50 protein-coding genes (1 of these 50 only partly in view) are annotated in these 57,671 nt (G+C 63.3%); 24 read left to right on the plus strand and 26 right to left on the minus strand.

What is annotated here, in order from left to right; all coding sequences use genetic code 11:
- Positions 1-27 precede the first annotated feature (27 nt).
- Entirely contained in the window at positions 28-300 is a 273-nt protein-coding gene (locus V1294_RS04890) for a PAS-domain containing protein (RefSeq protein ID WP_334495497.1), read from the minus strand.
- A 33-nt stretch (positions 301-333) separates the two neighbouring features.
- Positions 334-717, minus strand: coding sequence for a hypothetical protein (locus V1294_RS04895; RefSeq protein WP_334495499.1), 384 nt, complete (start codon positions 715-717; stop codon positions 334-336).
- A 142-nt stretch (positions 718-859) separates the two neighbouring features.
- Between V1294_RS04895 and V1294_RS04900 the strand changes: the two genes are divergently transcribed.
- A complete protein-coding gene (locus V1294_RS04900; protein ID WP_108522288.1) occupies positions 860-1,501 on the plus strand; it encodes a response regulator transcription factor in 642 nt (213 codons plus the stop codon).
- A gap of 72 nt (positions 1,502-1,573) precedes the next feature.
- On the opposite strand, the gene V1294_RS04905 is transcribed toward V1294_RS04900, so the two are convergent.
- The 3 genes from V1294_RS04905 to V1294_RS04915 form a co-directional block, all read right to left on the minus strand.
- Complete coding sequence (locus V1294_RS04905; RefSeq protein WP_334495501.1) at positions 1,574-5,080, minus strand: PAS domain S-box protein; 3,507 nt, start codon at positions 5,078-5,080, stop codon at positions 1,574-1,576.
- A 67-nt stretch (positions 5,081-5,147) separates the two neighbouring features.
- Positions 5,148-5,573: a response regulator gene (locus V1294_RS04910; protein WP_334495503.1), complete on the minus strand. Its 426-nt coding sequence runs from the start codon at positions 5,571-5,573 to the stop codon at positions 5,148-5,150.
- Between the two features lie 222 nt (positions 5,574-5,795).
- Positions 5,796-6,512 (minus strand): GntR family transcriptional regulator, encoded by a 717-nt coding sequence (locus V1294_RS04915; RefSeq protein ID WP_334495505.1) that lies wholly within the window; start codon positions 6,510-6,512, stop codon positions 5,796-5,798.
- Between the two features lie 111 nt (positions 6,513-6,623).
- Here V1294_RS04915 and V1294_RS04920 point away from each other — a divergent pair, with 111 nt between their 5' ends.
- The 7 genes from V1294_RS04920 (at position 6,624) to V1294_RS04950 (ending at position 14,631) form a co-directional block, all read left to right on the plus strand.
- Positions 6,624-7,628, plus strand: coding sequence for an ABC transporter substrate-binding protein (locus tag V1294_RS04920; protein WP_442895423.1), 1,005 nt, complete (start codon positions 6,624-6,626; stop codon positions 7,626-7,628).
- A 5-nt stretch (positions 7,629-7,633) separates the two neighbouring features.
- Positions 7,634-8,398: an ABC transporter ATP-binding protein gene (locus tag V1294_RS04925; protein WP_334504494.1), complete on the plus strand. Its 765-nt coding sequence runs from the start codon at positions 7,634-7,636 to the stop codon at positions 8,396-8,398.
- A 13-nt stretch (positions 8,399-8,411) separates the two neighbouring features.
- On the plus strand, positions 8,412-9,275 hold the full coding sequence (locus V1294_RS04930; RefSeq protein WP_334488272.1) for an ABC transporter permease: 864 nt from the start codon (positions 8,412-8,414) through the stop codon (positions 9,273-9,275).
- Entirely contained in the window at positions 9,272-11,005 is a 1,734-nt protein-coding gene (araD, locus tag V1294_RS04935) for an L-arabinonate dehydratase (protein ID WP_334495507.1), read from the plus strand. The genes V1294_RS04930 and araD overlap by 4 nt, the downstream gene beginning before the upstream one ends.
- Positions 11,006-11,188: 183 nt before the next feature.
- Positions 11,189-12,280: an SMP-30/gluconolactonase/LRE family protein gene (locus V1294_RS04940; RefSeq protein WP_334495509.1), complete on the plus strand. Its 1,092-nt coding sequence runs from the start codon at positions 11,189-11,191 to the stop codon at positions 12,278-12,280.
- A 133-nt stretch (positions 12,281-12,413) separates the two neighbouring features.
- On the plus strand, positions 12,414-13,133 hold the full coding sequence (locus V1294_RS04945) for a ribonuclease activity regulator RraA (protein ID WP_334495511.1): 720 nt from the start codon (positions 12,414-12,416) through the stop codon (positions 13,131-13,133).
- 55 nt (positions 13,134-13,188) lie between these two features.
- Positions 13,189-14,631, plus strand: coding sequence for an aldehyde dehydrogenase family protein (locus V1294_RS04950; RefSeq protein WP_334495513.1), 1,443 nt, complete (start codon positions 13,189-13,191; stop codon positions 14,629-14,631).
- 50 nt (positions 14,632-14,681) lie between these two features.
- On the opposite strand, the gene V1294_RS04955 is transcribed toward V1294_RS04950, so the two are convergent.
- The 9 genes from V1294_RS04955 to V1294_RS04990 form a co-directional block, all read right to left on the minus strand.
- Complete coding sequence (locus V1294_RS04955) at positions 14,682-16,799, minus strand: S9 family peptidase (protein ID WP_334495515.1); 2,118 nt, start codon at positions 16,797-16,799, stop codon at positions 14,682-14,684.
- 166 nt (positions 16,800-16,965) lie between these two features.
- Positions 16,966-18,678, minus strand: a complete 1,713-nt coding sequence (locus V1294_RS04960; RefSeq protein ID WP_334488284.1) for an ABC transporter permease — start codon at positions 18,676-18,678, stop codon at positions 16,966-16,968.
- Between the two features lie 210 nt (positions 18,679-18,888).
- A complete protein-coding gene (locus tag V1294_RS04965; protein WP_334495517.1) occupies positions 18,889-19,956 on the minus strand; it encodes an ABC transporter substrate-binding protein in 1,068 nt (355 codons plus the stop codon).
- A gap of 24 nt (positions 19,957-19,980) precedes the next feature.
- Positions 19,981-21,042 (minus strand): ABC transporter ATP-binding protein, encoded by a 1,062-nt coding sequence (locus tag V1294_RS04970; RefSeq protein WP_334495519.1) that lies wholly within the window; start codon positions 21,040-21,042, stop codon positions 19,981-19,983.
- 292 nt (positions 21,043-21,334) lie between these two features.
- Complete coding sequence (locus tag V1294_RS37890) at positions 21,335-21,685, minus strand: DUF805 domain-containing protein (RefSeq protein ID WP_417021219.1); 351 nt, start codon at positions 21,683-21,685, stop codon at positions 21,335-21,337.
- A gap of 156 nt (positions 21,686-21,841) precedes the next feature.
- Positions 21,842-23,026 (minus strand): pyridoxal-phosphate-dependent aminotransferase family protein, encoded by a 1,185-nt coding sequence (locus tag V1294_RS04975; RefSeq protein ID WP_334488291.1) that lies wholly within the window; start codon positions 23,024-23,026, stop codon positions 21,842-21,844.
- A gap of 165 nt (positions 23,027-23,191) precedes the next feature.
- Positions 23,192-24,028 carry an LssY C-terminal domain-containing protein gene (locus V1294_RS04980; RefSeq protein ID WP_417021220.1) on the minus strand — a complete coding sequence of 279 codons (837 nt, stop codon included), beginning with the start codon at positions 24,026-24,028 and terminating at the stop codon, positions 23,192-23,194.
- Positions 24,029-24,083: 55 nt separating this feature from the next.
- Positions 24,084-24,815 carry a thermonuclease family protein gene (locus V1294_RS04985; RefSeq protein ID WP_334488294.1) on the minus strand — a complete coding sequence of 244 codons (732 nt, stop codon included), beginning with the start codon at positions 24,813-24,815 and terminating at the stop codon, positions 24,084-24,086.
- A 275-nt stretch (positions 24,816-25,090) separates the two neighbouring features.
- Entirely contained in the window at positions 25,091-26,824 is a 1,734-nt protein-coding gene (locus V1294_RS04990; RefSeq protein WP_334495522.1) for a hypothetical protein, read from the minus strand.
- Between the two features lie 374 nt (positions 26,825-27,198).
- Between V1294_RS04990 and V1294_RS04995 the strand changes: the two genes are divergently transcribed.
- Positions 27,199-28,038 (plus strand): caspase family protein, encoded by an 840-nt coding sequence (locus tag V1294_RS04995; RefSeq protein WP_334495524.1) that lies wholly within the window; start codon positions 27,199-27,201, stop codon positions 28,036-28,038.
- A 165-nt stretch (positions 28,039-28,203) separates the two neighbouring features.
- Here the strand turns inward: V1294_RS04995 and V1294_RS05000 are convergent, their stop codons facing one another.
- On the minus strand, positions 28,204-29,097 hold the full coding sequence (locus V1294_RS05000) for an efflux RND transporter periplasmic adaptor subunit (RefSeq protein WP_334495526.1): 894 nt from the start codon (positions 29,095-29,097) through the stop codon (positions 28,204-28,206).
- Between the two features lie 195 nt (positions 29,098-29,292).
- Between V1294_RS05000 and V1294_RS05005 the strand changes: the two genes are divergently transcribed.
- Entirely contained in the window at positions 29,293-29,523 is a 231-nt protein-coding gene (locus V1294_RS05005) for an AbrB/MazE/SpoVT family DNA-binding domain-containing protein (protein WP_334488303.1), read from the plus strand.
- On the plus strand, positions 29,520-29,924 hold the full coding sequence (locus V1294_RS05010; RefSeq protein ID WP_334488305.1) for a PIN domain-containing protein: 405 nt from the start codon (positions 29,520-29,522) through the stop codon (positions 29,922-29,924). The genes V1294_RS05005 and V1294_RS05010 overlap by 4 nt, the downstream gene beginning before the upstream one ends.
- Before the next feature lie 52 nt (positions 29,925-29,976).
- Here the strand turns inward: V1294_RS05010 and V1294_RS05015 are convergent, their stop codons facing one another.
- Entirely contained in the window at positions 29,977-30,849 is an 873-nt protein-coding gene (locus V1294_RS05015; RefSeq protein ID WP_334495528.1) for an alpha/beta fold hydrolase, read from the minus strand.
- Positions 30,850-30,929: 80 nt separating this feature from the next.
- Positions 30,930-31,775 carry a class I SAM-dependent methyltransferase gene (locus tag V1294_RS05020; protein WP_334488310.1) on the minus strand — a complete coding sequence of 282 codons (846 nt, stop codon included), beginning with the start codon at positions 31,773-31,775 and terminating at the stop codon, positions 30,930-30,932.
- 269 nt (positions 31,776-32,044) lie between these two features.
- Between V1294_RS05020 and V1294_RS05025 the strand changes: the two genes are divergently transcribed.
- From V1294_RS05025 to V1294_RS05035, 3 genes are all read left to right on the plus strand, one after another.
- Positions 32,045-33,625, plus strand: coding sequence for a winged helix-turn-helix domain-containing protein (locus tag V1294_RS05025; protein ID WP_334488312.1), 1,581 nt, complete (start codon positions 32,045-32,047; stop codon positions 33,623-33,625).
- A 141-nt stretch (positions 33,626-33,766) separates the two neighbouring features.
- Positions 33,767-33,994 carry a tautomerase family protein gene (locus tag V1294_RS05030; RefSeq protein WP_334488314.1) on the plus strand — a complete coding sequence of 76 codons (228 nt, stop codon included), beginning with the start codon at positions 33,767-33,769 and terminating at the stop codon, positions 33,992-33,994.
- A 213-nt stretch (positions 33,995-34,207) separates the two neighbouring features.
- On the plus strand, positions 34,208-34,474 hold the full coding sequence (locus V1294_RS05035; RefSeq protein WP_334488317.1) for a DUF1127 domain-containing protein: 267 nt from the start codon (positions 34,208-34,210) through the stop codon (positions 34,472-34,474).
- A 75-nt stretch (positions 34,475-34,549) separates the two neighbouring features.
- Here V1294_RS05035 and V1294_RS05040 read toward each other — a convergent pair whose 3' ends face one another.
- Positions 34,550-37,012 carry an adenylate/guanylate cyclase domain-containing protein gene (locus tag V1294_RS05040; protein ID WP_334495530.1) on the minus strand — a complete coding sequence of 821 codons (2,463 nt, stop codon included), beginning with the start codon at positions 37,010-37,012 and terminating at the stop codon, positions 34,550-34,552.
- Positions 37,013-37,343: 331 nt separating this feature from the next.
- A complete protein-coding gene (locus V1294_RS05045; RefSeq protein ID WP_334495532.1) occupies positions 37,344-39,389 on the minus strand; it encodes an AsmA family protein in 2,046 nt (681 codons plus the stop codon).
- 220 nt (positions 39,390-39,609) lie between these two features.
- On the opposite strand from V1294_RS05045, the gene V1294_RS05050 reads away from it, so the two are divergent.
- The gene (locus V1294_RS05050) at positions 39,610-40,284 is read left to right on the plus strand and encodes a Crp/Fnr family transcriptional regulator (protein WP_334488324.1); all 675 of its coding nucleotides are present in this window, start codon (positions 39,610-39,612) and stop codon (positions 40,282-40,284) included.
- Between the two features lie 239 nt (positions 40,285-40,523).
- On the opposite strand, the gene V1294_RS05055 is transcribed toward V1294_RS05050, so the two are convergent.
- The 4 genes from V1294_RS05055 to V1294_RS05070 form a co-directional block, all read right to left on the minus strand.
- Positions 40,524-43,670, minus strand: coding sequence for an efflux RND transporter permease subunit (locus V1294_RS05055; protein WP_334495534.1), 3,147 nt, complete (start codon positions 43,668-43,670; stop codon positions 40,524-40,526).
- The gene (locus V1294_RS05060; RefSeq protein ID WP_334495536.1) at positions 43,670-44,593 is read right to left on the minus strand and encodes an efflux RND transporter periplasmic adaptor subunit; all 924 of its coding nucleotides are present in this window, start codon (positions 44,591-44,593) and stop codon (positions 43,670-43,672) included. Before V1294_RS05060 ends, V1294_RS05055 begins: the two co-directional genes overlap by 1 nt.
- Positions 44,594-44,765: 172 nt before the next feature.
- Positions 44,766-45,443, minus strand: coding sequence for an OmpA family protein (locus V1294_RS05065; RefSeq protein WP_334488328.1), 678 nt, complete (start codon positions 45,441-45,443; stop codon positions 44,766-44,768).
- Positions 45,444-45,593: 150 nt separating this feature from the next.
- Entirely contained in the window at positions 45,594-47,066 is a 1,473-nt protein-coding gene (locus V1294_RS05070) for a caspase family protein (RefSeq protein WP_334495538.1), read from the minus strand.
- A 485-nt stretch (positions 47,067-47,551) separates the two neighbouring features.
- On the opposite strand from V1294_RS05070, the gene V1294_RS05075 reads away from it, so the two are divergent.
- The 3 genes from V1294_RS05075 (at position 47,552) to V1294_RS05085 (ending at position 49,682) form a co-directional block, all read left to right on the plus strand.
- Positions 47,552-48,358 carry an N-acyl homoserine lactonase family protein gene (locus V1294_RS05075; RefSeq protein WP_334495539.1) on the plus strand — a complete coding sequence of 269 codons (807 nt, stop codon included), beginning with the start codon at positions 47,552-47,554 and terminating at the stop codon, positions 48,356-48,358.
- Between the two features lie 3 nt (positions 48,359-48,361).
- Positions 48,362-49,252 carry an NAD(P)-dependent oxidoreductase gene (locus tag V1294_RS05080; RefSeq protein ID WP_334495540.1) on the plus strand — a complete coding sequence of 297 codons (891 nt, stop codon included), beginning with the start codon at positions 48,362-48,364 and terminating at the stop codon, positions 49,250-49,252.
- An 85-nt stretch (positions 49,253-49,337) separates the two neighbouring features.
- Positions 49,338-49,682: a RidA family protein gene (locus tag V1294_RS05085; protein ID WP_334488336.1), complete on the plus strand. Its 345-nt coding sequence runs from the start codon at positions 49,338-49,340 to the stop codon at positions 49,680-49,682.
- A gap of 5 nt (positions 49,683-49,687) precedes the next feature.
- On the opposite strand, the gene V1294_RS05090 is transcribed toward V1294_RS05085, so the two are convergent.
- The gene (locus tag V1294_RS05090) at positions 49,688-50,203 is read right to left on the minus strand and encodes a MarR family winged helix-turn-helix transcriptional regulator (RefSeq protein WP_334490158.1); all 516 of its coding nucleotides are present in this window, start codon (positions 50,201-50,203) and stop codon (positions 49,688-49,690) included.
- 138 nt (positions 50,204-50,341) lie between these two features.
- Here V1294_RS05090 and V1294_RS05095 point away from each other — a divergent pair, with 138 nt between their 5' ends.
- From V1294_RS05095 to fahA, 5 genes are all read left to right on the plus strand, one after another.
- The gene (locus tag V1294_RS05095; protein WP_334495542.1) at positions 50,342-51,955 is read left to right on the plus strand and encodes an FAD-dependent oxidoreductase; all 1,614 of its coding nucleotides are present in this window, start codon (positions 50,342-50,344) and stop codon (positions 51,953-51,955) included.
- 9 nt (positions 51,956-51,964) lie between these two features.
- Positions 51,965-52,195, plus strand: coding sequence for a DUF2783 domain-containing protein (locus V1294_RS05100; RefSeq protein ID WP_334488341.1), 231 nt, complete (start codon positions 51,965-51,967; stop codon positions 52,193-52,195).
- 33 nt (positions 52,196-52,228) lie between these two features.
- Entirely contained in the window at positions 52,229-53,185 is a 957-nt protein-coding gene (locus tag V1294_RS05105; RefSeq protein WP_334495544.1) for an MBL fold metallo-hydrolase, read from the plus strand.
- A 2-nt stretch (positions 53,186-53,187) separates the two neighbouring features.
- On the plus strand, positions 53,188-54,534 hold the full coding sequence (gene hmgA / locus V1294_RS05110) for a homogentisate 1,2-dioxygenase (protein ID WP_334495546.1): 1,347 nt from the start codon (positions 53,188-53,190) through the stop codon (positions 54,532-54,534).
- Between the two features lie 200 nt (positions 54,535-54,734).
- Complete coding sequence (fahA, locus tag V1294_RS05115; RefSeq protein WP_334495548.1) at positions 54,735-56,006, plus strand: fumarylacetoacetase; 1,272 nt, start codon at positions 54,735-54,737, stop codon at positions 56,004-56,006.
- Between the two features lie 146 nt (positions 56,007-56,152).
- On the opposite strand, the gene V1294_RS05120 is transcribed toward fahA, so the two are convergent.
- Entirely contained in the window at positions 56,153-56,464 is a 312-nt protein-coding gene (locus V1294_RS05120) for a DUF1272 domain-containing protein (protein WP_334495551.1), read from the minus strand.
- Positions 56,465-56,548: 84 nt separating this feature from the next.
- Positions 56,549-57,016, minus strand: a complete 468-nt coding sequence (locus V1294_RS05125) for an Lrp/AsnC family transcriptional regulator (RefSeq protein ID WP_334495553.1) — start codon at positions 57,014-57,016, stop codon at positions 56,549-56,551.
- Between the two features lie 122 nt (positions 57,017-57,138).
- On the opposite strand from V1294_RS05125, the gene hppD reads away from it, so the two are divergent.
- Positions 57,139-57,671, plus strand: the beginning of a protein-coding gene (hppD, locus tag V1294_RS05130) for a 4-hydroxyphenylpyruvate dioxygenase (RefSeq protein ID WP_334495555.1). It continues 586 nt past the right edge of the window; only the first 533 of its 1,119 coding nucleotides appear in the window; it begins with the start codon at positions 57,139-57,141; its stop codon lies beyond the right edge, outside the window.

The raw sequence follows: 57,671 nt of genomic DNA on the forward strand, positions 1-57,671 counted from the left end.
CCAGTTCAACAGGTGTCGACGGCTTTCTCACGCGGGGCGGCAAGACCCGACGTGCAGGCGGTCGGGCGCCAGCCTGTACATTTTTACGTAGCGATCGTTCCACAGCAGCAGGCGATTGTCCGGCCGGAACTTGCAAAGGCCGTGGCTCATATTGTTGAGCGCCGCGTCGAGCTTCTCCATCGTCGTGGCGATGTCCTGGTCCGACGGCGCGCCCGTGGCACGACGGACGCCAGCCCGCGATCGCAGCAGGTAGTTAACGGCGCGAGAAAATCCGGATGAAAGTTTGCGGTGGAGAGACATCGTGCGCTCTGGCAGGGCGGTGCCGTGTCGGGCTTACGCCCCGATGACCGAGAGTACCGGCGGGCTTGAGGCGCATGGACCGCTATCGCCGGACTCCCGCAGGGAGCGCAGGGCAATGCCAAGATTGACGTCGCAAGCCTGCAATGCGGCGACAGCCTTCATGCAGCGGGGAGACACGTCGTCGAGCACGATGATGTCGGTGGAACTCTCGGGGCTGCGGGGCGATGTTTCCGCCGAAGTTTCCGTCAAAGTTTCGGCCGAAGTTTCCCTGGCGATCGTCTGTTCGATCAGCCGCAGGCTGTTCTGGACGTGCTCGACCAGGCTGACGAGGCCGGAAACCACGGCACGGTAGGCGTCATTCTGGTCGTGGGGCGCCTGTGCGACCTGTGCGACGCCGGCGCCTGCTGCATTCTGCATGAGTGCACTCCTTAGTTACTTTTTTAGGTGTGCGTTGCTACTTGTGCGTTCAGCTGCGGTCCCGTACAAATACGGTCCGGTATGGAGTTCGATACCGTTATCCGAGTGTGAGTCACATCCAACCACGCATGGACGATGGAACATGGCTGAAAAAGCCCCCTCCCGTGGGGAGATCTTTGTAGTCGATGACGACCCCGCCGTTCGCGACACGCTGTCGATGGTCCTGACGGCAGGCGGCTATCAGGTCATCTGCTTCGCCGACGGCGCCGCGCTGCTGGCGATTGCACGAACGCGGACGCCTTCCTGCATCCTGCTCGATGTGCATATCCCCGGTAAGTCCGGCCTCGATATTCTGAGAGAGCTGCATGGCGAGGATTATCCTGCGCCGATCTTCATGATCTCGGGGCAGGGCGATATCGCCATGGCGGTCAGCGCCATCAAGAACGGCGCGCTGGACTTCATCGAAAAGCCGTTTCGCGGCAGTGAAATCGTCGCGAGACTCGACGAGGCGATCGAGGCCTACGCCCGCCGGCAGGCGGAGAATTCGGCATCTCGAATCGCGACACTGCATTTTCCGGGACGCGAACCGCTCACGCGGCGCGAGCGCGAGGTGCTGGAACAGTTCACCGCCGGCGCGTCCAACAAGGAAGCGGGGCGGCATCTCGGAATCAGCCCGCGCACGATCGAGGATCACCGCGCCAATATCATGAAGAAGCTCGGCGCGCGGAATGCGGCGGACCTGGTCCGGATCGTGATGACCACGCAGCGTCAGGGCCAGATCTGATTATGCGGGTCTGATCGCAGGCTTGATTGCAGGCAGGCTGTTACAGGCCGGGTGCGGTCGCTGCGGCGTCGATCAATCGGCGAGCGCTTTGCGAATCATGATCGCCATATCCGATTTCCGGTAGGGCTTGGCGAGCAGCAATACGCCTTCGTCGAGCCGGCCGTGATGAATGATGGCATTCTCGGTATAGCCCGAGGTGAACAGTACCCTCAATCCGGGCCTGACCTTCAACATCTCGTCGGCGAGCTGGCGGCCGTTCATGCCGGGCATGATCACGTCGGTGAACAGCAGGTCGAACGCATGGCCGGTATGGACGAGCGCGAGGGCTTCGGCTGCGTTCGCCGCGTCCAGCGTGACGTAACCGAGTGAATGCAGTTGCGCGAGCACATAGTCGCGCACCAGCTTGTCGTCTTCCACGACCAGAATTATTTCATGGCCGCCCTCGACGGCCGGCGCCAGCGCCGGATCGGCCGCCGGCAAGGCGCCCGTGGCCGGCGGCAGATACATCTTGATCGTCGTGCCATGGCCCTCCTCGCTGTAGATCATGATGTGCCCGGCCGATTGCTTCATAAAGCCGTAGACCATGCTCAGCCCGAGGCCGGTGCCCTTGCCCGGGCCTTTCGAGGTGAAGAACGGATTGAATACCTTGTCGAGCATCGCGGGCGGGATGCCGGCCCCGGTATCGCTCACCGCGATCATGGCGTAGCGGCCGGGCCGGACGTCGCTGTGCGTCCTCGCATAATTATCATCGAGAATGACGAAGCCGGTCTCGATGATCAGCTTGCCTCCGTCCGGCATGGCGTCGCGGGCGTTGAGGGCCAGATTGAGGATCGCGGTGGCGAGTTGATTGGGATCGACGATCGCCGGACAGGTCTCATCCTCGAACACGGATTCGATCTCGACATGCTCGCCGAGCGTCCGCTGCAGCAGTTTCGCGGTGTCGATGATCAGCGTGTTGACGTCGGTTATCTTTGGTTCGAGCGGTTGCTTGCGCGCGAATGCGAGCAGCTGCTGGGTGAGGTCGGCGCCGCGCGAGGCGGCCTCGTCGATCATTCGCGTGATCGCGGCAAGCTGCGGTTCGCCCTTAACGGCATCGGCCAGAATTTCGATCGTTCCCGTGATCACGGTCAGAATGTTGTTGAAGTCGTGCGCGATGCCGCCGGTGAGCTGGCCCATGGCCTCCATCTTCTCGGCCTGCCGGATCCTGTCCTCGGCCGCGATCCTGTCGGTGAGGTCGCGGACGAATCCGTTGAACAAGAAGCCCCCACGCGTCTTCAGCGCGGCGATGCTCAGCTCGACCGTGATTTCCTTTCCGTCGCGCCGCCTGACCTGGAGTTCGCGGCGGGGCTGACGGACTGCCTCGTTGCCGGAAAGCAGGAAGGATTGCAGGGCTTTCTTCAGGGGGCCTTGCCCGTCCGGCTGGCCCATCAGATCGAACAAATTCCTGCCGAGCGCTTCATCGCGCGGCCAGCCGAAGATATTTTCAGCCTGCGCATTCCAGTCCCGGACACGGCCCTTCTCGTCGATCTGGACGAAGGCGTCCAGCGCGGTGTCGATGATGCCGCGCGCGAGCTGCTCGCTTTCGCGCAACGTCTCCTGCGCCAGCCGGCTCTCGGTCATGTCGCGGCCGACGAAGAAGAAGCGCCTGGCCGGTTCGGACCATGTTCCGAGCCATGACAGCCACACCTCCCGCCCGTTCTTGTGAATGCAGCGCGTATCGGAGATCTTCGGACGTTGCCCACGCCGTGCCGCGCGCATTTCCTGGCGGGAGGTCTCGAGATGGTCGGGATGAATGAAGTCCTCGCCGCTGCGGCCGATCATTTCCTCCGGCCGATAGCCCAATATGGCCTCACAGCTCGGACTGATCTGAACCAGAGCCCCTCGCGAATCCAGCACCATGATCAGGTCCTGCGAGGTCTCGAAGATGCGGCGAAGCTCTTCGGTCTGCCGACGCAGCACCTGCCTGGTCTTGTTGGATTCGGTGATGTCGCGCACAACCTTCGAGATGCCGATGGTCGCTCCCGAAGGCGCCTTGATCGGAGAGATGCTGAGCGAGACTTCGATCCGCCCGCCACCTTTTCGCAGGCGTACCGTTTCACTGTGTTCGATGCTTTCGCCCCAGCCGATCCGGCGCAGCGCGTCCTGCAACTCCGGCAGTCGATCCTCGGGTACCAGCAGCGTGATGTTCTTGCCCGTGGCCTCCGTCGCGCTGTATCCGAACAGCCGCTCCGCCGCCGAATTCCAGCCGGTGATGGTGCCGTCGAGCGACGTCGTGATGATGGCGTCGTTGGAGGATTCGACCGCCGCGCTGAACAGCCGCTCCCGCTCGGCATGATGGTCGCGTGCCGCTATGGTGCGGCGATGCTCCTGTACCTCTTGTTGGAGCGCCGCGGTCTTTGCATTGATTTCCTCGAACGCATACGCAAATGCGCGCGCGAGCACACCGGTCTCGCCGCCTGCATCGACCGGAATGGCGATCTTCTTGCTACTGGTCACCCCCTGCACGGCTTCGGTCAGCTGCACGATCGGGCGGGTCAGCGACCTCGCGATCACCAGGGCCAGCACCGCCGCGCACAACACGGCGATCCCGCCAACGAGAAGGGAAGTATTTCTGATGCTCGCGGCCGGCGCCATGATGACCGCGTTAGGGGCGGTTTCGATGACGCCAACCCATTCGACGCCCGCCAGAATAGCGGGCGCCAGCGCTATTCCGCCCGGCTGTGCGGCTTGATCCGGCACGATATCCGAGCTGCCTTGCGTGGCCCCGGCCTGCGACGCCAGATGCGGGAAGTCGGCTTTCCAGTCGTTCGGCTTGCCGAGCAACGCGCCGAACTCGCGCGACCGATCCGGGTGAATGAGATAGTCGCCCTGCTTGTTGACGACGTATATGGTTTCGCCAGGCAACACCGACGACCGGATACGGTCGAACGCCCGCCGCATGTCGACATTGACCATGAAAAGGCCGAACGGTTTGCCGTCGTCTCCAAAGATCGGCGTCGCGACGCGCAGCGTCGGCCTGTGCACCGCCTCGATCAGTCCGTTGCGTCGACCCAGATCGAGCGGCGAGACGTAGATTTGCGTGGGGCCCAGCCCCATCGTTTCGTGGAAATAGCCGCGACTGTTTCTCTTCAGCAAGCCCTCTTCGGGCACGATCCGAACCGTGTCGTTCGGTCCCGCGCGATCGACGCGGACAAGCTCACGGCCATCGTCGTCAAGGCCGATGATCCGAAGCATCGCATAGGTTGGCTTGGCTTCGAGTTCGGCCGCGAAGCGTGATGCCAGCCGGTCGCGCCAGGTCTTTTCGGTGACGCCATCGACTGGATCTATGCCCCCCGATCTGCGGGCGCGGATCAATCCGTGCAGCGCCGCTGCGGAACGAAAGCTCGCGACATCTCCGGTCGCGCTGGCCGCGTAATATTCGAGGTCGGTCGCGAGCTGCCGCGAATGAGTCTCGATGCGGTCGCGAGCCCGCAGCAGAAGCGCCTGTTCCAGGTTGCGATAGTTCAGCCATCCGACCGCGGAAACCGCGATCGCGACCAACGCAATCATCGCGATGGCAAGCTTGGTTGTGAGCGTCATGTCGCTGTTCGCTTGCCCTCCCGCTCCGGCCCGGCGGGCCGCCGGATGAATCGGATGCTATGGCGCATTACGGGGAGGAAGCAACACCGCCGCGCGATGGCGAGCCGCGTCCGGCGGCTGCCAGGCAGCCCGTGACGGCTGCCAGGAGGTCGGCCGGCCGGAACGGTTTCTGCAGGCTGGAGACCGCGCCAAGCTTGGTCGCCATGGTCAGGAAGTCCGGGGCGGTGTCTGCCTCCGAAGAGACTGGCCGGCCGGAGATGACGATGATCGGAAGCTGCGGCTGCTGCTGGCGAACCATCCGCATGGTTTCAAATCCGTCCATTCCCGGCATAAAAATGTCGAGAAACAGCAGATCGAAATCTCCGGTCTGACACAATGCCAGGCCCTTTCGACCGTCATCGGCAGTGACCACGCTATGGCCTGCGCGTTCCAGCAACAGGCGGATGGTCATCTGGACCGCAATATCGTCATCCACGACCAATATTCTTGCCAAAGTAAAAAGTTCTCCGGGCCCCGTTTGGAAGCAGGTCAACGGAAGGTTGCGAGTTTTGCCGAATCCTCGTGTTGTCGCAACTGCTTCGCCGGCAGGAACGCTCCGGTTAGCGTCAAAAAAGCCCGGATAAAAACGCAGTTATCCGCATGTTGCCGGGCAGACAAGCACAAGGCCTTGCGCACGAGAAGTCATTCGCCCGCGCATGCGGCAGGGCCGCAAGGATCAGTTGCTGAGATATTCCGGGTAGCGCGATCGAATCCGGGCGAGTTCGCTGAGCGTGCCGGACAAATGAGTGCGCAGGTGCTTCTGCGCCTCGTCGGGTTCCCCGGCATTGATCGCCTTCGCGATCAGTCTGTGATGCCGCACGATATCCTGCGCCTTGCCGGGCGAGGGCAGATGCATCCGGCGCAGCCGGTCGATATGCCCGCTGCGACTGCGCACCAGCGCCCAGATGTCCTGCTTGTCGGCCGCCGCATAGAGCTGGCTGTGGAACTCGTTATCGGCGGCCATGAATTTTTCGAAGTCGCCGGCCTTGGCATGTTGCTGCTGGAGGGCAATCGTCGCTTGAAGCTCGGCGACGAGCGTTCCGTCGTGCTGGATCGCGAGCCCACGCACGATTTCGAGTTCGACTGCCTGCCGCAGGAAATGCGCCTGCTGCGCCAGCCGCACGTCGACCCGGCTGACCACGGTTGCATATTGCGGGAAGACGTCGACAAGCCCTTCTTCTTCAAGCCGCATCAGCGCATCGCGGATCGGCGTCGAGCTGACGCCGAACTGGCCGGCAAGCGCGGCGCGCGACAACGGCGATCCCGGCGGCAGTTCCAGCGCGATGATCATGCCGCGCAGGCGCTCGAACACCTGCGGCGCGGCCTGGCGATCGCGATCGAGCCCGCCTGCGGAACGCGGGGCTGCGCGGCGGGAGACTTGCAGGGGAGCCATCGGACGACCGGCCGTTTTCAGAAGGGACTTGCCTCAGATGCACTAATACATTAGTGCATCTCCCCGGAAGCGTCAACGAGGCGCCGGAGGAGATGCACAATGAAAAACAGGATGTGGAGCGCCTGCGCGGGCGCCGTTGCGATGCTGATGATGCTGCCGGACTCTCAGGCATCGGCGCAGCAGAAGTCGGAGATCACCCTGTCGCGGCAGCCGGGCATTTTCTACATGCCCTCGCACATCATGGAAAAGAACAAGCTGATCGAGAAGCACGCGGCTTCCCTCGGCGTTCCCGGCGTCACCACCAAATGGATCAATTTGAGCGGCGGTGGCGCGCAGACCGATGCATTGCTCGCCGGCAGCGTCGATATCCTCAATACCGGAACCGGCAACCTCCTGCTGCTGTGGGATCGTACCCGCGGCGGCGTCAAGGGCATCGTCGCCACCTCGGCGCAGCCGATGACGCTGATCAGCCGTGATCCGAATATCAAGTCGATCAAGGACTTTGGTCCGAACGACAAGATCGCGGTGCCCACCGTCAAGGTCTCGACGCAGGCGATCGTGCTGCAGATCGCGGCCGCCGAAGCCTTCGGCGCCGACCAGTGGTCGAAGCTCGATCCCAACACCGTGCAGCTCGGCCATCCCGACGCCTATGTCGCGTTGACCAACACCCAGCACGAGGTGCGCAATCACTTTTCGATTCCGCCGTTCACGTTCCTCGAACTGAAGAACGTCCCCGGCGCGCATGTGGTGCTGTCGTCGCCCGACGTGATGGGCGGCCCGCTCAGCCAGGCGCAGTTCTTCACGACGACCAAATTCGCCGACGCCAACCCGAAGATCGTGCAGGCGGTGCGCGACGCCACCAAGGAGGCGCAGGACCTGATCCGCAGCGACACCAAGGCCGCGGTCGAGATCTACAAGGAAGTCACCGGCGACAAGACCAGCGTCGACGATCTGCTGGCGTGGCTCAAGGAGCCCGGCATGATGGAATGGAACCTGCAGCCGCAGGGCACCATGAAATTCGCCGCCCATCTGTTCAAGGTCGGCACGCTGAAGACCATGCCAAAAGCCTTCACCGATTACTATCTGCCGGTCGCGCACGACCTGAAGGGTAATTGATCGACATGGCCGCGCTTCTCGATGTCAGTGACGTAACGCTGCGCTACAAGACTTCGAGCGCGGTGGTGACCGCGACCGAGCGGGTCAGCTTCACGGTCGATCGTTCCGATCGCTTCGTGCTGCTCGGCCCTTCCGGTTGTGGCAAGTCGACGCTGTTGAAGGCGGTCGGCGGCTACATGACGCCGAGCGAAGGCAAGATGCGCATCTCGGGCCGCGAAATATCCGAACCCGGCGCCGACAGGATGATGATCTTTCAGGAGTTCGACCAGTTGCTGCCGTGGAAGACGGTGCTGGAAAACGTGATGTTTCCGCTGCTGATGACGCGCCGCCTGCCGCGCAAGGACGCGGAGATGCGGGCGCGCGCTTATATCGAGAAGGTCAGCCTCACCCGCGTCGTCGATGCCTATCCGCACACGCTGTCCGGCGGCATGAAGCAGCGCGTGGCGATCGCCCGCGGCATGGCGATGGAGCCGGATATTCTGTTGATGGATGAGCCGTTCGCCGCGCTCGACGCGCTGACGCGGCGGACCTGCCAGGATGAATTGCTGCAACTATGGGCGGAAACAAAGTTCACCGTCCTGTTCGTCACCCATTCGATCGCGGAAGCGATCAAGATCGGCAACCGCATCCTGCTGCTGTCGCCGCATCCCGGCCGGGTCAAGGCCGAGGTCGTCGATGTCGACAAGGTCTCCGGCGAGGACGGCAGCGCCGCCCGGCTGGAAAAGCAGATCCACGATTTGCTGTTCGCCGACGCCGTGACGGCACACTGAGGGGGAGCGCGCGATGGGCGAGGCCAAAATCCTGCTGCGCGATGCCGCAGACCTGGCGGCGGTTGTTCCGACGGAAGTCGAGCGCAAGCTGACGGTGCCGGAGCTGTTGTGGAACGACGGCTTCGTCCGCAAATCCGTTATCATCATCTTCCTCGCCGCAGCCTGGGAGATCTACGGCACCGTCCTCGACAATCCGCTGCTGTTCCCGACCTTCCACGACACGATTCTGACGATGTTCGACAAGGTGCGCGATGGGACTATTCCCATGCGCGCGTGGGCGTCGCTAAAAGTACTGTTCATGGGATATGCCGCCGGCATCGTGCTCGCGGCGATCTTCACCGTTCTCGCGATCTCGACCCGGATCGGCACGGATTTTCTCGAAACCATCACCGCGATGTTCAATCCCTTGCCGGCGATCGCGCTGCTGCCGCTGGCGCTGATCTGGTTCGGGTTGGGCAATGGCAGCCTCGTGTTCGTGTTGATCCATTCGGTGCTGTGGCCGGTCGCGCTCAACACCCATTCCGGCTTCAAGAGCGTGTCGAACACGCTGCGCATGGTCGGCCGTAATTACGGCCTGCGCGGTTTGCCCTATGTCGCCCGTATTCTCATTCCTGCTGCATTCGGTTCTATCCTGACCGGCCTTAAGATCGGCTGGGCGTTTGCCTGGCGCACGCTGATCGCCGCCGAACTCGTGTTCGGCGTGTCGTCGGGGCAGGGTGGTCTCGGCTGGTTCATTTTCGAAAACCGTAACCTGCTGGATATCCCTGCGGTGTTCGCTGGCCTGTTGACGGTGATCGTGATCGGCTTGATTGTCGAGAACCTGATCTTCCGCACGATCGAGCGCAACACCGTCCAAAAATGGGGTACGCAATCATGACCAAGAAGAACCCCGCCGAACTCCGGAGCGCGCGCTGGTTCGCGCCCGACGATCTCCGCGCTTTCGGCCACCGCTCGCGCGCCATGCAGATGGGCTATGCGCCGGAGGAGTGGAAAGGCCGGCCTGTGATCGCGATCCTCAACACCTGGTCGGATGCGCAGCCCTGCCACATGCATTTCAAGAGCCGCGTCGACGACGTCAAGCGCGGCATCCTGATGGCGGGCGGTTTCCCGATGGAGCTGCCGGCGCTGTCGCTGTCGGAATCGTTTTTGAAGCCGACCACCATGCTCTATCGCAACATGCTGGCGATGGACGCCGAAGAATTGCTGCGCGGCCATCCCGTCGACGGCGTGGTGCTGATGGGCGGCTGCGACAAGACCACGCCGGGCCTGCTGTTAGGGGCCACCAGCATGAACCTCCCGACGATCTATCTGCCCGCGGGCCCTATGCTGCGCGGCAACTGGAAGGGCAAGACGCTGGGCTCGGGTTCGGACGCCTGGAAATACTGGGACGAGCGGCGCGCGGGGAAAATCTCCGACAAGGACTGGGTCGATGTCGAAGCCGGCATCGCCCGCAGCTACGGCACCTGCATGACCATGGGCACCGCCTCCACCATGACGGCGATTGCGGAATCGATCGGCATGACCTTGCCGGGCGCGTCCTCGATTCCCGCCGCTGATGCCGGCCACATCCGCATGGCCTCGGAATGCGGCCGCCGCATCGTCGAGATGGTGTGGGAGGATCTGACGCCGGAAAAAATCCAGACCCGAAAAGCCTTCGAGAACGCCATTACGGTTGCGATGGCGATGGGCTGCTCGACCAACGCGATCATCCATCTGATCGCGCAGGCGCGTCGTGCCGGCCAGGACATCGGGCTCGACGATTTCGAAACGGCCAGCCGCAAGGTGCCTGTGATCGCCAATGTGCGCCCGAGCGGCGATAAATACCTGATGGAGGATTTCTTCTATGCCGGCGGCCTGCCGGGCCTGATGAGCCGCATCAGGGAGCATCTGCATCTCGACGTCATGACGGTGACCGGCGAGACGCTCGGCGACAACATCGCGCGCGCCGAAGTCTATAATGACGACGTCATTCGTACCGTGAAGGACCCGATCTACAAGGAGGGCGCGCTCGCCGTGCTCAAGGGCAATCTCGCGCCCGACGGCTGCGTGATCAAGCCCAGCGCCTGCGAACCGCGCTTCCTCAAGCACACCGGCCCGGCGCTGGTGTTCGACGATTATCCCTCGATGAAGAAGGCGATCGACGATCCGAATCTGGACGTCACCGCCGATCACGTGCTGATCCTGCGCAATGCCGGCCCGCAAGGCGGGCCCGGCATGCCGGAATGGGGCATGCTGCCGATCCCGACAAAACTGGTGAAGCAGGGCGTGCGCGACATGGTGCGGCTGTCGGACGCGCGCATGAGCGGCACCAGCTACGGCGCCTGCATCCTGCATGTCTCGCCGGAGTCCTATGTCGGTGGCCCGCTGGCCCTGGTGCGAACCGGCGACAAGATCACGCTCGACGTCAACGCACGCACCATCAACCTCGATGTCCCGGAAGCCGAACTCGCAGAGCGCCGTGCCGCATGGAAGGCGCCGGAGCCGCGCTACGAGCGCGGCTATGGCTGGATGTTCACCAAGCATATCAAGCAGGCCAATGAAGGCTGCGATTTCGATTTTCTGGAGACCGGGTTTGGGGCGCCGGTGGAGGAGCCCTCGATTTACTAGCCGTAATCCGTCCAGCGGTAATACGTCATTGCGAGCGAAGCGAAGCAATCCATCTCACGGCACGAAGAAAGAGTGGATTGCTTCGTCGCTTCGCTCCCTTGCGCAAACGCTTCGCGTTTGTCGCAGGCAATGATGTTCTAAGAGCTGAGCAAAAACAGAAGACGACCCAGGGGAGGACTACCAATGACCATGTCTCGACGCAACCTGCTCGCAGGGGCCGGCGCCGCTGCCGCTTCGACGCTTCTCGCCCGCAGCGCGGCTGCGCAATCATTCCCCTTCACGCCGAACCAGCGCTACCCCGATCCGGCCGTGCAGATTCTCGATCCGAGTTTTGCGAAATACCGGATCTATTCTTCGACAGTCGAGCAGGTCGCGACCGGCATGCGCTGGGCCGAAGGGCCGGCATACTTCCCCGAGGGCGGCTATCTCCTGTTCTCCGACATCCCGAACAATCGCATCATGAAGTTCGACGAGAAGACCAACCAGACCAGCGTCTTCCGCGCTAACGCCAACTACGCCAATGGCAACGCCCGCGACCGCCAGGGCCGGCTCGTCACCTGCGAGCATTCGGTCACCCGCCGCGTCACCCGCACCGAGAAGGACGGCAAGATCACCGTGCTCGCCGACAAGTTCGAGGGCAAGCGGCTGAACGCGCCCAATGATATTGTGGTCAAGTCCGACGACACCATCTGGTTCACCGATCCCTTGTTCGGCATCAACGGCGAGTGGGAAGGCAAGAAGGAAAAGCCCGACCAGGCCACCACCAACGTCTATCGCCTCACCAAGGACGGCAAACTCACCGCCGTCATTACCGACATCGTCAATCCCAACGGGCTCGCGTTCTCGCCGGACGAAAAGAAGCTCTATGTCGTGGAGTGGAAGGGTACGCCGAATCGCAGCATCTGGAGTTTTGACGTCAACGCCGATGGCACCGTGGGCGGCAAGACCAAGCTGATCGACGCTGCCGACCAGGGCGCGCTCGACGGTTTTCGTGTCGACCGCGATGGCAATCTGTGGTGCGGCTGGGGCTCCAACGGCGCGCTGCAAGGTGAGCCGACCGATGTCGGCGGCCGAAAAGTGTTCCAGCTCAAGGGCAAGTCCGAGGATCTCGACGGCGTCATGGTGTTCAGCCCCGTCGGCAAGCCGCTCGCCCATATCCGTCTGCCGGAGCGCTGCGCCAATCTCACCTTCGGCGGCCCGAAGAACAATCGCCTCTATATGACGAGCTGCCACTCGGTCTACGCGCTGTATGTGGAATCGCATGGGGCGGTTTGATTGATCCTGTCGTTCCGGGGCGATGCGAAGCATCGAACCCCAATGTGCAATTGCACATTGTGGAACCTCGAGATTCCGGGTTAGCTCGCTAACGCGAGCGCCCCGGAATGACGACGAAGAAAGCGAGAAAGCTATGACAAAACTGAGCGACGCCACCCGCAACAAACTCAAGACGGTCTCCACCGCCACCGTCGCCACCGCGCTGTTCAAGCGCGGTTTTCGCATCCAGATGATCCAGGACGTGCACCCGCTCGGCCCCGATCAGCCGGTGCTGGTCGGCGAAGCCTTTACGCTGCGCTACATGCCGGCGCGCGAGGATCTCAACAAGATCGACGTGTTCCGTGATCGCAGCCACCCGCAGCGCAAGGCGATCGAGGATTGCCCGCCCGGCGCGGTGCTGGTCATGGACAGCCGCAAGGACGCCCGTGCCGCGTCCGCCGGCGCCATCCTGGTGACGCGGCTGATGCAGCGCGGCTGCGCCGGCGTGATCACCGACGGCGGCTTTCGTGATTCCGCCGAGATCGCGGCTCTCGGCTTTCCCGCCTATCACCACCGCCCGAGCGCGCCGACCAATTTGACGCTGCATCAGGCAATCGAGATCAACGTCCCGATCGGCTGCGGCGACGCGCCGGTGTTTCCCGGCGACGTCATCCTCGGTGATCGCGACGGCGTGATCGTGATCCCGGCGCACCTGGCGGATGAGATAGCGGACGAGGCGGTCGAGATGACTGCGTTCGAGGATTTTGTTACAGAGGAAGTGCGCAAGGGCCGCTCGATCCTTGGCCTCTATCCCGCAACCGACGAGCAGACGCCGAAGGATTTTGCTGCTTGGCGCAAGGCCAACGGACGATAGTCTTCTATTCCCGGACGCGCGATCCAAAACCGACGTAACAGTGGAGAAACCGCCCATGCTGATGTTCAACAATCTGATCGACGGCGAATGGTTGTCCGATGGTGCTCGCGCGCCGAACGTCAATCCATCCGATACCAAGGACATCGTCGGCGAAGCCGTGCGCGGCACGCGTGCGCAAGCCGAGGCTGCGATTGCGGCTGCCAAAGCGGCGTTTCCGGCATGGTCGCGATCGACGCCGCAAGCGCGCTACGACATCCTGAAAAAGGCGTCGGACGAAATCCTGGCCCGCAAGGACGAGCTGGGCCGGCTGTTGTCGCGCGAGGAAGGCAAGACGCTGCCGGAAGGCATCGGCGAAGTCGCGCGCGCCGGCCAGATCTTTGCGTTCTTTGCCGGCGAATGCCTGCGGATGGCGGGCGAGAAACTCGCTTCCGTGCGCCCCGGCATCGACATCGAGATCACGCGCGAAGCGCTGGGTGTTGTCGGCTTGATCACACCATGGAATTTCCCGATCGCGATTCCGGCCTGGAAGATCGCGCCAGCGCTGGCCTATGGCAACACCGTGGTGGTCAAGCCCGCTGATCTTGTTCCGGGCTCGACCTGGGCGCTGGTCGATATTCTACACCGGGCGGGCCTGCCCAAGGGCGTGCTCAACCTCGTGATCGGGCGCGGTTCTGAAGTCGGCGCGGTCTTGCTGGAGCATCCCGATGTTGCCGCGATCAGCTTCACCGGCTCGGTGGCCACCGGCAAGAAGGTCGCGGCGGCCTGCATCGCCTCGCGGCCGATGAAGAAGTTTCAGCTGGAGATGGGCGGCAAGAATCCGCTGGTCGTTCTGGATGACGCGGATCTGAAGGTCGCGGTGGAATGTGCCGCCAATAGCGCGTTCTTTTCCACCGGGCAGCGTTGCACCGCCGCCTCGCGGCTGATCGTCACCGCCGGCATCCACGACAGATTCGTGGAGGCCCTCACCGAGCGAATGCGCGGCCTGAAGGTCGACAACGCCGTCAAGGCCGGCACGGATATCGGCCCGGTGGTAGATCAGAGCCAGCTCGATCAGGATCTCAAATATATCAGCATCGGCAAGGACGAAGGCGCCAAGCTTGCCTTCGGTGGCGAACTTCTCAATCGCGCGGCGCCCGGCTTCTATCTGCAACCGGCATTGTTCACCGGCGTGGCCAACACGATGCGGATCGCGCGCGAGGAAATATTCGGGCCGGTGGCCGCGGTCATCAGGGTCAAGGATTATGCCGAAGCGCTGGCGACTGCCAACGACACCGAGTTTGGCCTGTCATCCGGCATCTGTACCACCAGCCTGAAATACGCCAGCGACTACAAGCGCAATTCCGAAGCGGGCATGGTGATGGTGAACCTGCCGATCGCCGGCGTCGATTACCACGTGCCGTTCGGCGGCCGAAAGGGCTCCAGCTTCGGTGCCCGCGAACAGGGCCGCTACGCCGCCGAGTTCTATACGACGGTCAAGACGGCTTATACGATGCCGTAATGAGTTGCCGGCTCCCTCACCCGGCGCGTAGCGCCGGGTGAGGGAGCCACTTAGACCTCCGCCTTCTCCGCCATCCCCACCGCCCACAACGCGAACGCATACGCGATCGCCACTTCATCCAGCCGGTTGAACCGCCCCGACGCGCCGCCGTGGCCGGCGCCCATGTTGGTGCGCAGCAGCACCGGGCCGCCGCCGCTCATGGTCGGGCGCAGCCGCGCGATCCATTTCGCGGGCTCCCAATAGGTGACGCGCGGATCGGTCAGGCCGCCCATCGCCAGGATGGCGGGATACTCCTTTGCCGCGAGGTTGTCGTAGGGCGAGTACGTCAAAATGGTGCGAAAGTCCTTTTCGCTCTCGATCGGATTACCCCATTCCGGCCATTCCGGCGGCGTCAGCGGCAGCGTGTCGTCGAGCATCGTGTTGAGCACATCTACGAACGGCACCTCGGCGACGATGCCCGCGAACAATTCACCTGATCGGTTGGCGACCGCGCCCATCAGCATGCCGCCGGCGCTGCCGCCATGGCCGACGATGCGCTTTGCGCTGGTGTACTTCGCCTCGATCAGTGCGCGCCCGGCCGCGGCGAAATCATCGAACGAGTTCGTCTTCTTCTCGCGCTTGCCGTCGAGATACCAGCCCCAGCCTTTATCCGCGCCGCCGCGGATATGCGCGATCGCATAGACAAAGCCGCGATCGACCAGCGACAGCCGGTTGGCGGCGAACGAGGCCGGCATCGCCATGCCGTAGGAGCCGTAGCCGTAGAGCAGCAGCGGTGCCTTGCCGTCGCGTACCAGATCCTTGCGGTGCAGGATCGAGACCGGCACCAACGCGCCGTCATGCGAGGTCGCCATGATGCGCGTGGTGACATAGTCGGCCGGGTTGTGGCCGGACGGTATCTCCTGCCGCTTGCGCAGCAGGCGCGCCCGCGTGGCCATGTCGTAATCATAGACTTCCGCCGGCGTCGTCATCGACGAATAGGAGAACCGCAAATTCGTGGTCTCGAACTCGTAGCTGCCCATGGTGTCGAGCGAGTAGGCCGCCTCGTCGAAGGCGATGGCGTGCTCTTCGCCCGTCGCGAGATCGCGGATGATGATCGCGGGCAGCGCGTTGGCGCGCTCCAGCCGCACCATGTGGCCGGCATAGAGTTCGACATCGAGCACATAGACGCCCTCGCGATATGGAATCAGGTCGCGCCAGTTGGCGCGTTCGGGGGCGGCGAGGGGCGCTGTCACGACCTTGAAGTCGATCGCGTCATCCGCGTTGGTGAGAATGAACAACTCATCGCCGCGGTCGGCGAGCGAATACTGCACGCCTTCCTCGCGCGCCGCGACCAGCCTCGGCGGTGCCTCGGGATGGTCGAGGTCGATCAGCCGTTGCTCTGAGGTCTCGTGGTCGCCGCCGGCGATGACGCAGAAGCGGCCGGAAGAGCTCTCATGCAGATGGGTGAACCAGCCGGAATCCTGTTCCTCATACACCAGCGTGTCGTCGGCCTGTTTGGTGCCGAGCTTGTGGCGCCAGACCTGCATCGGGCGATGGTTGTCGTCGAGCTTGACGTAAAAGAAGCTGTTGCAATCCTTGCTCCAGACGATACCGCCGTCGGTCTCCTCGACCAAATCGTCTCGATCGGCCCCAGTGCTCCAATCGCGAACGCGAATCGAGAAATATTCCGAGCCCTTGGTATCGGCGCTCCACGCCTGCAGTTTGTGGTCATGCGAATGCCGTGCGCTGCCGAACTTGAAGTATTCGTGGTTTGTGGCCAGCGCGTCGCCGTCGAGCACGATTTGCACGTCGCCGCCATCGCGCGGCGTGCGGCCGAACAGTTCATGCTGCCCACCCTCGCGGAACTTTCGCAAATAAGCAAATGGGCCGTCCGGTGCGGGCACGCTGGAATCGTCTTCCTTGATCCGCCCGCGCATTTCCGCGACCAGCTTCTTCTGCAGGGGCGCGGTATGGCCGAGCAGGCTCTCGGTGTAGTCGTTCTCGGCTTCCAGATACTTTCTGATATCCGGGTCGAGTATCGCTGGATCGCGCAGCACTTCCTGCCATCTGGCGTCTTTCAGCCATGCGTAATCATCCGTCACCGTAATGCCGTGCGTGGTGAAGGTGTGCGGGCGGCGGGGAGCGATCGGTGGCGACAGGGCAGGCTTTTTGGTGGCGGCTTGGGTCACGCGGTCCTCGTATGGCTCAATGATTGAGCCTTATATCGGAGCGAATGTGGCGGATTACCAGATGTGTAGGGTGGGCAAAGCGACAGCGTGCCCACCATTCCTTGCGGAGGGTTTGATGGTGGGCACGGCGCAAGAGCGCCTTTGCCCACCCTACGGCTCGGGGCTTCTAACTATTCCGCAGCCTCGCCGCGGCGCCGCCGCCGAACACCGGAATCCTATTCACCGCGAGCACCACGGCAAACGTAATCACCAGCATCGCGATGCCCAACACGGAAATCGCGGCGAGATCGCCGCTTTCGTTGAGGTCGTAGATCAGGACCGACAGCACCTTGGTCTGCGAGGTGAACAGCACGATCGCCGCGGATAGCTCCCGCATCACGCCGATGAAGATGAAGCACCAGGTCGCGATCACGCCGGTGCGCAGCAAGGGCGCGGTGATCTGGCGCAGCGTTTGCAGCCGCGTCGCGCCGAGGATGCGGCTGGCGTCTTCCAGCTCGGGATGAATGGTCGCGAACGCCGCCTGCAATTGCTGATAGGCCGATGGCAGATTGATGGTAAGGAACGCCACCAGCAGGATCCACAGCGTGCCGTAGAGCACGAAGGGCGGTCGCGTGTAGCTCAAAAACAGCCCGACGCCGAGCACGATGCCGGGCACCGCGACGGGGGCGGTCGCGAGAAAGCCGAGCACGCGATGGCTCGCGATCACGCGCCGGGTCGTGACATAAGCGACGACGAGGGCGAGAATCGTGCCGATGGTCGCCGTCGATGCGCCCAGGATCACGGTGTTCTTCAGCGCGAGCTGGGTCGACGACAATTCGGTGAACACGAACACGATGTTGTGCAGGGTGGCCGTCGACGGCGTCACCAGCGTGGTCGCGTTCGGCGAGAACGCCGCGTTGAGCAGCGCGAAATAGGGCAGGAACACAGGATTGAGCAGCACGAGCAGACAAAACGCCAGCGCCACCCAGCGCCATCCCTTCATCTCGATCGGGCGCGGCGCGCCGTATTTGCCGCCGACCACGGAGAAGCCGCGGCGGCCGAGCAAAAACTTCTGGCCCTGCAGCAGCAATATCGTCAGCAGCAGCAGCGGCACGGCGGCGGCCGCCGCAAGTTCGAGTTTTGGCGGATACTGGAACAGGCTCCAGATCTTTGTCGTCATGGTGTGGAAGCCGGCCGGCAGCGCCAGGATCGCGGGCGATCCGAACAGCGTCATCGCCTGCAGGAACGCGATCAGGGCGCCCGCGACCAACGCGGGCAGCGCCAAGGGAATCGTCACGCGCCGCGCCGTGGTCCAGGCCTTGCCGCCGAGGATGGCGGAGGCGTCCTCCAGCTCGCCCGGCATGTTGTCGAGCGCGTTGGCGACCAGCACGAACACGAATGGAAAGGTGTAGCAGGAGATCACGAAGATCAGTCCGGTCAACGAATAGATGTCGAACAGCGGATCTTCGGCGCCGGTGAGATAGCGATAGAGCTGGTTCAACAATCCGCTGTTGGGCGCCGCCAGCAATTCCCAGGCGACCGCGCCGAGAAACGGCGGCGTGACAAAGGACGCCGTCACCAGCGCGCGGATCGTCTGCCGCCCCGGCATGTCGGTGCGCGACACCAGCCAGCCGATCGGAGCTGCGACAAGGCAGCAGACCACCGCCGAGGTGGTGGCGATGATTGCGGTCGTCAGCAGCGGATCGAGGAACGCTGGGTCGGTGAACAGCGTGACGAAGTTCTGCAGCGTCGGATGCCGTGCCTTGTCCGTGAACGCGAAAACCGCCAGCCACGACATCGGCAGCACGATGAGCACGATCATGAAGGCAGCGAACAGCCACAGGACGGGGCGGGTGAGGTCGATGCGGGATTTGGGAGCGTCGGTGGTGGTGATGGTCATGTCATTTCCACAAGCGAAGTGCAGCTCCCTCGCCCCGCGCTTGCGGGGAGAGGGTTGGGGTGAGGGGTCTCACCGCAAATTCGGACTCGCGGATAGTGCCCCTCACCCGTCGCGCATCTGGCGATGCGCACTGACCTAAGAGCGAGCTTCGCTCGTCTCGACTCCCCGCAAGCGGGGAGAGGCAAGGAGAAGGACACCCGCCGCGCACCCTCAAACCCTGAACAACCGCGCATAGCGCGTCTTGATCTCTTCGGCCATTTTCTCGACCCCGGCGGCATCTTCCTTCATCAGCTTGATGTCCGTAATCTTCCGCCGCCCCGGCTTCGATTGCACCTGCGCGTGAACGGAATACTGCGCGGTAAAGTCGGTGAAGAATTGTTGGGTCTCGCGGGTGTGCAGCCAGGCCTGGAACAGCCGTGCGGCATTTGGGTGCGGCGCTGACGCAAAGATAGCGGTCGGCCCCGAAATCGTCGGCGCGCCTTCGGCCGGATAGATCGGCTCAACCGGTTGGCCGGCTTCCTTCAGCAGCACGACGCCGTATTCATTGCCGTCGGCCATCACGGCGCGTTCGCCAAGCGAAAGCTTTTTCGGCGGATCGGTCGAGGACTGCACCTGCATTACCCGCTGCTTCGACAGCTTCTCCAGGTAATCCCAGCCCAGTTCACGGACCAGCTGGAAGGTCGCAGTCATGATGGTGCCGCTATAGGCCGGATGGCCCTTGACCATCTTACCTGCCCATTTGGGATCAAGCAGGTCGGCAAAGCTCTTCGGTGCGTCTTCGGGCTTTACCAGATTGGTGTTGTAGGCAATCGACGACAAATAAATCCGCGAGGTGGCGGACATGCCGTCGGGGTCGCGATATTCAGGAAGAAAATGCCGGGCCATATCCTCCGATACAAATGGCGCCAGCCAATTGTTCCGCTTCCAGGTGATGATGTGCGACGCATCCGAGGTGTTGATCACGTCGGCTGCGCGGATGCCTGAACCGAATTCCTGGTCGATCCGCTGAAACAGCCGCTCCGAGCCGGAACGTTCGATCTGAATGGTGATGCCGGGATAGGCGGCCTCGAACGCCTTGCCGAGCTTTTCGCCGACCGGCAGGTCCATCGACGAATAGAAGATCAATTTGCCTTCCTTCTTCGCCGCCTCCACCAGATCAGGCGTGATCGCGACCGGCTCCGGCGCCTGGGCACGAACGGTGGAGGCGAACATGGTGCCGGCGGCAAGCGTAGCCGCGCCTTGCAGGATGTCGCGCCGCGAAAGTTTTCGTCCCTTCATCGCGTCCTCCTGTTTCTTTTTTCTTTAACGCCTCAGCGCCCGGCAGCGCTCGGGCGGCAGCGTCAACCAGACCTCGCTGCCTTTTTGCACATTGGTTTCGGTCGGCGTGGTGGCGCGCAGACTGGTGCCGTCGACCACTTCCACCATGTAGTCGCGCGCGGCGCCGAGATAGACCTGCCGCGTCACGACGGCCTTGATGGCGTTCTCGGGCGAAGCCGGCGCCTGCGCCGACAGGGCGATATCGTGCTGGCGGATCGCGACCACGGCGCCCTCACCCGCCGTGAGCGGCGCGCCGACCACCTGCAACGTCGCGCCAGCAAAGGAAATGTGGTTGGCATCGCGCGCGGTGCCCTTAATGACATTGCTGGCGCCGATGAAGCGCGCGACGAATTCGGACTCGGGGCGGGCATAGATGTCTTCGGGCGTACCGAGCTGGTCGATCCGCCCGCCATTCATCACCGCGATCAGGTCGGCCGTGGTCATCGCTTCGGACTGGTCGTGGGTGACGTAGACAGTGGTGTAGCGATATTCATCGTGCAGGCGGCGGATCTCGAACCGCATCTCCTCGCGCAGATTGGCATCGAGGTTGGACAGCGGCTCGTCGAGCAGCAGCGTCTGCGGCTCGACGATCAGCGCGCGCGCCAGTGCCACGCGTTGCTGTTGTCCGCCGGAGAGTTCGCCGGGATAGCGCTGCGCCAGTGCCTCGAGTTTTGTCGTGGCCAGAATCGCCGCCAGTTTCTTCGCGATGGTGTCGCGGTCCATTTTGCGCAGGCGCAGGCCGTAGACGATGTTTTCCATCACCGTCATGTGCGGCCACAGCGCGTAGCTCTGAAAAATCATCGACATGTTGCGCTGCTCGGGCGGCAGCGTGCGCGCCTTCGACGACACCAGCCGCTCGCCGACATGGATCTCGCCGTCGGAAGGTTCGAGGAAACCCGCGATCAGCCGCAGCGTCGTGGTCTTGCCGCAGCCGGAGGGGCCGAGCAGGCAGACCAATTGTCCATGGTCGATTTTCAAGGAGACGTTATCGACCACCGCAAGCGACCCAAATCGCTTGGTCAGGCCGCGCAAATCAACGGACGCCAATCGCCTCACTCCCACTCTTGTTCGTGCACGGATCAGCGCCCGGCTTGGTATGCCAGTATACGTACAAAAACGGGATGGGAAAGAGTAGGATGGGTGGAGCGAAGCGATACCCATCATTTAGATGCGGCTAAGGGAGCGCGAGAACGCGATTTCTCTCACCATGTGAAATGCAGTCACCCTGCGTTAGCGGGGACGACAGTGCGGGTGGAGCGCAGCGATAACCATCAATCAAACCAGGCGTGTACTCATAAATCAGGCGCTTAGTCTTGGTCGCGCCTTAGCGCAGATTATTTTAGAACCAGACCGGAGGTCGTCCAAATCTGTTATCCATGGCGTCACCCGGATAAAAAAGCAAAACCAGTGGTGTGAACAATCCAGCGACGGGGAGACAAATAAGTAAACTGGATAGGCCCGATTTGTTGATATCGTGAAACCGCTTCGCCATGGCTGCAAATAAAACCCAGATAATAACGATTAGATTTGCAACCCCCGTGAATACGCCGAGATCGCCCATCGCGTGAAGGCTGGGCCATGTCAACGCGAAGATGGCTAGCGATCCTAGGTATCCAACTAGCATGACCACCGCGTATTGAAGTCTGTTTATCCGACCGTAGAAACTGAAGAATCCGCGCAGGTAGTTCATGTGCAGTCGCAACGGCTATGCCGTTCCTTCCAAGCTTACGAACACTCAACCGCTACAGTGGCCTGTAGGATGGGTGGAGCGAAGCGATACCCATCGTTGCTGCCGTGATGGATATCGCTTCGCTCCACCCATCCTACCAGTGATACAGGTCGGGGCTCACGCCCTGACGTTCTCGCCGAGATATTCGATCGCGGCCTCGGTTCCGCCCTTGCCGTGGGGAATATTGAGCGCGTTGAGGCCGACCTCGATGACGCCGAGCGTGCCCAGAATCATCGGCGCATTCACATGGCCCATGTGGGCGATACGAAACGCCTGGCCGGATAGATCGCCAATTCCAGTGCCGAGCACCACGCCGCATTTGTCCTTGCAGTAGCGCTGCAGCGCAGCCGGATCGAAGCCGTTCATCGTCACCGTCGTCACCGTGTTGGAGCGCTCATTGGCCTCCGCGATGTTGAAGCCGAGCACCTGGCCCTCGGACCACGCCGCGACCGCGCGGCGCACCGCCTCGGCGAGCAGGCGATGACGCAGAAAGGCGTTTTCAAGTCCCTCGACATGGAGCATGTCGATCGCCTTGCGCAGCGCGAACAGCAAATGCACCGGCGCGGTGCCGGCATATTTACGGTAGTGCTCGGCTCCTTCGCGCTCGGTCCAGTCCCAATAGGGCGTGCGCAGGTTGGCCTTTTTGTGCACTTCGCGGGCGCGGTCGTTGGCGGCGACGAAGCCCAGGCCCGGCGGCGTCATCAGGCCCTTCTGCGAGCCGGACATCGCGACGTCGATGCCCCATCTATCCATCTCGAACGGCATGCAGCCCAGCGAAGCCACGGTGTCGACCATGAACAGCGCCGGATGGCCGGTAGACTTGATCGCCTTGCCGATCGCTTCGACGTCGTTATAGGCGCCGGACGCAGTATCGACCTGCACCGCGACGATCGCCTTGATGGTGTGATCCTTGTCCTGCTTCAGCCGAGCCTCGACTTCCGCGGGACGGATCGCGCGGCGCCAGTCGCCCTTCAGCACTTCGACCTCGACGCCCATCGCCGCCGCCGCCTGACCCCAACCGATCGCAAAGCGTCCGCTTTCCAGCACCAGCAGCTTGTCGCCGCGCGACAATACGTTGGACAGCGTCGCTTCCCATGCGCCGTGGCCGTTGGCGATGTAGATGTAGGATTTGCCCTTGGTAGCGAATAGTTTTGAGAGATCGGCGAGCAGGCTGTCGGTCAGTTCCAGCATCTGTTCGGAATAGATATCGAGCGCCGGGCGATGCATCGCCTGCAGCACTTCGTCGGGCATGGTGGTAGGTCCCGGGATGGCCAGAAACTCCCGGCCCGCGCGAACGGTCATTTGTTGTTTTTCCTTATTGGCAAGCACGCGGAATCGAGGCGCGTGAGATTCAGCTGGCATAATATTCGATCGAGATCGTCATTGCGAGCGCAGCGAAGCAATCCAGAGCTGCAAAATAGATCAAATTGCACTCATTGCTCTTCACAACGACGGCAATCAGCACAGCTATTTCCCGACCGCCTTGGCGATGGCGGCCCAGATCTGATCCTTCAATTCGGTCGCCGGCGGGCTCGGGATCGTCACCGCAGGTCCGTCGCGCTTTTTGCAGGCTTCGACCAGCCGCAGCACCCAGATTTCGCCGTCGGTGTAATAAAGATCGCCGCCGCCATTGTGGCCCGCAATCGTCGGCCCGATGCCGGTGACCTGATATTTCGCCTCGACCATGCCGGCGGTTTCCAGGTCAGCCGCAAGCAGCGCGCGCTCGGCGTCGAGATCGGGGCTGATGTGGTGCGTGACCGCAGCGGTGTATTTGCTGACGCCGACGCCGCGATCCTCCGTGGCCGCGCCAAGCCAGACCGGACGCTTCTCCGCGCCGCTGTCCAGCACCTTCCAGTAGCGCACATGGTTGCGCTGGTCGGCGCTGGCCCCGATCGGCTTTTCATAGGCGAGATCCTCGCGGCGGCCGAGATAATAGAGATTGCTCACCGGCGCGTCCTTGTAGGGCCGGTCGAGCAGCACGCTGCCGACGATCTCGATCGAGGATTTCAGCGTGATCCGGTCGGCGGGGTACCAGCCGGCCGCGTGCATCGCGCAGACGACGTCCTTGGTGTCGCCGACCAGCCCGACATTGATCGGATCGCCGGGAATGCCCTGACCGGTCCGCGTCACCATAGGTAATTGGGCGAGGCCTTTTTGATGTTCGTAATGGGTCCAGAAAAACGGCAGTATCAGATAGGCGACGGCGCCGTAGACGATGACAACGAGCAGCAAGATCCAGGCCGCGCGCTTCCACAGCGAACGCTTCGGTTTGACCGGGGATTGCGCACCATCGGTGTCGGTCACATCCAGCGCTCCGCGATGTCAGGCCCCCGAAGGGTAGCACGTCTGGGCTGTAGTGCTACCGCCGCGTTTCGCGGCAGCCCGCGGCTTCGGCCTCCTCGACCGAGCAGAACCAGCGCGTGCCCTTTGAGATCTTCATCTCGATCTTCGCATACCAGCGGCTTGTCGGCTGGTGATAGATGCATTCGCCGGAGCGGTTGACATTGCCCTTGATGGTGCAGTCCGGCGAGGGCGCCACCGAGCCGGATGCCGACGCCAGCAGGATCGCCCTGGCGTTCTCCGGCGGCTTGACCGCGCCAAGGATCGCCGTCTTCTTGTTGCGGACGCGCCAATCCCATGGCGCGATGAACGCCCCTTGCCACATCCCCGCCTGGGCCTCGCGCGCGGCTTTCTCATCTGCCTCATAGTCGCGCGAGATACGTGTAGCCGCCAGCGCCCAACCGTTTGACACCAGCCATTTCTGGATGTCCTCGCCGTCGGCCTCGCAGCGCGCCACCGTGCGGCCGCGGCGGTCGGTGACGGCCCTGGTATGGCAGGTCCAGCTCTTGCCCCCGAAGCGTTTGATCAGTTCGTCGCGCGCGGCGGCGCCGCAGGCCCAGCGCTCGCTTTTGGTGTTGAGGCAGAGCTGATCGACGGCCGGCGCGTCGATGCCGCCCAGGCGGATGCGGCTGTTGCCGATCTGGAGGTGATCGCCTTCACGGATTTTCGGGACGCCGGTGATATCTGCCGCCTGCGCCATGGCGGGGAGCGACAGCAGCAAAACGGCGGACAGCAATTTCCGTAAACTCATCGGCAGTCTCAGCGAAATGATGCGGATAGTGCGGACAATGGGGCCATCTTGCCAGCGCCGGAACGTCGCATCGCTTTCAACTTCCCGCGAGATGTTCAAACCCTCCCCTGGAGGGGGAGGGTCGCCGAGCATCGTGAGATGCTCGGCGGGGTGGGGTGACAGTCTCTCCTATCGAACGGTGCCCGAGTTGAGAGATCACCCCACCCCGTTTTGCATTTCGCTTCGCTCCATGCGAACCGACCCTCCCCCTCCAGGGGAGGGTAAGCGAGCGCGTTTCACGCAATACCCTTCATCATCACGCCTCGCGCCAGCGTCAGCCCCATCAACACAAACGCCGACGTCACCTCGGGCCCGCCGACCAGAATCCGCGTCGGCGTCTTCATCTTGTTCCATTCATAGGCCTTGTACGGCCCATGCCTGCCGCCTTCGCCGAGATGGGCCGTGATGCAGTTGAGCGCTGGCGCGAAGCTCGAAACATCGGCGCCGAGATGCGCCAGCGCCATCAGCGCCAGCGCGGCGTCGAACGGGTTCATCTCGCGCGCGATCAATTCTCCCTGGACATAGGCCAGCACCTTGCCGCGGATGAACGCGAACGTGCCGTCGGGATCGATCGCCTGCCGCGCCGCATCAGGCAACGCCATGAACGCGGCATGGCAGCGGCCGAAATAGGCGGAGTAGAGTTCCGGCAAATAATAGATGTGCGAGCGCGGATTTCTAAAGGCGCCGCTTTCGACCAGCCGCCGCTGGAAGCCGATGATGCGATGCACCGTCTCCAGCCGCGAAGGCGTCTCCAAAATTTTCCAGCGCGTAAGGTTGCGGAAAGAGACTTCGAGAATGTCGAGATTGAGGGTGGGATCGAGGTCGTTGCCGTAGGGCCGGTCGCCGGCGAGATTGTCGATCCAGGTGACGACGCCGCCCTCGTAATCGATGTTGTCGTTCAGCGGCACGGTGACGCGCGGCTCGTTGGCGCCCTCGCGCACTTGATAGCCGCGGTAGAAGTCCAGCAGCGGCTGGTCGAGGATCGGGTCGGTCGAACCGGCTTGCGTCGCCGCCGAGAACGAGCACGCGGTGGTGTCACAGTCAGGCACGTAGATGCCGAAGCCTAGGTCCTGCTTGATCTGGGCGAAGAAGCGCGAGAAGCGCGGATGCGGCAGCGGCGCCAGCGCCGTGATCACGCGCACCGTCGAGCCGTCATGCGAGGATACTTCCTCGGCTGAAGTCTTCAGGCAGAAATCCACCATTTCCGAAATCGCGCGCCGCGACGCCGCGGCCTCATCGGCGGATGCCAGCCCGCTCTCGACATAGCTCAGCAGCGCCTCGGTGAAGAAGGCGTCGTAATAGGCCGAGCGGTGGCGGATCTGCATCGGCTGCCACATCGGCTCGGCGATGCCCGTCCAGGGCGGGTTGATCAGGGCGCGGGCCGGCGAATGCGCGATGAAGATCCGCGCCAGGCTGAACAAGAGCGTCGAGTTCTTGTAGCCGCGCGAGTTCAGCCCGGTCAGCGCCGTCAGCATTTCGCGCCCGCCCATGTCGGGGTCGCCGATCAGGTTGAAGGCCGCATAGGTCGGGATGAAGCCGTTCTTGGCGAACGAGCCCAGCAGATGGGCGCCGCAGCGGCGGATCACCCGGTCGATCTCGCTTCCATCAGCCGCCCGGCCGGCGGCCGCCCGCTTCTGCGGGGCCGGGTGATGCACGCCGATATCGGCCATCAGCTCGGCGATCGGGGCGCCGACCGCGGCCCAGTCCGGCTCGTCATCGTCGCGCGCCCTTATCAGGGCCTCCTGCAAGGTGCCCAGTCGTTTTTCGTCCCGCAGCTCGGGCAGCCCGGTCCGCCGCAGCAGCGGCCGCAGCGCCGGATTGCCCAGCGCCGTCCGATAGAACTTGCCGAGATGGGGGTCGCCGCCGCGGTATTTCAGCAGCACGGGATCGCAGACGTCGTACAGCGAGGGGCCATCTTTCCGGGCGGTCAGCGCCCGGAATGCGGCGCCGGCGATGGTGTGGAAGCCCATGCAGTTTCTTTCCGCCGGAACGGTGAAGGGAGGGTCACGTTAAGCATGGCATACAGCTTAACGCGGCCACCGCCGGCCGGATCGGGCCCGCAAGCCCTTGAAAACTAGACAAATCCACGAAAAATACAAATGTGATCCGGGTCACTTAACTGGAATTAACCTTCCGCCAGTATTGGGCGGCTATTGGTTCCATGCACCAAATGAGGTTGTTCGGGAAGGCCCGACAGGCTAAAAGCCCGGTTGTTGCGGTGCCGCAAATTGATCGCAATTCGACGGCACACACCTTGCAACCCCTTCAAACCTGAACGGTCCTGACGCGACTAACTGGCGCGGTCTTGTTTGGTGCCTTTGAATAAACTTGGGATGGTAACGTGATGAACCTCGGTCAGCTCCGCATCTCCCGCCGCACCGTCACCATTGCCGTTGCCTTCGTAGGCTTGGTGTCGCTGGCGATCGGCGCCCATGCAGCGTTGAACAAGCGCTCGCTCGACGCCGCCAAGGCGATCGGGAGCGAACAAACCGGCTCGATCGGCACATCGGCCAGCCGCGTGGCGCTGGTGATCGGCAACGGCCACTATCCGGATGCGTCAGCGCCGCTGTCCCAGCCCATCAACGATGCCCGCGGCCTCACCGCAGCGTTGCGGGCCAAGGGTTTTGACGTCGACGTGGTCGAGGACGCCACCAAGGACGACATGGCCCGCGCCATTGTCCGCCTGAAGGCCAAGATCCAGCCGGACACCGTGGCAATGCTGTTCTTCGGCGGCTACGGTGTCCAGGTCGGCCGCGAGAGTTTCATGATCCCGGTCGATGCCGCAATCTGGAAGGAAGCCGACGTCCGCCGCGACGGCGTCTCCATCGAACAGGTGCTGGACGCGATGACCGAGAAGGGCGCCAAGGCCAAGCTCGTCGTCGTCGACGCCTCCCGCCGCAACCCCTATGAGCGCCGCTTCCGCTCCTACTCCCATGGCCTCGCTCCGATCTCCACGCCGGAAAACGCGCTGATCCTGACCTCGGCGACGCCGGGCAAGGTGGCCGATGACGGCAAGGGTCAGTACAGCGTGCTGGTGACCGAGCTGCTCAACAATTTGAATTCGCAGCCCGGCGTGGCAAGCGCTTTCAACAAGACCCGCATCTCCGTCTCCCGCGCCTCCGACGGCGAGCAGGTGCCGCAGGTGTCGTCGTCGCTGCTGGAAGACGTCCGCATCGGCGGGTAGGGGGGCCAGGCCAGCTCCCTCCACCCGGTCGTCCCTGCTTCGCATGCGAACGCAGGGACCCATACGGCGTGATCGATCAAGTGAAACGCGGTCGCTGATATCTTACCATACAACGAACGCCGGTGGTTATGGGCCCCTGCGTTCGTTCGCAGGGGCGACGGATACCTACTTCGTATCCGCGCTCGCCGTCACCGCCCGCACAGGGTCGCCTTCGCGGAGCAGCGCGCCGGCGCGCGCCACCACGATGTCGCCTTCCTGCAGCCCGGAGGTGATCTCGACCTGTCCGGCCGACATCAGCCCGGTCTCCACCCGCCGCGTTTCGACGCGCGCGCGCCGCACCACCTGCACGACGGTGCCGGCGGAGCCATAGAGGATGGCGGTGAGCGGCACCGAGACGCCGCAGCTCTGCCCGGTCTTGATCTGCGCGCGGCCTGACGAATTCACCAATAGCCGCCGGTTGGTGGTGACGCCGAGGAACACCTGCGCGAGCTGGCTGTTCGGCTCGACCGTGGTCGACAGCCGCCGCACCCGCCCGTCGACCTCGCCGGCGCCGATCACCTTGATCCGCGCGGTCTGGTTGACCTGAAGTTTGGCGATGTCGCGCGTCGGCACCATGCCGACCAGATCGAATTCGCTGCGCGCAATGATCGAGAACAGCGCTTCGCCCTTGGCCGAAGCCATCGCGCCGACCGAAGCCGTCGAGGCGGAGATCACGCCCGCCACCGGCGCCTGCACCGTGATCTGCCCGCCCTCGGGGAGGGTCAGCCGCGCCAGCACCTGACCTGCGGTAACGCTGTCGCCCGCATCCACCATCACCTCGGCGACCTTCAGCCCCATCCGCTCGGGCCGCACCTGCGTCTCCTCCCGCGCAATGATGGTGCCGGAGACCTCGACGATATTGGCGAAACAGGATTTTGCGGCCTTGAGCACGGTGACGGCGGCGCCCTTTGGGGGGGCTTCGTCGTCGGCGGCGAGGGAGGAGGTAGAAAGGCAGAGCAGGCCAGCCACCGCCGCAGCGAACAGCCTTCGCGACGGGGCGGACGCAGTGAAATAGGTCATCGGCAATCCAGTCCAATAATTCACATCATGAATACCAGAAGGCCGGCCGCGGAGCCAAGGCCAACGCCGGCCGCACCGGATCCGCGCGCCTCGTTCGACCGATGCGGGCGGTGACGGACGAAAACGTCCCGGCTGCGTCCCCCCTTGAGATGATATCATAACGATGATATCATTTTTGGGTTGTTGGAGGATGCCATGCAGGTTTCGAAATGGGGTGACAGCCTGGCCGTGCGGCTGCCCAAAGCCCTGGTCGAAAAGATGGGTCTGCGGGCCGGGGACGAACTCGACATCGTCGACGTGGCCGAGCGAACGCTGATCGTCCAGAAGGAAGACCGCCGCAAGGCCGCGCTCGAGCGTCTGGCTTCGCTCAACTGGACGCTTCCTTCCGATTACAAGTTCGATCGGGACGAGGCGAACGAGCGGTGAAGGCGTTCTTCGATACCAACATTCTCGTATACACCGCGACTTCGGACGCCAGAAAACAACGGGCGGTGGATTGCCTGAGCCGCGGCGGTGTCGTCAGCGTTCAGGTGCTGAACGAGTTCGTTCACGTCGCCCGCCGCAAGCTTCGTCATGACTGGCCGCAGATCGAATTGGCGCTCGGGCTGTTCCGCGCGTCGCTCGATGACGTCTTGCCCGTCACGCTGAACACGCACACGGGCGCCGTGTCCCTCGCCCGCGAGCACGGCCTGCCGTTCTACGACGCCCTGATCGTCGCCGCCGCCATCGAGGCCGGTTGCGACACGCTGTTCAGCGAAGACATGCAGCATGGCCGCAGCATCGGCGGCCTCGCCATCGTCAATCCGTTTCTCGATAGTGCACCGTAGTCTGCCGCCCTCGGGCAGGTTCGGCCGTGCCGGCAAGGGTCATCTTGAAATGTCACCCCTCCGCCAAGGTGACGGCCTCCGCCGGCGCCGCCTCTCCGGCCAGCGGAACGCCGGCCAGGTCGTCCGCGCGGGCGATATGCTGCGCGATCGCGGAATTGACTGACAAGGCATGGGTGAGCGGGAGCATATGGCCGGCAGCCGGCAAATGCCGGATTTCCGCGCCGTCCATGATCGCGCCGAGCCGCTGCACGATGCGTTGGGTGACGAAGGGCGATAGCCCGCCCGAAAACAGCAGCGTCGGAACGCGAAGCGAGGCCGCCGCGGTGGCTACATTCTCTTCGGCGAACGCCGCGGTGAAATCGAATGCAAGCTTGTCGGCGCGCTCAACCATGCGCTGGCGGACGCTTGCCGGCAGTGGATCCTGCGGACCGGACCCATTCCAGAACTCGATGAACATGTCGATCGCCTCCAGCGCCGATCCATTCCAGATGTCCTCGGAAACGTCACGCGCGACCTGGGCGAAACGCGCGTGAAGCCGCCGGTCCGCGTCGCTCTCGCACAAAAGCGTCGGCAGCACCGGCTCGATCAGCGTCAGGCTGCGCAGGCGATGCGCGAACGCCGAGCAGGTCGCGATCTTGAACGCAATCGCGCCGCCGTAGGAATGGCCGACGAGATGGATGGGGCCCTCCGCGTCGTTGAGCTGGCCGTTCAGGCATCGAACTTCCTCCGCGAGCGTCAGCGGCAGGTCCACCGCGCAGTAGCTATTGGTGCCATAGCCCGAGATGTCAGGGGCGAAGAACGGATGCTCGCGCCCGAGTTCATCGGCGAGCGTCTTCCATTGGCGCCCCGAGCCGAGCGAGCAATGCAGCGCCACGACGCAAGCCTTTTCGCGCTCTCGGCGCGAGATGTGAATCACATTGGTCATCGAAATGCTCCTTATTTTTATGTGGGACGCCACCAGCGGGCCATGCGAATGGCCCGCCGAAGCCTTGCTGGCGCGCCGTTTCACCGCTTGGTGATGACGACCTCGAGATATTCGCTGGGCACGACCATGGTGCCGTCGCCGGACCTGTTCATGCGAACAATCAGCGCATTCAGATCGTTATGCAGCTCTTCCTGTTTCGCCGGGTCGAGGGCGGCGAAGGCTTTCAGCACCGGGCCGTAATACGTCTTGAACACGTCGAGGAAGTGCGCCGGCGAGCGATAGCGGAACTTGAACAGGCGCGATTCCGCTCGGATCGCGCGCGCATCAGCGTCGAACATTTCGGTGAGCCGCGCGCGCGTTCCCCACAGCGCCGGCGATTTGGCCCCGGCGGGAGGCGGCAGATATTTGCCGAGCGTCTTGAAGATCTGTCCGATGAAACCTTCCGGCGTCCAGTTCGCGAGGCCGATCTGGCCCTTGGGCTTGCAGACCCGCATCAGCTCGGCGGCCGCGCTGTCCTGGTTCGGCGTGAACATGACGCCGAAGGTGGAGAGCACCGTGTCAAAGCTGTTATCGTCGAACGGCAGGTTTTCCGCGTCGGCTTCCCTGAATTCGATTTGCATGCCTTCGGCTACTGCGCGCGCCTGGCCGCGCTCCAGCAACGCCGGCACGTAGTCGGTCGAGGTGACGTCGCACCACCGCCGCGCCGCGGCAAGGCTCGCCATGCCGTTGCCGGCGGCGACATCGAGCACCTTTGAGCCGGCCTTGAGATCGAGCGCCTCGCACAGCTCCTCGCCGACGATCTGCAGCGTCGCGCCGACAATAGCGTAGTTGCCCGAGGACCATGCGGCCTGCTGACGCGTCTTCAGGGCTGCGAGGTCGGGGGCGGGCGGGATCGGGGTCGCTGCGGTCGCAGTCTGGCCGGCCATGGGTGTCTCCTTGATCTGGATCATGCGGCCACGGGAGGGGCCACGATGAACCGAACATCGCCCTGTCAGGACCTAAAGACTGTGATGCCGGGCTGATTTTGCCTTGAGACCACCCTGATTTTTCAGTGAGATTTCTCTTTCTGTGAGATTTCACACACTTTCCCGCCGGGAAATTCGGTCTACCTCGCACCGGGAGCGGGACAAACAAAATGACCGGAAATCGCGTGCCGGGACAAAGTGATCTAGGATGATTTAACCGGGATGAAGCCGTGCGATTTCACTTTTCCAACCATGTACTTGATGTCGACCTGCGTGAGCTGACCCGCGGCGGCGAGAGCATCGCGGTCGAGCCGCAGGTGTTCGATCTCCTGGTTCACCTGATCGAAAACCGCGACCGCGTCGTCACCAAGGACGATCTGATCGAGACGATATGGGACGGCCGCATCGTCTCCGAATCCACGTTGACGAGCCGGATCAACGCCGCGCGCAGGGCGGTCGGCGACAGCGGCAAGGATCAAGCCGTGATCCGCACCATTGCGCGAAAGGGTTTTCGTTTCGTCGGCGACGTGCAGCCGAAAGCCGCGAACGGCAGGTTGGCGCGCGCCGATGCGCCTTCCTCGCCCGGTTTCGCCGGCGAGCTGCAGCATCGACAACTCCCGGCGCTCGATCGCACCGCGATCGCCGTGCTGCCGTTTGCCAATCTTAGCGGCGAGCCGGAGCAGGAGTATTTTTCCGAAGGCATCAGCGAGGACATCATCACCGCACTGTCGAAGCTGCGCTGGTTCTACGTGATCGCGCGGAATTCCTCGTTCAGCTACCGGGGCAAATCCGTCCACCACAAAGAGATCGGCGCGGAGCTCGGCGTCGGCTATGTCGTCGAAGGCAGCGTGCGCAAGGACGGCGACCATGTGCGCATCAACGCTCAGCTCGTCGATGTGGCGAGCGGCAGTCAGCTCTGGGCCGAGCGCTACGACCGCAATCTCGCCGATGTGTTCGCCGTGCAGGACGAAATCACCCAGGCCGTGGTCGCGGCGATCGAGCCGCAGCTCTATGCGGCTGAGGATTTCCGGGCCCGGCGCAAGACGCCTGATAATATGGACGCGTGGGATCTGGTGATGCGCGCGCTGTCGCATTACTGGCGCGTGACGCGGCAGGACAATCTGGTGGCGCTGGCGCTTCTGGAAAAGGCGATCAGCGTCGATCCTTCTTACGGCCAGGCGCTCAGCCTGCTGGCGGCCTGCCATACGTTCAGCGCCCATATGGGCTGGCAGGAAATCACCAAAGTGGTTCCGGTGGCGGAGCGGGCGGCGCTGGCGGCGATCCGGGCCGACAGCGAGGACGCGTGGGCGCATTATGCGCTCGCCAGCGTCTATCTGTTCAACCGGCGCTTCGATGATTGCATCGCCGAGTTCGAGCTTGCGCTTCGGCTCAATCCCAATTTCTCGCCCGCGCGCGGCCTCTATGGCGTTGCGCTGTCCTATCGCGGGCGCTGGGAGGAAGGCGATCGCGCCGCGCGCGAGGCGCTGAAATTCTCACCGCGCGATCCCTTTGCCGCGATCTATTGCGGCGTCGCGGCCTATTGCCAGTATGTCGGCAAAAATTACGCGGAGGCGATCCGCCTGTCGCGCGAAGCGTTGCGCCAGCGCACCGATTTTGTCGGCGCCCACCGCGTGCTGACCGCCTCCCTCGGCATGGCCGGCGACACTGACGCCGCCAAATCGGCCCTCGAAGGCCTCCGCCGCGCCCAGCCCAACATCTCGCTCGCCTGGCTCGCCAGCGGACTGCCGTTCGAACACGAGGCGGACAAGGCGCATTACCTGGAAGGGTTTGGGAGGGCGGGCCTGCGATAACTGAGATCTGCATAGCTCCGCGGTGATATCTCAAGCTGAACTGGACGACAAATCATAGCTGTCTGAAAGTCTTGGCCGACTGTCACGGGCATGTTGATGCTGCCCTCGCTCTCGCGAGGCAAGCATCAAGAAGAGAACTACATGCCGTTGATAGAGGTTCACGTCATCGAGAACGTGTTCAATTCCGAGCAGAAGCGCCAGATGATCAGCAAACTCACCGACGCCATGGTATCGATCGAAGGCGAGAGCATGCGCGGCGTTACCTGGGTCAAGATTTCCGAAGTCGCGAGCGGCGATTGGGGCATCGGCGGTCAGCCGCTGACCACGGAAGCCGTCAAGGATCTCGCGGCCGGGCGAAAGGTGGCCTGACGAGTTTCGCCTCGCATCGCCGGCGGGCTGGCCCTGCCGGCGGTGTGGCATATCGCTTCCTCATTCAGATCTTCACGTAGTCGTGTCCGGTATCCGTCGCGCCTTTAGGCGTACGCGCCGAAGCCTGCTGACACCATGCTGGCAGCAGGCCTTCGGTAGAAAGCATGCTCGGCAACTTGACCGAGTTCCAACTACTCTTTGAAGAACATCGCCATGACCGTACTGACCACCATTCCGACCTCCGCCACCAGGCCATTTGCTTGGCGAACTGCAGTTTGGCTGGCGCGCGTTCGCCGGACCATCAACCGCCTCATCGCGGCGGTGATCTCGCGCCACGAGCGTCACGCCGCGCGCGAGGCCCTGCGCAAGCTCGACGATCGCCATCTCAAGGATATCGGCATGTACCGCACGCAGATCGACAGCAATCTCGAAGAACTGGCGCAGACCCGCGCGCGAATGCAGCAGTCCGGTTGGCACTGACGGGCGCGTGCGGCGTCGCCGCTCATCGTCAGTCGGTCGCAACGGTTACCGCGACGCGCGCGCGGCACACTCATTCTAAGACATCTTCTTCCGTCGCGCCGCGGCCGCCGCATCAACCACGTTGTCGACTTCCTCGCGCCAGCTCATGATTTCCGCCGCCAAAATCGGATGATTGAATCCCTTCAGATTCAAATCATCGATTGGCCGCCCTTCCACCCACGGCTCCACCATGCCGTAGACACGCCTCGACACCACGATCTGGTTGGCCTTGGCTTCGTCGCACAGCCGCGACGCAAGATTGGTGACGCTGCCGATCGCGGCGTATTCCAGCCGCTGCTCAAAACCGATCTGGCCGAGCGTGGCGTAGCCGAGCGCAATGCCGATGCCGAAGCCGAGATTGTGGCCGCGGTTGCGCCACTTGTCGGTCAGCCCGCCGATAGTGTCGCGCATCTCGACCGCCATGCGAACGGCGCGCGCGGTGTGGTCGTCGAACTGGATCGGCGCGTTGAACAGGATCATCACGCCGTCGCCGGCATAGCGGTCGAGCGTGCCTTCATACTTGAAAATCAGTTCGCCGAGCGCCGCGTGATATTCGCGCAGCACGTTCATCGCCTCTTCCGGTTCAGTGGTCTCGGTGAACGCCGTAAACCCGCGCAGATCGCAGAATACGACGGTGACCTCGCGGCGGTGGCTGTCGAGCAGGCCCTCATGGCCGTCGGAGGAGGCGATCAGTTGCGCCACCTGCGGCGCGAGGAAACGCTCCAGCCTTCGGATGCGCTCGATCTCGCCGAGCTGCGTCTCGACGCGCTCCTCCAGCGAGCGGTTCCAATCCTTGAGCTGATCGGTCTGTTCCTGCAGCTTGTCGGCCTGCTCGCGCACGATGTCGTTGGCGGCCAAAAGCTCGCGGCTCTTATGATCCACCTCGGTGAACAGCCGCGCATTGCGCATTGCCAGCACCGCCTGGTGCGCAAACGTCTTCATCAGTCCGATCAGATTGGCGGAGAATTCGCCCTCGTTCCGCCGCAGCACCACCAGCGAACCCAGAATGCCGGTCTGGTCGACCAGCGGCACCACCAGCACCGAGTGGAATCCGGCTTCGATTACGACATCGCGCAAGGGATGTTCGGGCGTCGCGCCGAGCTGGGGTATCGCGATCGGCTCGCCGCTCGTTGCGGCTTCGCCGAGCGGCGAGTTGTCGGCGTCGATAGCGCGGTGGCTGCCTTCGGCCGACGGGTCGATGCCGATCGCTTCCGTCAGGTTGAACTGGTGATTGCCGGCGTCATAGCCATAGATCAGCACGGCGTCGGCGTGGGTGATTTCCAGCGCGCGCGCGGCGACCGTCGGCAGCACGGCGTTGAGGTCGAGCGAGGAGGCGACCGCGCGGCCGACCTCCTCGAGCACCTTGAGCTCGTTGATCGACTGCGCCAGATCGCGCGTCCGCTCCTTCACCTTGGATTCGAGGTTCGAATAGGTCTCGGCCAACTGCCCGGCCATGCCGTTGAACTGGTTGGCGAGCTCCTCAAGTTCGTCCGATGTCTTCACCTCAATGCGATGTCCGAAATCGCCGGCGCCAAGACGCCTGGCGCCGGCCTGCAGCGCCGTGATCGGCACCAGCATGCGCCGCGCCATGATGGTACCGGCGATGATCGCGACCACGAGGCCGAGCGCGATCAAGAGCGCGATCCGCACCAGTTGATCGCGGATCGGCGTCAGCGCCTGCGCCGTCTCCTGTTCGAAGAACACGTGCCAGCCGAGCTTCGGCACCAGGCTCGATGTGGTCAGCACGGCGTTGCCCCTGGCATCCTTGCCCGACGCCGGCGCCACGCCGCCGGGCTTGCTGACGGCAGCGACCTGCGGCAGCGCCGACAGATTCTTGCCGACTTCAGGCCCGTTCGAGGAGGCGGCCAGCACGTCGCCCCTGGAATCGGTGATATAGGCAAACGCCACCTTGCCGACCTGGGCATCGATCAAAAACTCCGACAGGAAATCAAGGTCGATCTCGGCGACGGTGGTGCTGCCATCGGCATGCGCCAGCGCGATCGACATCAACGGCCGCTCACCGCGGAAGTAGGCCGGCGCAAAATGGGTGCCGCGCGAGATAGCCTCGGTGAATCTGCGGGAAAAATCGGCGTCGCTGCCGAGCGTGACGGTCTGGCGCGTGTGGCGGAGTTGCTCACGGCCCTGGCTGTTGAGGAACGAGAGCTGGCTGACCTGCGGCACCTGCCGCAACAGTTGCGCATAGTCTTCGCGGTGCTGCTCCAGCGTTGCGGCTTCGGTGATCTTGGTGGCGCTGGCGCGCGTTACCCAGGAAATCTGCCGCTCGAGGTCGGACAGCGATTGCTGGATCCGCTTGGCGGTCGCTTCCGCCTTCTCGCTCATGCCGTCGTTGAGCGAGCTCTTGATGCCGCGGTAGGTGATCCAGACTTCCATCGCGCCGTTGATGGCCAGCACGAACACGACGAGGCCGACCAGCGCGACGACGTATTTGGCGAACAGGCCTTCGCGCAGAAACCCTATTCTGTCCTTGACCTCGTTCATCCGGACCCTCGTGCCGGCCCACGGCTGGGCGCGCATCGGCTTGTCACTGGCGCCGGTCTGTCTCGGCAGCCCCGGCGTGGGGTCTGTCTAGCACGAATTGGGGGGAGGGGCTGTGAGCCCGCCGACATGGTTAGCCCCAATTGTGGGCAGGGATCGCGGGGAATCCGTCATGCCCGGGCTTGCTTAACCTCGCCCCGCTTGCGGGGAGAGGTCGGATTGCGAAGCAATCCGGGTGAGGGGGTACAGGTCCATCAACGAGCCGCAGCATTCGCGGAGAGAGCCCCTCACCCCGACCCTCTCCCCGCAAGAGCGGGGCGAGGGAGAGGCAGCTTCACCGGTTGAACAGCTGGCGCATGATCTCGTTCATTGGCTGACTGTCCTGCTCGGCGGTCGTGTCGCTCGGCGGCGCAGGGGGAGCGGGCTCGGCCGGGGCGGCTTCGGTCGGCGCCTCGGCTGGCGAGGTACGGCTCGGGATGCTGCGCTGGCTGCCCGGCCGCGCGCCACCTTGGCCTTGGCTCTGGCCCAATCCGCTCAGGCCCTGCTGCAATAGATTGCCGATGGTCTCGCCGAGCTGGCCGCCAGCCGCGCCCTGTCCACCAGCACCGCCTTGCTGTCCGCCGGCCGCCCCCGGCTGTCCGCCAAGCAGGTTGCCGATCGCAGCCCCGAGGCCGGCGCCGTTCTGGCCGAACAGGCCCTTGCCCATCTCCTTCAGCTTGGCATAGGCGGCGTCGGGATTGTCGAGGATGCCCTGCATCTCCGGATAGATCCGTGGGCTCCCCCAAGGGCCCGAGATCATCACGGGGATGCCGAGCCCGACCGGATCGGTGACGCGGCCCTGGCCTTCGGTGGTCATCACGAGCTTCGGCTCGACGCGGAACCCGATCTGCTTGGTGCCGAGGTCGATGGTGCCTGCGCCGGTCATCTTGACCAGCGGGCCGACCAGGTTGAGGTCGGTGGTCTGCGCCTGTCCCTTGTCGATCTTGAACGACGCCGACAATTGCGAAAGGTCCGTCGCCTTCTCCGCGCTCTCCTGCCAGCCTGACAGCGTGCTCGCCGTCAGCGACCGGATCATCTGCGCGACATTGAGCCCCTTGATGGCGCCGTCCTGGAATACGACGAACGCAGTACCGGCCATGTTCGACATGATCGCGCGCTGGCTGGTGCCGGAGGAGCGCACGCTGACCTTCGCCTGCATCTTGCCGTCGATCCCGTCGAAATCGGCCAGGCCCTGCAGCAGCGGCAGCGCGCGCACGCCGGTGAGGTCGGCCCGCATCGCGTAGGTCGGATTGGCGGTGGAGACATCGACGGTCAGATCGCCATTGGCGTTGCCTTCATAGGCGCCGAGGTTGGAAACCTGGGCCTTCAGCACGCCGGTGGTGAGCGTGGCCTCGATCGCGGCGGGGGTGAAGCGCGCATCGCCGATGTTGAGCTCGGTCGCGGAAATGCGCGCCTGCAGGTCGACATAATTGAGGCCGTTGATGTCGATCGTCGCACTGCTCCAGGGCTGGCCTGAGGAATCGCCGGTGCTGCGCGCCGTCGCGATGGCGAGCTTCTGGAAATCGAGGTCGAGCTTAACCAGCGGCTTGCTCGAAAGATCGACCGAGGCCCAGCCGTTGAACACGGCGTCGCCGAGCGCGCCGGTGACGCCGTTGATCATCACGACCGAGCCGTTGAGGCGGGCTTCGGCCTTGGCGGTGAGCGGGGCGCGCAACAGGTCGGGCGCGTCGATCTTGATCTCGGCCGGGATATTCTGCCGCTCGATTGGGGCTGCGGGCAGTGCCGCCTTGATGTCGAATTTCAGCGGATAGCCGTTGCGGCGGGCGCTGCCCGACAGCACGACCTTGCGATCGGAATCGATGGTGACGTCGGCATTGACGGTCTCGATCCTGTTCTCGACGCGATCGCGCAGGTTGGAGAGCACGATGGTGCCGCCGGTGACGCTGATGTGCTCGATCGAGAAAGCCTCAGATGTCTTGCCGGCAGCGGGCTTCGAGGCAGGATTGGCCTCCCTCTCGCGCTCGCGTCTCAGCGGCAGGTTCACCATCGGGCGGATGATGACGAGTTCGGTGATCTGCGGCTTGCCGGCCCACAGGCTGGCGAGCGTCACGTCCGCTTCGATGCTTGCGGCCGCGAAGCGGCGGTTGATGTCGCGGTCCTTCTGATTCTGCAGCGTGACATCGTTCAGCGTGATGTTGAGCGATGGCCACAGGCCGACCTTGGCACCGCCATTGATGGCGAGCTTGTAGCCGGTCTCGCGCTCGACCCGCTCCTCGATCTGCGCCGTCAGGAAGCTGGACGGGACGCCGATCACCAGCAGCAGCGCGATGACGACGATCACGGCGGCAATGGCGACGCCGGCAAGTTTCAGTGCTTTCATATCGACATTCCAGACCGCGCAAACGGCACATATTTCGGTGGCGCGAGACGCGGGCGCAACCGGTCAGGCGAGCTTATCCCGGAAAGAGGATGGGGCCCAACAAGCCAAAAATATTCCCAGGGTACTGCAAAGTTATGTGACTTATGACACACTCGTTGGTGTGGGAATCTTGCTAACGGCCTGAGGGGGCGGGACCGGGCTTATTTTGGAAGGTAGTACAATGAGCAAACAGGCCGAATTTGCGGTCATTTTGAAAATGAACCCGATGTTTGCGGATCTGGGCGCCGACGAATTGCAGCGCATCTCCGGCCTTTGCCACACCCAGCAGCTCGGCCTCGGCGAAATGCTGTTCCAGAAGGGCGATGCCGGCGACGCGCTGTACGGGGTCCGGCGCGGCCAGATCCGGATCGAGACCGGCGCCTCCGACGGCAGCCGCCTGACGCTGAATTTCATGGGGCCCGGCGATCTGTTCGGCGAGGTCGCCGTCCTCGACGGGGAGAGCCGCACTGCGGACGCAACCGCCGGCGAACCTTCGGAACTTTTCGTGCTGCGGCGCGAGGATTTTCTGGCCTTCCTCGAGCGCGAGCCGAAGGTCGCGATCAAGATCATGATGCTGTTGTGCCAGCGCATCCGCTGGCAGAGCGAGCGGATGGAGGAATCGGTGCTTCAGCCGCTGCCGGTTCGCCTGGCGCGAAGGCTCTGCGCGCTCGCCTCCGATTTCGGTTCCGAAGTGCACATCTCGCAGGAGCAACTCGGCGTCTTCGTCGGCGCCGCCCGCGAAAGCGTCAACCGTCAACTGCAACTCTGGCGCAAGGACGGCATTCTGGACCTGCAGCGCGGACGGATATTGCTGCAGAACATGACCAAGCTGACGGCGGTGGCGCGGAACGAGTAGGGGCTGCGGGGTACACGCTCGCTTCGCGACCGTGCCAGAGAATGTCGGCCGCGCCGAAGCGGATCGCGAAGGATCATCCGATCCTGCGAGGTTGCGGCCGGGCAATTCGTTGCCGGCCCCCCAGCTCGCAACCCATGCCTTGACCTCGTCAAACGGCACGGCAATCCGTGTCTGCCGAAAGTGGTCGTAACGGCGACGATCCTCAGCGATATCGGGACCGGCGAAATCGAAATGCTCTCTCACTCCGCCGCAGGCGACATTGCCGGCGGGCCCTTGGCGGGCGGCTCCTTGTGCTCCGATCCGTGACCTGCGGACTCCGTCTCTGCGCTGGAGACGATCAGCTTCTTGCCCAGCCGCCAGCACAGGGCGCCGAGATCGTCCATCACCATGAACATCGCCGGCACGAACACCAGCGACAGGATGGTGGAGAAGATCAGGCCACCGATTACGGCGAGGGCCATCGGCGAGCGGAATTCGCCGCCGGCACCAAACGCCAGTGCTGATGGCATCATGCCCGCGGCCATCGCGATCGTCGTCATCACGATCGGGCGCGCACGCTTCATGCCGGCGTCGATGATAGCTTCGTCGCGCTTCTTGCCTTCGCGGATCGCTTCCACCGCGAACTCCACCAGCATGATCGCGTTCTTGGTGACGATGCCCATCAGCATCAAAATGCCTATCCACACCGGCGTCGTGAGCTGCTTGCCGGTCAGCAGAAGTGCTGCGATCGCGCCGCCGATCGAGAGCGGCAGCGAGAACAGGATGGTGATCGGCTGCAGGAAGGTGCCGAACAGCAGCACCAGCACGGCGTAGACCATCATCAGGCCGGCGGTAATGGCGGTGGCAAAGCCTTCCGACAATTCGTTGAGGCTTTCGGCGTCGCCCGACGGGCTGACCTTCACGCCCTTCGGCAGGCTCTTCATGACCGGAAGGTCGTAGATCATCTTGGTGGCGTCGCCGAGCGCTGCGTTGCCGACGAGGTCGGCGGCCACCGTCGCCTGCCGTTCGCGGTCGTAACGGTTGATGCTGGTCGGGCCCTGATCGAGCTGGATGTCGGCGACAACCGACAGCGGCACGCCGCCACGCTCGCCGCGCTGGCCGAGCGGCACCCGCAATTGCTGCAGCATCTGCAGATCGCTGCGTGCATTGTCCTCGAGCTGGACGCGGATCGGCACCTGACGGTCGCCGGCATCGAATTTCGCCAAGGCCGGGCCGACGTCGCCAATGGTGGCGACACGAATTGTCTGCGACAGGCTCTCGGTGGAGACGCCGAGCCGCGCCGCCAGTTCGGCGCGCGGCCGGATACGCAGTTCAGGCCGGTCGAGCGAGGTTTCCGAAATCACGTTGGCGATGATCGGAATCCGCTTCATCTGCGTCGCCAGCTCGCTGGCGACGTTGTTGACGATGTTGCTGTCGACCCCCGTCACGACAAGCGAAATCGCGCGCAGGCCGTTCTCGTCGAGGAACCAGAAGCGGATGTCCGGAACGTTTTCCAGTTCCTGGCCGATCTCGAGCTCGAGTTGCCGCTGCGTGATCTTGCGATCGGCCTTCGGCGTGTAATTGATAATCAGCGCCGCGCGGCGCACTTCCTGTGTTCCCGGCGGCACCCTTCCACCGTCGACGAAGATGCTCTTTACCTCGGGCCGCTTGCGCAGGCGGGCGACGATTTCCTCCGTCACCTTCTCGGTATAGGCGAGCTGCGAGCCCGGCGGCAGCTCCATCGCGAGCAGCGAGCGCGCGGTATCCTGCGCCGGCAGGAAGCCCTGCGGCAGCAGTGTGATGCTCCAGATCGAGGCGGCGAAGACGCCGAAGCCGATCAGGACGGTGATGAAATAGTGCTTCACCGACCAGGTCACCAACTTGGTGTAGGTCTGCAGGATTCGCCCGGGCGGCGGGTCCTCGTGCGGGTGATCCTTGAGGAAGTAGGCGGCGAGCACCGGCGTGACGAAGCGCGCGGCAAGCAGCGAGAAGAACACCTGCACCGACACGGTGATGCCGAACTGCTTGAAGAACTGCCCGGCAATGCCGGACATGAAGCTGGCGGGAGCAAAGATCGCGATGATCGTCAGCGAGATCGCGATCACGGCAAGGCCGATTTCGTCGGCGGCTTCGAGTGCCGCGCGATAGGGCGATTTGCCCATGCGCATATGGCGTACGATGTTCTCGATCTCGACGATGGCGTCGTCGACCAGAATACCGGTCGACAGCGTGATGGCGAGGAAGGAGACCAGGTTCAGCGAGAAGCCGAGAAGATCCATCGCCCAGAACGCCGGGAAGATCGACAGCGGCAGCGAAATCGCGGCGATGATAGTGGCGCGGATATCGCGCAGGAACAGCAGCACGACGATCACCGCAAGGATTGCGCCCTCGAACAAGGTCGAGATCGCCGCATCGTAGTTGCCCTTGGTGAAGTCGACCGAGGTATCGATCAGCTTCAGGTCGACGTCGGGATAGGCGACCTTCAGCGCATCGATTCGCTTCTGCACGGCGGCTGCAACCACGACGTCGCTGGCACCCTTGGAGCGCTTGATGCCGAGCGCCACCACCGGCTCGCCGTTGAAGCGGGCAAAAGTCCGGCGGTCGGCGATGGTGTCGGTGACGGTGCCGAGATCGTCGAGCCGCACCTCGCCGCCGCCGAACAGCGGAATCATGGTGCCGGCGAGTTCGTTCAGCGTCTTGGCGCCGGCCAGCGTGCGGATCGCCTGGTCGTTTTTGCCGATTTCGGCGCGGCCGCCGGCGAGGTCGACATTGGTGCCGCGCAGGATCTGGCTGACATTGACGGCCGTGAGCCCTGCGGCCTGCAGCCGGTCCGGATCGAGCGAGACCAATATCTCGCGCTCGACACCGCCGATACGCTCGACTTGCGCCACGCCGCGCACGCCCTGCAGCGCGCGTTTGACGACGTCGTCGACGAAATAGGAAAGCTGCTCCGGTGTCTTGCCGGGCGAGATCGCGGCATAGGTGACGATCGGCAGGCCGATCACGTCGACGCGCTGGATCAGCGGTTCGTTGACGTTTTGCGGCAGGTTGGAGCGAACGCGGGTGACGGCGTCCTTGACGTCATTGAGCGCGCGGTCGGTGTTGGTCTCCAGCGCGAACTGGATCGTGGTCACCGACAGGCCGTCGGTGATCGAGGATGAAATATGCCGCACGCCCTCGACGCCGGATACGCCGTCCTCGATGGTCTTGGTGACCTGGCTCTCCAGCTCGGCGGGAGCCGCGCCGAATTGCGCGACCGCGACCGAGATCACCGGAATGTCGGCGCTCGGCAGCCGCGTCACCGCGAGCTTGGTGAAGCTGACCCAGCCCAGCACCAGCAGGATGATCGAGAAGACAATCGAAGGCAGCGGGTTCCGGATCGACCATGCCGAGATATTCAAAGCCATTAGCGTGCCCGCGTGCGCTCGAGTTCATCGGCGAACATGGTCTTGACCTGGTCGCCGTCATGCAAAGAGGTGCCAGCATCGGCCACGACGGTTTCGCCGACGTCGAGGCCTTCAAGAATTTCGGTGGAGGTTTCGGAGGTCAGGCCGACGCGCACCCGTCGCGTCTCGATGGTGTTGCCTTTCACGACCTGCAGGGTGAGGCGGTCGATGGCGGTACGCGGGACGGCGACGCCGCACGAGCGCTTGGCGTCGATATTGGCGCGGGCAAACATGCCGACCTTGAGGGAGGGATTGTTGTTCAGCGAAATCCGCACCTTGCCGAGCTGGGTGGTGCGGTCGATCTGCGGCGAGATCTGCCGGACCTTGCCGACAACATCGGGCGCGTCATCACGGCTGATGCGCACCGTAGCACCCGGATTGAGCTTGAGCAGATGAACGCTCGGCACTTCGGCTTCGAGCTCGATTTCATTGTTCACGGAAATGCGGAACATCGGGCTGGCCTGCGGCGAGGCGGGAGCGCCGACCGCGGTCCTGACTTCGGTGACGAGGCCGGCGGCAGGTGCGCGTAGCGATATCGGCCCGGATCGGCCGCCGGGGGCTCCCGGCTGCTGCGGCGGCGCGGTGAGGCGCGCCAGTTCCTGATTTTCGGTGACCATATCGCCTTCCTTGACGAACAGGTCGGTGACCCTGGAGCCTTCCTGGTCGACGCCGACCTGGGCCTCGCGGCGCGGCACGATAAAGCCGGTGACCCGCACCATGTCGGAGAAGCAGGCATTGGTGGACTTGGTCACGACCACCAGCGCCTGACCCGGCGTGTCTTTTTCTTCCGCGCGCGGACGGTGCTCGAACCAGTAATAGCCGACGGCCAGAACGGCAACGAAAGCCACTCCGAGCGCAGGTTTGAGGTATTCGGAGAATTTCATCGCCGGATCAATCCAGACTGGAAGTCAAATCAAACAGGGCGCATTTGGCCGGCCGACGACCTGCAATGGAGCCCAAAACGAATGCGTCCCGCACGGGTGCTGCGGGACGCATTGTAGCCGGAAACTATTGGTCGGCGCCACGCCCTTGCTTGCAGGTCCTTATTGCAAGGCCTTATCTGGCTGCGTTCGACGCCGTGGCCTTGTTTTCCATGTTGACCACCTGGACGCGGCGGTTCACTTCCGCCATCGGCTGGCCCGGATCCTTGAGCTTGCTCTTGCCATATCCGACGGTGACGAGATCGGTGCCGTTGATGCCATATTTGTCGACGAGATAGCGCTTGATCGCGTCGGCGCGGCGCTCGGAGAGATCCTGGTTGTAGGCATCGCCGCCGGCAGCGTCGGTATGGCCGGCGACCACGAAGGTCGAGCCCTTGAGATCATTGTTGGTGAGCGCGCGGCCGAGCGCCTGAACCGACGGCAGCGACTTCGCGCTGATATCGGCCGAGTTGTAGTCGAAGTTGATCTCCAGATCGATCTTCGGCTTGTCCTTGACGATGGCGGCGATCTCTTCGCGCTCGGCGCTCGAAAGCGACCGCGTGGAGCGACCGCGGATCTTCTGGACGAACTTGCCCTCGGCGGCGGTTACGGCCGGGTCGACGGTGGTCTGCGGGCCGGTCGAAAGGCCGCGGGTCAGCGGCTTCTTTTCGGGCGCCAGCGCGCGGACGATCTGGTCCTCGGTGACGTTCTTGTCCTGGGCCAGGGCGGTTCCCGCACCAAGGGAAATTGCGGCGCCGAGCGTTGCAACCGAGACGATTGCGGTAAAGGTTTTCGCTGCCGAGATATTTGCCATTGCCAGTCCCCCTCCTGAGGGCTTCCCACGCGGTTCCAACGTCATCCAAATGAGCTGCCGGACCTTGGATCGCAGGCGGCTGCTTTGCTTTAGTCTGGACGGCCCGCCACCGGGTTCGAGGGGCCGCTAGCCTTCATCTAAAAAAAATCGTCACTGCACCCCGTAATCGGCGAATTCCTTGACGATATTGGGGTCCATCGCCTTCGCATTGTTAATATCCAGGTCGCCTTCGGAAATTGAGCCGTTGCGTTTCTTGGCAAGGCCCCGACCATACAGCGACGACGTCAATCTCGGGTTGATCTTGAGAGCGGCATCGAAATCAGCGATTGCATTCTTGTTCTGGCCGCTCTTCAGGTTGACGAGGCCGCGGCTGTCGAGTGCATCCACGAAATTCGGTCGCAACCGCAACGCCTCGTTGCAATCCTTCAGGGCCGCCTGCAGGTCGCCGATCACCGTGCGCGCCCAGCAGCGGTTGTTGAAGGCTTCCACATCCTTCGGGTTCAGCCGCAGCGAATTGTTGAAGTCCTTGATGGCGAGCTCGTAGGCGCCTTTGCTCGCATAGACCTGCCCGCGCCGGTACAGCGCAGCCGCATCGTCCGGATTTTCGTTGAGCTTGGCGTTCAGGCTCTTGATGGTCGGATCGTCGGCAAGCGCGACCGCGGTCGGACTGGGGCTCTCGGCCGGTTTGGCCGGCGGCGGGGGTGGAGGAATCGCGGCTTCAGCCGGTTTTGGCGACGCGGGCGGCGGCGGAGGTGCCGGTGCGGCCACCACCGGTGGCGGTGCAGGCGCAGGCGAGGGAGCAGGAGCAGCTGGCGCTGCAGGCGCCGTGGCCACCGGAGTCTGCGGCGGGCTCGCCGGTCGCGGGCCTGAGCCGCCGGGGATGAAGGAGAAATCCTCGGCCAGCGACGACGAAATCCACGGCACCTGTTCCTGGCGCGAGGCGCGGGTCACGCCCACACGGGTGCGATTGAGCGTTTCCTCCGCCATCAAATCGGGAGTGCGGATTTCCTTCAGCAGCTCTTTCACGAACAGGCTGCGGTCGCTGCCATTGTCGGAAACGACGGACGAGAGCGCAGCCGAATACATCACCAGCGTGCCGTTCGGCGCAATCACCGGCGCAAGGCCGGCGGAAAAGCTGCGGAACCGGCGCTCGAACGGATTGCGCCTGGAGGCATCGATCAGCGCGATCTTGACGCCGGCGCCGCGGCTGTTGATCTCCCCCAGCACGGTCTCGAGGCTGAAACCGTCACGGCGGACGTCGGGCTCGGTCCAGATCTGGGCATCGACGGGGATCATGTAGCTCTGGCGGCTCGATTGCACGCCAAAACCAGAGAAGAATATCAGTGCCACCGAGCCCGGCTTGATCTTGCCATACAGGCGCTCGAAAGCGCGGCGCATCTGCTCGCCGGTGAGGTTCTCGCCGATATCGACATTGAAACCGTCGCGCTTGAGCTCTTCGGCGATGTCGCGCGCATCGTTGATCGGCTCCTTGAGCGGCGCCTCGGCGTCCGGATATTTCGCGTTGCCGATCACGAGCGCATAGCGCTCACCGGCTGCGAACGACGGGGCCACCGACGCAACGAAAAAAAACAATGTGAGGAGTAATGCGAGGCGGATTTTCATAATGACGGCAGTCCAGATCACGGCAGTCCAGCCAAAATAGCGCCGATGCCAGCTCGCGCCGCGGCGACCTTACTCTACGCTATCGGCATTATCAAACCGCGCCCGCAGTCCGTCAACCGCTTGCAACCGCTTGCGATGTCGTCACTAATTGCGACAATTAACCGCGATGGGACTCGGCGAATGGAGGGAATAAGTGGCGCTCCGGCAACGGTCGGCCACAGATCACGAAGGCGATCTGAAGAGTTCCTTTCGGCCTGTGTGCGCCGCCACCGGGCCTCGCTGTTTGGCAAGCCCGATGACAAGCTTCGGCGGGGATCAAGTTCGCCGCCCGCGCTCCATTCCGTCGATGGTAATGTGATCCCTCTCACATAGCGTGCCGCCTGGTCGCGCGGCTGTCATTCGTCTTCCGGGTTTGACCTTTGCGGATGACAATGGCTTGTTGCCGTGATCGGCCAATCCAAACATCCAAGAAAAAAGTGACACCGATGGGAAATGCCTACGAAATCTACGCGCTGCGCTATGCCACGATGTCGCCGCGCACCCCCCATTTGAATTTTCTGATCCCCGATCCGCACGAGACCACGGCGCAGGATCTGGATTATTTCGTCTGGCTGGTCCGAGGGGGTGGCCGCGACATCCTGGTCGATACTGGCTTCAATGCCGAAGAGGCGAAGGCGCGCTCGCGCAAGCTGACGCTCAATCCGGTCGACGCGCTGGCGAATTTCGGCGTCGCCGCCGACACGATTCGCGACGTGATCGTCACCCATTTGCATTACGACCACGCCGGCAATCTCGATCGCTTCCCGAACGCGCGGTTTCATCTGCAGGACCGCGAGATGAGCTACGCGACCGGACGCTGCATGTGCAACGGCATGCTGCGGCATCCGTTTTCGGTCGAGCACGTCACCACGATGGTGCGCCATGTCTACGGCGAGCGCGTCACCTTTCATTCCGGCGATGGCGAGATCGCGCCCGGCGTGACGGTGCATCGCGTGGGCGGCCATTCCGACGGGTTGCAGGTGGTGCGCGTGGAAACGGCGCGCGGGCCGGTGGTGCTGGCGTCGGACGCGGCGCATTACTATGCCAATCTGCAGAAGCGCAGCCCGTTTCCGATCGTCTACAATGTCGGCGATATGGCGCAGGGCTGGGAAATCGTCGAGCGGCTTGCCGGCCATCCCGACCGTTTCATTCCCGGCCACGATCCGATCGTGAGCGAGATCTATCCGCGCGCCAGCGACAAGGTCGATGCGTTCGCGCTGCACCTGGCGCCATCACGCTCGTTCGTGAAATAGCTGATGGTTGTGATGTCAACGTTCAAGACGATCGGCTTCATCGGCCTCGGCGTGATGGGGGAGCCGATCTGCCGCAATCTGGCAAAGAAAAGCGGCAAGCGCGTCCTTGCCTTTGATCTGTCGCCGGAGCCGTTGGGGCGGCTGCGGGAAGAGGGCGCCGAGACCGCAGGCTCCGTTGCCGATGTGATCAGGCAAAGCGATTTGCTGTTCCTGTGCCTGCCGAGCGCCAAGCATGTGCGCGCGGTGTTCGAGGGCGATGGCATCCTCAAGAACATCCGGAGCGGGCGGGTCGTGGTCGATCTCGGCACGTCCTCGGTCAGCCAGACTCGCGATTTTGCTAATCAATTGCAGGCCAAGGGCGCGGCCTGGGCCGATGCGCCGATCGCGCGCACGCGACAGGCGGCGCAGGACGGCACGCTCAGCGTGATGGTCGGAGCAACGCCCGCGCTTTACGCTGAGATCGAGCCGCTGATCCGCTGCTTTGCGACCGACATCACCCATTGCGGCGAGGTCGGCGCGGGGCAGGTCACGAAAATTCTCAACAACATGGTGCTGTTCGAAACCGTCAACGCGCTGGCCGAGGCGGTTGCGGTGGCGAAGCACAATGGCGTCAATCCAAAACTGCTGCTCGATACGCTTTCAAAGGGCTCGGCCGACAGTTTTGCGCTACGCAATCACGGCATGAAGGCGATCGTGCCCGGTGATTTTCCGGAGCGCGCGTTCTCGACCGAATATGCGCTGAAGGATTTGTCTTACGCGCTGGAGCTGGCGTCCGACGCCGGCATCAGAATTCGCGGCGCGGAATTGATCGGCAAGGTGCTGCAGGAAGCCATCGATGCCGGTTCAGGGGATAATTATTTTCCTGTCATCGCGAAGCACATTGATCGGTTGTGAACGTCGTCATTCCGGGTTCGATGCTCCGCATCGCCCCGGAATGAGGTGCACACCACACTTTGATAGTCGCTAACTGGAGGCAACCATGATCAGCCGCTTTCCCGGGCTCACGCCAACCCGCAGCCGCGCCGTCGCTCATGACGATCTGGTTTTCACGGTGGCGGTCGCGCCCGATCCGGTCAGTCCCTCGATGTACGAGCAAAGCGCAAAGGCGCTCGCCCGGATCGACGAAAGCCTCGCGCTGTGTGGCACGGACAAGAGCAAGATCCTCTCGGCCATCGTCTATATCACCGACATCAAGCGCAAGGGCGAGATGAACCGCGCCTGGGACGAATGGGTCGATACCAAAAATCCGCCGATGCGCGCCTGCATCGGCGTCGATCTCGAGCCGCCGCACATCGTGGAGATCGTGGTGACGGCAGTGAAGTGAGCCGGTCAGTAGGCTTCCTTCGCGTCCGCCTCTTCGCTGGTCTGCACCAGATCGAGGCTCTGCTCGATCTTGCCCAGCAGCCGCGCGAAATCGCGCCGCTCCTGCGCGGAGAGGCATGACAATATCTCCTGCTCCCTGCGCAACAAGCGCGGGATCAGTTCCTCGTAGAGCGTTGCGCCCTTGCGCGTCAGGCGCAGCCGGAATTCGCGGCGGTCGTCCTCGTTCTCGACGCGCTCGACAATCTGCCGCTTCATCAGCGACGTGACCGCGCGGCTGATGGTGGATTTGTGGGTGCGGGTGCACTGGGCGATGTACTGCGCGCTGCAGGCATCGTGGCGGAAGCCGAGCGTCGCCAGCACGCGCCATTCCGGAATATCGAGCCCGTAGCGGACCGCATACTCCGCCGACAGCGCCGAACTGACCTCGGCCGCGAGCCGGTTCAGCCGGAACGGGACGAACTCAAAGAGATCCAGCCTGGCGTCCTTCTTCGACGCGCTTTCGTCACGCGGACCGGTGGCCACCTCGCTTGAAGACGCTTTCGGCAAAGATAGCCTCGATTTGAGTTGACGCCGGACCCGGCTCGGGGTTTAAAGATAGTTGCAGGTGCGACTAATTTAACAGGATCGCACGCCCTTGGCTAGTCAGGGGATTGAGCCCGCATGGCGCAGACTAATACCCAGTTCGGCTATCGCCGCCACCCCGATCAGGACCGGGCGGGGCCAAATCCGGCCGAACACGCCGTCGTCGTGGTCGGTGCGGGTCCCGTGGGGCTGTCGCTGGCGATCGATCTGGCGCAGCGCGGGCAATCCGTCGTGCTGCTCGACGATGCCGATCGGATCGGCGAGGGCTCTCGGGCGATTTGCTTCTCAAAACGCTCGCTCGAATTCTGGGACCGGCTCGGCATCGGCCAGCGCATGGTCGACAAGGGCGTGGTGTGGAGCGTCGGCAAGATCTTTCACGGTGAGCAGTTGCTCTACCAGTTCAATCTGCTGCCCGAGCAGGGGCACAAGCGGCCGGCTTTTATCAACCTGCAGCAATTCTATGCCGAGGCCTATCTGGTCGACCGCGTCGGCGAGCTTCCAGCAATCGACCTGCGCTGGCGCAACAAGGTGACGGGGCTCGAGCCGCGCAACGACTACGTGGCTTTGACGATCCAGACGCCTGATGGTCCGTATCGGCTGAATGCGCAGTATGTCATCGCCTGCGACGGCGCGCGCTCGTCGCTGCGACAGATGGTGGGTGCGGAATTTGAGGGCCAGGTGTTCGAGGACCAGTTCCTGATCGCCGACGTCAAGATGACAGCCGCGTTTCCGACCGAGCGCTGGTTCTGGTTTGATCCGCCGTTCCATGCCGGGCGCTCCGCGCTGTTGCACAAGCAGCCCGACGACATCTGGCGGATTGATCTGCAGCTCAATCGTTTTGCCGAGCCCGCTGTCGAAAAACTGCCGGAGAATGTGCGGCCGCGCATCGCGCGCATGCTTGGGCACGACAAGTTCGATTTCGAATGGATCTCGCTGTACAAATTCCAGTGCCGGCGGATGAACAAGTTCATCCATGGCCGGGTGATTTTTGCCGGCGATGCCGCGCACCAGGTCTCGCCGTTCGGCGCCCGCGGCGCCAATTCGGGCCTCGAAGACGCCGAAAATATTGCGTGGAAGCTCGATCGCGTGCTGCGGGGAACATCGCCCGAGGCGCTGCTCGAGAGCTATCACACCGAGCGCAGCGCTGCCGCCGACGAGAACATCCGCGAGTCCACGCGCTCGACCGACTTCATGGCGCCGGTGACAGCGCAGGAGGCGCGGCTGCGCAAGGCGGTGCTGTCGCTCGCCAAGGAAACCGAATTCGGCAAGCGCATGGTGAACGGGGGGCGTCTCTCGACGCCCTCGATCTACGCGACACCGCTCTCGACCGCCGACGGCGATTCCTGGCGCGGCGGCCCGCAACCCGGGGCCTCGATGCAGGATGCGCCGGTCGCCGCCGCAAACGGTGAGCCGATGTTCCTGACGGATGCCTTCATCAAGAGTGGAACGCGGTTCACACTGCTGGAGTTTGGCAATGGTGCGGCTGCGGAAGTACCGGAAGGGGTGGGCGTCATCCGCATTGGCGGCGATGGCGGCTTGACCGATGCCGCGGGCCTTGCTGCGGCGCGTTACGATGCCGAATCGGGCTCTGCCTATTTGCTGCGGCCTGATGGCTACGTTGCGGCGCGTTTCCGCAAGCCGTCACGATCGGCAGTCGATGCGGCGCTGTCGCGCGCGTCCGGCCTGAACTGAGGTTTTGTCATGGCGCTGTCGACCAGTTCGAATTTTGCCAAGCCTGACGACGCATTTCGCGCCGTCGTCGAGGCGCATCGCGGACTGAGCGAGGCGCAAAGCGCCGATCTCGACGCGGCGCTGGTTCTGGTGCTGGCCAACCACATCGGCGACCTCGATGTGCTGAACGAGGCCATCGCCCTTGCCAAGCGGCGGATGCTCGATGCGAGCCAGCAACAGCAGCAACAACAGCAGCAATAATTCACATCTCGAACGAAGTCAGGAATCGAATTGATGGCCAAAGGTTTCGCGTCCACCACGGATCTCGCCGAGAAGAAGATCACCTTCTCCGAAATCGGCACTGATCTTTACGCGTTCACCGCCGAGGGCGATCCGAACTCGGCGATCATCGTCGGCGACGACGGTTGCCTGGTGTTCGACGCGCAGTCGACGCCGGCTATGGCAAATAAAGTGATCGAGCGAGTGCGTACCGTCACCGACAAGCCGATCAAGTACGTCGTGCTGTCGCATTACCACGCGGTGCGCGTGCTCGGCGCTTCCGCCTACAAGGCGCAGGGCATCGTGGCTTCGGCGGAAACCCATCGGCTGATCGAGGAGCGCGGCCAGCAGGATTGGGATTCCGAATATGGCCGATTTCCCCGCCTGTTCCAGGATGCGCAGAGCATCCCCGGCCTGACCTGGCCGACGCTGACTTTTGAAGGCGAGATGTCGATCTATCTGGGCAAACGCGAGGTGCGTTTGATGCAGCTCGGCGCGGGGCATACCTCGGGCGACATCGTGGCCTGGGTGCCGGATGCCGAAGTGATGTTCTCGGGTGACCTCATTGAATACCACTCGGCCTGTTATTGCGGCGACGCGCATTTGCGCGAATGGCCGGCCACGCTGAATGAAATTCGCGCCTTCAATCCGAAGGCGATCGCGCCGGGCCGTGGCGATGCGCTGAAAGGTCTTTCGACCGGTCGCGACGCGATTGCGATGACGCGGGATTTTGTCACCTCGCTCTACGGCGCAGCAGAAAGCTCGGTCGCCAAGGGCCGCACGCTGAAGGAGACCATGGCCGCGACCCGCGAGGTGATGGACCCGAAATTCTCCAGCTTCGCCATTTACGAGCACTGCCTGCCGTTCAACGTCTCGCGCGCGTTCGACGAAGCATCGGGGATCGACGATCCCGTGATCTGGACCGACAAGCGCGACCAGGAAATGTGGACCGCCCTGCAAGGAGGAGGATGACCATGAATATCAACACCTCGCCTGATCAGATGGTTCGAGGCACCGGGCAATTGACGCCGGGCTACATGTCCGGCTTCGGCAACAGTTTTGAGACCGAGGCGTTGTCCGGCGCACTGCCGATGGGGCGCAACTCGCCGCAGCGCTGCGCCTACGGGCTCTATGCCGAGCAGCTTTCCGGCTCGCCGTTCACAGCGCCGCGCGGCAGCAATGAGCGCTCATGGCTTTATCGGATTCGCCCGTCGGTGAAGCATTCAGGGCGCTTTGCCAGAGCCGATGCCGGGCTGTGGCGCACCGCGCCGTGTCACGAATATGAACTGCCGATCGCACAGCTGCGCTGGGACCCGGCGCCGATCCCAGAGGAGGACATGACCTTCCTGCAGGGCGTGCAGACCATGACCACGGCGGGCGATGCCAACACCCAGGCCGGCATGGCGGCGCATGTCTATCTCATCACGAAGTCGATGGTCGATCAGCACTTCTACAATGCCGACGGCGAGATGATGTTCGTGGCCCAGCAGGGCAATCTGCGTCTTGTCACCGAATTCGGCCGTATCGACATTGAACCCGGCGAGATCGCGGTGATCCCGCGCGGCGTGAAATTCCGCGTCGAGATTCCGTCAGGGCCCGCGCGTGGCTATCTCTGCGAGAATTATGGCGGCGCCTTCACGCTGCCCGAACGGGGGCCGATCGGCGCCAACTGCCTCGCCAATTCGCGCGACTTCCTCACGCCCGTAGCGGCTTACGAGGACAAGGACACGCCGACCGAACTCTACGTGAAATGGGGCGGCTCGCTGTTCAAGACGACCTTGCCGCATTCGCCGATCGACGTGGTGGCGTGGCACGGCAATTACGCGCCCTACAAATACGATCTGCGCACGTTCTCGCCGGTCGGCGCCATCGGCTTCGACCATCCCGATCCCTCGATCTTCACGGTGCTGACCTCGCCGTCGGAGACCGCGGGTACCGCCAACATCGACTTCGTGATTTTCCCGGAACGCTGGGCGGTCGCCGAAAACACGTTCCGTCCGCCCTGGTATCACATGAACATCATGTCGGAGTTCATGGGGCTGATCTACGGCGTCTACGACGCCAAGCCGGAAGGTTTTGTCCCCGGCGGGATCTCGCTGCACAACATGATGCTGCCGCATGGCCCGGATCGCCAGGCGTTCGATCACGCCAGCAACGGCGAGTTGAAGCCGGTGAAGCTGACCGGCACCATGGCCTTCATGTTCGAGACGCGTTTTCCGCAACGTGTGACGGCGCACGCAGCGAAGTCGGCGACCTTGCAGGGTGACTACGCCGATTGCTGGAAGGGCTTGGAGAAGCGGTTCGACCCGAACAAGCCGTGACCATCTTACCCTCCCCTGGAGGGGGAGGGTCGACGCTCATGAAATGAGCGGCGGGGTGGGGTGACGGTCTCTCCGCATCGAACAGTGCCCGAGTCGAGAGATCACCCCACCCCGTCTCATATTTCGCTGCGCTCAATATGGGCCGACCCTCCCCCTCCAGGGGAGGGTGAAAAAAGCGTCGCCGCACTCACGAGGAAACCATGCCCCATCCCAACGATCCCTCTCTCCGCTCCTTCATCGACGTCGACGCCACGTCTAATTTCCCGATCCAGAATCTCCCCTACGGTGTATTCTCCGCCAAGGACGGGCTCGCCCCGCGCATAGGCGTCGCGATCGGCGATTACGTGCTCGATCTCTGGCAGCTCGCGCAGGACTGCCGCTTCGATGTCGTCGAGCCGGCGGTGTTCGCAGCACCTCAACTCAATCCGTTCATGGCGCTGGGACCAAAAGTCTGGTCGAACACGCGCGCGCGGATCAGCGAGCTTCTGCGGCAGGATCATCCGGAACTGCGCGACAATGAGAGCTTGCGCAAGCGCGCGCTGGTGCCGATGGCTGACGTCAAGCTGCACATGCCGTTCGCCGTCTCCGGCTATACCGATTTCTATTCGTCCAGGGAGCACGCCACCAATGTCGGCGTGATGTTCCGCGGCAAGGACAACGCGCTGCAGCCGAACTGGCTGCACATGCCGATCGGCTACAACGGCCGTGCTTCCACCGTCGTCGTCAGCGGCACGCCGGTGCGCCGTCCGCGCGGACAGTTGAAGCCGCCGAGCGCCGAGGTCCCGAGTTTCGGGCCATGCAAGCGGCTCGATTTCGAACTGGAAATGGGCGTGATCGTCGGCCAGCCGTCGGTGATGGGCGAGATGCTCACGGAGAAGCAGGCCGAGGAAATGATCTTTGGCTTCGTGATCCTGAACGACTGGAGCGCGCGCGATATCCAGCAATGGGAGTATGTGCCGCTCGGGCCATTCCAGGCCAAGGTGTTTGGGACCTCGATCAGCCCGTGGGTAGTGACGCGCGAGGCGCTGGAGCCATTTCGATTGCATGGGCCTGTGCAGGATCCAAAACCGCTGCCGTATCTTCAGCAGGTGCAGCCGAACAATTACGACATGGCGCTCGAGGTCGGCTTGCGTGCCGCGCCGATGAACGAGGCCCAAAACATCAGCCGCACCAATTTCAAATACATGTACTGGTCGTCGGTGCAGCAGCTCGTGCACCATGCTTCAAGCGGCTGCGCCATGAATGTCGGCGATCTCTTAGGGAGCGGCACCATCTCGGGTCCGGAAAAGGATCAGCGCGGCAGCCTGCTTGAAATAAGCTGGAACGGCACCGAACCGGTGGAGTTGGCCGCGGGCGTGAAACGGACGTTCCTGGAGGACGGGGATTCGCTCGTGATGCGCGGCTGGTGCCAGGGCGACGGCTACCGCGTCGGATTTGGCGAGGTCGAGGGGACGATTTTGGCGGCGGAGTGACTCTCTGTCTCTCCGTCATCGCGAGATGCCGTAGGGTGGGCAAAGGAGCGAAGCGACGTGCCCACCATCCATCAGCCACCCAGCTGCGAGATGGTGGGCACGCTTCGCTTTGCCCACCCTACGGCATCTCGCAATGACGCGAGGCTTCACCGCTCCTGCGGCGGAATGTCCTTGAGCCGCGCCGAATGAGCGGCGACATCTTCCACGCTGTGCTTCAAGTGCACCCGCTTATCCGATGGCAACTGCTTCGTCACGCACACGCCGGGCCGCCGCTCGGTGGCGGGCCGGATTGGCCGCGGCACAAAACCGCCGCCGCAGTTCGGGCAGACATTATGCAGCTTGTTGTCCACGCAATCCGCGCAGAACGTGCATTCATAGGAACAGATCAGCGCGTCCGTCGCGCTTGGCGGCAGGTCCTTGTCGCAATATTCGCAGTTCGGGCGGAGTTGCAGCGCCATCGTCGCCTCGCGGTGTGATTCCGGGCGATCATCGCAAATCGGCTGGAAAACGCGAATGACAAATTTCCCTCGAATTGGGCCACGTCAGGATTTCAGCGGCAACCTCGCGCTCTCCTTCAGCCGGTCCAGCACGATCGAGGAGCGCACATGGGCCACGCTCTGGTGCGGCATCAGCACGTCGTTGACGAGGCCGGAGAGGTCGTTCAGGTCGCGCAGCACGATCTTCAGCACGTAATCGGCATCGCCGGTCAGCGAGTATGCTTCCTGGATGTCGTCGACACGGTTGACGAGCGCGCGGAATTTCTTGGCGTTGTCGGGCGAATGCGTCGCCAGCGTAATGTGGACGAAGGCGATCAGGTTGAAGCCGAGGGCTTCGCCGGCGAGGTCGGCGTGGTAGCCCGCGATCACCCTCTCTTCCTCCAGCCGCATCCGCCGCCGCGAGCACTGCGAGGCCGACAGGCCGACGAGGTCGGCGAGTTGCTGGTTGGTCAGCCGGCCGTCGTCCTGCAGGGCGGCGAGCATTTTGAGGTCGAAGGCGTCTACGGAGATCATGCGGAAATTGCCGTTTCTATGCACGATATGTGCGCGATTATAGATAACTACACCGCCATTTGCACGCACTTTGCGCCCGTTTCGATCGATATTGATCCAGATCAATTTTCGGGAGATTCTCTATGGGTCCGTTTCCGCATGACGCGCCGGCTGCCACCATCAGCGCCGACAATCCGATGGGCACCGATGGGTTTGAGTTCGTCGAATACGCCCACCCGAAGCCCGAGGAGCTGCACGCGCTGTTCGCGCTGATGGGTTATGCGCCGGTCGCCCGCCACAAGACCAAGAAGATCACGGTGTATCGCCAGGGCGACATCAATTACCTCGTCAACGAGGAGCCCGGCACCCACGGCTATGGCTTCGTCGCCGCGCATGGGCCCTGCGCGCCGTCGATGGCGTTTCGCGTGGTTGATGCGACGCTGGCCTATCAGCGGGCGCTTTCGCTCGGTGCGGAGGCCGCTGATGTTTCTTCCGCGCAGAAGACGCTCGATGTTCCCGCCATCAAGGGCATCGGCGGCAGCGTGCTTTATTTCGTCGATCGCTACGGCGCCAAGGGCTCAGCCTACGACATCGAGTTCGAATGGCTTGGCGCGAAGGACCCGCGTCCCGCGGGCGCCGGGCTCTATTACATCGATCACCTCACCCACAACGTCCA

Source organism: Bradyrhizobium sp. AZCC 1678, assembly GCF_036924765.1.
Taxonomy (GTDB): domain Bacteria; phylum Pseudomonadota; class Alphaproteobacteria; order Rhizobiales; family Xanthobacteraceae; genus Bradyrhizobium; species Bradyrhizobium algeriense.

What these genes read in the sequence shown, in the direction of transcription:
- V1294_RS04890 (WP_334495497.1), bottom strand. Translation starts at nt 300, where the DNA reads ATGTCTCTCCACCGCAAACTTTCATCCGGATTTTCTCGCGCCGTTAAC.
- V1294_RS04895 (WP_334495499.1), bottom strand. Translation starts at nt 717, where the DNA reads ATGCAGAATGCAGCAGGCGCCGGCGTCGCACAGGTCGCACAGGCGCCC.
- V1294_RS04900 (WP_108522288.1), top strand. Translation starts at nt 860, where the DNA reads ATGGCTGAAAAAGCCCCCTCCCGTGGGGAGATCTTTGTAGTCGATGAC.
- V1294_RS04905 (WP_334495501.1), bottom strand. Translation starts at nt 5,080, where the DNA reads ATGACGCTCACAACCAAGCTTGCCATCGCGATGATTGCGTTGGTCGCG.
- V1294_RS04915 (WP_334495505.1), bottom strand. Translation starts at nt 6,512, where the DNA reads ATGGCTCCCCTGCAAGTCTCCCGCCGCGCAGCCCCGCGTTCCGCAGGC.
- V1294_RS04920 (WP_442895423.1), top strand. Translation starts at nt 6,624, where the DNA reads ATGTGGAGCGCCTGCGCGGGCGCCGTTGCGATGCTGATGATGCTGCCG.
- V1294_RS04925 (WP_334504494.1), top strand. Translation starts at nt 7,634, where the DNA reads ATGGCCGCGCTTCTCGATGTCAGTGACGTAACGCTGCGCTACAAGACT.
- V1294_RS04930 (WP_334488272.1), top strand. Translation starts at nt 8,412, where the DNA reads ATGGGCGAGGCCAAAATCCTGCTGCGCGATGCCGCAGACCTGGCGGCG.
- araD (WP_334495507.1), top strand. Translation starts at nt 9,272, where the DNA reads ATGACCAAGAAGAACCCCGCCGAACTCCGGAGCGCGCGCTGGTTCGCG.
- V1294_RS04940 (WP_334495509.1), top strand. Translation starts at nt 11,189, where the DNA reads ATGACCATGTCTCGACGCAACCTGCTCGCAGGGGCCGGCGCCGCTGCC.
- V1294_RS04945 (WP_334495511.1), top strand. Translation starts at nt 12,414, where the DNA reads ATGACAAAACTGAGCGACGCCACCCGCAACAAACTCAAGACGGTCTCC.
- V1294_RS04950 (WP_334495513.1), top strand. Translation starts at nt 13,189, where the DNA reads ATGCTGATGTTCAACAATCTGATCGACGGCGAATGGTTGTCCGATGGT.
- V1294_RS04960 (WP_334488284.1), bottom strand. Translation starts at nt 18,678, where the DNA reads ATGACCATCACCACCACCGACGCTCCCAAATCCCGCATCGACCTCACC.
- V1294_RS04965 (WP_334495517.1), bottom strand. Translation starts at nt 19,956, where the DNA reads ATGAAGGGACGAAAACTTTCGCGGCGCGACATCCTGCAAGGCGCGGCT.
- V1294_RS37890 (WP_417021219.1), bottom strand. Translation starts at nt 21,685, where the DNA reads ATGAACTACCTGCGCGGATTCTTCAGTTTCTACGGTCGGATAAACAGA.
- V1294_RS04975 (WP_334488291.1), bottom strand. Translation starts at nt 23,026, where the DNA reads ATGACCGTTCGCGCGGGCCGGGAGTTTCTGGCCATCCCGGGACCTACC.
- V1294_RS04985 (WP_334488294.1), bottom strand. Translation starts at nt 24,815, where the DNA reads ATGAGTTTACGGAAATTGCTGTCCGCCGTTTTGCTGCTGTCGCTCCCC.
- V1294_RS04990 (WP_334495522.1), bottom strand. Translation starts at nt 26,824, where the DNA reads ATGGGCTTCCACACCATCGCCGGCGCCGCATTCCGGGCGCTGACCGCC.
- V1294_RS04995 (WP_334495524.1), top strand. Translation starts at nt 27,199, where the DNA reads ATGAACCTCGGTCAGCTCCGCATCTCCCGCCGCACCGTCACCATTGCC.
- V1294_RS05000 (WP_334495526.1), bottom strand. Translation starts at nt 29,097, where the DNA reads ATGACCTATTTCACTGCGTCCGCCCCGTCGCGAAGGCTGTTCGCTGCG.
- V1294_RS05005 (WP_334488303.1), top strand. Translation starts at nt 29,293, where the DNA reads ATGCAGGTTTCGAAATGGGGTGACAGCCTGGCCGTGCGGCTGCCCAAA.
- V1294_RS05015 (WP_334495528.1), bottom strand. Translation starts at nt 30,849, where the DNA reads ATGACCAATGTGATTCACATCTCGCGCCGAGAGCGCGAAAAGGCTTGC.
- V1294_RS05020 (WP_334488310.1), bottom strand. Translation starts at nt 31,775, where the DNA reads ATGGCCGGCCAGACTGCGACCGCAGCGACCCCGATCCCGCCCGCCCCC.
- V1294_RS05030 (WP_334488314.1), top strand. Translation starts at nt 33,767, where the DNA reads ATGCCGTTGATAGAGGTTCACGTCATCGAGAACGTGTTCAATTCCGAG.
- V1294_RS05035 (WP_334488317.1), top strand. Translation starts at nt 34,208, where the DNA reads ATGACCGTACTGACCACCATTCCGACCTCCGCCACCAGGCCATTTGCT.
- V1294_RS05040 (WP_334495530.1), bottom strand. Translation starts at nt 37,012, where the DNA reads ATGAACGAGGTCAAGGACAGAATAGGGTTTCTGCGCGAAGGCCTGTTC.
- V1294_RS05045 (WP_334495532.1), bottom strand. Translation starts at nt 39,389, where the DNA reads ATGAAAGCACTGAAACTTGCCGGCGTCGCCATTGCCGCCGTGATCGTC.
- V1294_RS05050 (WP_334488324.1), top strand. Translation starts at nt 39,610, where the DNA reads ATGAGCAAACAGGCCGAATTTGCGGTCATTTTGAAAATGAACCCGATG.
- V1294_RS05055 (WP_334495534.1), bottom strand. Translation starts at nt 43,670, where the DNA reads ATGGCTTTGAATATCTCGGCATGGTCGATCCGGAACCCGCTGCCTTCG.
- V1294_RS05060 (WP_334495536.1), bottom strand. Translation starts at nt 44,593, where the DNA reads ATGAAATTCTCCGAATACCTCAAACCTGCGCTCGGAGTGGCTTTCGTT.
- V1294_RS05065 (WP_334488328.1), bottom strand. Translation starts at nt 45,443, where the DNA reads ATGGCAAATATCTCGGCAGCGAAAACCTTTACCGCAATCGTCTCGGTT.
- V1294_RS05070 (WP_334495538.1), bottom strand. Translation starts at nt 47,066, where the DNA reads ATGAAAATCCGCCTCGCATTACTCCTCACATTGTTTTTTTTCGTTGCG.
- V1294_RS05075 (WP_334495539.1), top strand. Translation starts at nt 47,552, where the DNA reads ATGGGAAATGCCTACGAAATCTACGCGCTGCGCTATGCCACGATGTCG.
- V1294_RS05080 (WP_334495540.1), top strand. Translation starts at nt 48,362, where the DNA reads ATGGTTGTGATGTCAACGTTCAAGACGATCGGCTTCATCGGCCTCGGC.
- V1294_RS05085 (WP_334488336.1), top strand. Translation starts at nt 49,338, where the DNA reads ATGATCAGCCGCTTTCCCGGGCTCACGCCAACCCGCAGCCGCGCCGTC.
- V1294_RS05095 (WP_334495542.1), top strand. Translation starts at nt 50,342, where the DNA reads ATGGCGCAGACTAATACCCAGTTCGGCTATCGCCGCCACCCCGATCAG.
- V1294_RS05100 (WP_334488341.1), top strand. Translation starts at nt 51,965, where the DNA reads ATGGCGCTGTCGACCAGTTCGAATTTTGCCAAGCCTGACGACGCATTT.
- V1294_RS05105 (WP_334495544.1), top strand. Translation starts at nt 52,229, where the DNA reads ATGGCCAAAGGTTTCGCGTCCACCACGGATCTCGCCGAGAAGAAGATC.
- hmgA (WP_334495546.1), top strand. Translation starts at nt 53,188, where the DNA reads ATGAATATCAACACCTCGCCTGATCAGATGGTTCGAGGCACCGGGCAA.
- fahA (WP_334495548.1), top strand. Translation starts at nt 54,735, where the DNA reads ATGCCCCATCCCAACGATCCCTCTCTCCGCTCCTTCATCGACGTCGAC.
- V1294_RS05120 (WP_334495551.1), bottom strand. Translation starts at nt 56,464, where the DNA reads ATGGCGCTGCAACTCCGCCCGAACTGCGAATATTGCGACAAGGACCTG.
- V1294_RS05125 (WP_334495553.1), bottom strand. Translation starts at nt 57,016, where the DNA reads ATGATCTCCGTAGACGCCTTCGACCTCAAAATGCTCGCCGCCCTGCAG.